67 protein-coding genes, 2 tRNA genes and 1 pseudogene (1 of these 70 cut by a window edge) are annotated in these 57364 nt (G+C 42.3%); 58 read left to right on the top strand and 12 right to left on the bottom strand.

What is annotated here, in order from left to right; translation table 11 throughout:
- From KGF70_RS17725 to KGF70_RS02880, 4 genes are all read left to right on the top strand, one after another.
- Positions 1-746: the 3' portion of a response regulator transcription factor gene (locus KGF70_RS17725; RefSeq protein ID WP_050340244.1), read on the top strand. The gene continues 22 nt to the left of window position 1, outside the view; the window shows 746 of its 768 coding nt (coding positions 23-768); its start codon lies beyond the left edge, outside the window; the stop codon is at positions 744-746.
- A gap of 160 nt (positions 747-906) precedes the next feature.
- Positions 907-1245, top strand: coding sequence for a hypothetical protein (locus tag KGF70_RS02890; protein WP_003638396.1), 339 nt, complete (start codon positions 907-909; stop codon positions 1243-1245).
- A 272-nt stretch (positions 1246-1517) separates the two neighbouring features.
- On the top strand, positions 1518-1886 hold the full coding sequence (locus tag KGF70_RS02885) for a hypothetical protein (protein ID WP_216768205.1): 369 nt from the start codon (positions 1518-1520) through the stop codon (positions 1884-1886).
- A 285-nt stretch (positions 1887-2171) separates the two neighbouring features.
- A complete protein-coding gene (locus KGF70_RS02880; protein WP_216768204.1) occupies positions 2172-2375 on the top strand; it encodes a hypothetical protein in 204 nt (67 codons plus the stop codon).
- Between the two features lie 121 nt (positions 2376-2496).
- Here KGF70_RS02880 and KGF70_RS02875 read toward each other — a convergent pair whose 3' ends face one another.
- The 3 genes from KGF70_RS02875 to KGF70_RS02865 all read right to left on the bottom strand — a co-directional run bounded on the left by KGF70_RS02875 (position 2497) and on the right by KGF70_RS02865 (position 4827).
- A complete protein-coding gene (locus tag KGF70_RS02875) occupies positions 2497-3183 on the bottom strand; it encodes a CPBP family intramembrane glutamic endopeptidase (RefSeq protein ID WP_216768203.1) in 687 nt (228 codons plus the stop codon).
- Positions 3184-3715: 532 nt separating this feature from the next.
- Positions 3716-4192 (bottom strand): MarR family winged helix-turn-helix transcriptional regulator, encoded by a 477-nt coding sequence (locus KGF70_RS02870; protein WP_050340248.1) that lies wholly within the window; start codon positions 4190-4192, stop codon positions 3716-3718.
- 113 nt (positions 4193-4305) lie between these two features.
- Positions 4306-4827, bottom strand: coding sequence for a hypothetical protein (locus tag KGF70_RS02865; RefSeq protein WP_225367058.1), 522 nt, complete (start codon positions 4825-4827; stop codon positions 4306-4308).
- 109 nt (positions 4828-4936) lie between these two features.
- On the opposite strand from KGF70_RS02865, the gene KGF70_RS02860 reads away from it, so the two are divergent.
- Both KGF70_RS02860 and KGF70_RS02855 read left to right on the top strand, forming a co-directional pair.
- Entirely contained in the window at positions 4937-5224 is a 288-nt protein-coding gene (locus tag KGF70_RS02860) for a hypothetical protein (RefSeq protein ID WP_050340250.1), read from the top strand.
- A 53-nt stretch (positions 5225-5277) separates the two neighbouring features.
- Positions 5278-7545: an excinuclease ABC subunit UvrA gene (locus KGF70_RS02855; protein WP_216768202.1), complete on the top strand. Its 2268-nt coding sequence runs from the start codon at positions 5278-5280 to the stop codon at positions 7543-7545.
- A gap of 68 nt (positions 7546-7613) precedes the next feature.
- Here the strand turns inward: KGF70_RS02855 and KGF70_RS02850 are convergent.
- Positions 7614-7686 (bottom strand) — tRNA-His (locus KGF70_RS02850).
- A gap of 405 nt (positions 7687-8091) precedes the next feature.
- Here KGF70_RS02850 and KGF70_RS02845 point away from each other — a divergent pair.
- Both KGF70_RS02845 and KGF70_RS17720 read left to right on the top strand, forming a co-directional pair.
- Positions 8092-14109: a BspA family leucine-rich repeat surface protein gene (locus KGF70_RS02845; protein WP_216768201.1), complete on the top strand. Its 6018-nt coding sequence runs from the start codon at positions 8092-8094 to the stop codon at positions 14107-14109.
- A 54-nt stretch (positions 14110-14163) separates the two neighbouring features.
- Positions 14164-17994 carry a bacterial Ig-like domain-containing protein gene (locus KGF70_RS17720; protein ID WP_367114989.1) on the top strand — a complete coding sequence of 1277 codons (3831 nt, stop codon included), beginning with the start codon at positions 14164-14166 and terminating at the stop codon, positions 17992-17994.
- 466 nt (positions 17995-18460) lie between these two features.
- Here the strand turns inward: KGF70_RS17720 and KGF70_RS02835 are convergent, their stop codons facing one another.
- The 6 genes and pseudogenes from KGF70_RS02835 to KGF70_RS02810 all read right to left on the bottom strand — a co-directional run bounded on the left by KGF70_RS02835 (position 18461) and on the right by KGF70_RS02810 (position 21617).
- Complete coding sequence (locus KGF70_RS02835; protein ID WP_216768199.1) at positions 18461-19597, bottom strand: site-specific integrase; 1137 nt, start codon at positions 19595-19597, stop codon at positions 18461-18463.
- A gap of 119 nt (positions 19598-19716) precedes the next feature.
- Positions 19717-19802: pseudogene (locus KGF70_RS02830) on the bottom strand.
- Between the two features lie 37 nt (positions 19803-19839).
- Positions 19840-20538 (bottom strand): hypothetical protein, encoded by a 699-nt coding sequence (locus KGF70_RS02825; RefSeq protein WP_216768198.1) that lies wholly within the window; start codon positions 20536-20538, stop codon positions 19840-19842.
- An 8-nt stretch (positions 20539-20546) separates the two neighbouring features.
- Positions 20547-20933, bottom strand: coding sequence for a hypothetical protein (locus KGF70_RS02820; RefSeq protein WP_027822123.1), 387 nt, complete (start codon positions 20931-20933; stop codon positions 20547-20549).
- A gap of 57 nt (positions 20934-20990) precedes the next feature.
- Positions 20991-21269 carry a hypothetical protein gene (locus tag KGF70_RS02815; protein WP_015380505.1) on the bottom strand — a complete coding sequence of 93 codons (279 nt, stop codon included), beginning with the start codon at positions 21267-21269 and terminating at the stop codon, positions 20991-20993.
- A gap of 9 nt (positions 21270-21278) precedes the next feature.
- Complete coding sequence (locus KGF70_RS02810) at positions 21279-21617, bottom strand: helix-turn-helix domain-containing protein (RefSeq protein WP_033609542.1); 339 nt, start codon at positions 21615-21617, stop codon at positions 21279-21281.
- Positions 21618-21879: 262 nt separating this feature from the next.
- Between KGF70_RS02810 and KGF70_RS02805 the strand changes: the two genes are divergently transcribed.
- From KGF70_RS02805 to KGF70_RS02790, 4 genes are read left to right on the top strand one after another with little or no spacing between them, the layout of a single operon-like run.
- Positions 21880-22068 carry a hypothetical protein gene (locus KGF70_RS02805; protein WP_044431044.1) on the top strand — a complete coding sequence of 63 codons (189 nt, stop codon included), beginning with the start codon at positions 21880-21882 and terminating at the stop codon, positions 22066-22068.
- Positions 22069-22102: 34 nt separating this feature from the next.
- Positions 22103-22810 (top strand): Rha family transcriptional regulator, encoded by a 708-nt coding sequence (locus KGF70_RS02800; protein ID WP_044431040.1) that lies wholly within the window; start codon positions 22103-22105, stop codon positions 22808-22810.
- An 11-nt stretch (positions 22811-22821) separates the two neighbouring features.
- Entirely contained in the window at positions 22822-23031 is a 210-nt protein-coding gene (locus KGF70_RS02795) for a hypothetical protein (RefSeq protein WP_050339257.1), read from the top strand.
- Positions 23032-23045: 14 nt separating this feature from the next.
- Entirely contained in the window at positions 23046-23219 is a 174-nt protein-coding gene (locus KGF70_RS02790) for a hypothetical protein (protein WP_003638300.1), read from the top strand.
- On the opposite strand, the gene KGF70_RS02785 is transcribed toward KGF70_RS02790, so the two are convergent.
- Positions 23216-23407 (bottom strand): hypothetical protein, encoded by a 192-nt coding sequence (locus KGF70_RS02785; protein WP_021336779.1) that lies wholly within the window; start codon positions 23405-23407, stop codon positions 23216-23218. The two genes, KGF70_RS02790 and KGF70_RS02785, sit on opposite strands and share 4 nt — an antisense overlap.
- A 92-nt stretch (positions 23408-23499) precedes the next feature.
- On the opposite strand from KGF70_RS02785, the gene KGF70_RS02780 reads away from it, so the two are divergent.
- The 46 genes from KGF70_RS02780 (at position 23500) to KGF70_RS02560 (ending at position 56598) form a co-directional block, all read left to right on the top strand.
- Entirely contained in the window at positions 23500-23829 is a 330-nt protein-coding gene (locus tag KGF70_RS02780) for a DUF771 domain-containing protein (RefSeq protein ID WP_216768197.1), read from the top strand.
- 88 nt (positions 23830-23917) lie between these two features.
- Positions 23918-24157, top strand: coding sequence for a tagatose-bisphosphate aldolase (locus KGF70_RS02775; protein ID WP_216768196.1), 240 nt, complete (start codon positions 23918-23920; stop codon positions 24155-24157).
- A gap of 11 nt (positions 24158-24168) precedes the next feature.
- Positions 24169-24333, top strand: coding sequence for a hypothetical protein (locus KGF70_RS02770; RefSeq protein ID WP_216786410.1), 165 nt, complete (start codon positions 24169-24171; stop codon positions 24331-24333).
- A gap of 2 nt (positions 24334-24335) precedes the next feature.
- Positions 24336-24743, top strand: coding sequence for a hypothetical protein (locus tag KGF70_RS02765; RefSeq protein ID WP_065674637.1), 408 nt, complete (start codon positions 24336-24338; stop codon positions 24741-24743).
- A gap of 11 nt (positions 24744-24754) precedes the next feature.
- On the top strand, positions 24755-24925 hold the full coding sequence (locus KGF70_RS02760) for a hypothetical protein (protein ID WP_175365126.1): 171 nt from the start codon (positions 24755-24757) through the stop codon (positions 24923-24925).
- Positions 24925-25785 (top strand): DUF1351 domain-containing protein, encoded by an 861-nt coding sequence (locus tag KGF70_RS02755; RefSeq protein WP_216786409.1) that lies wholly within the window; start codon positions 24925-24927, stop codon positions 25783-25785. The genes KGF70_RS02760 and KGF70_RS02755 overlap by 1 nt, the downstream gene beginning before the upstream one ends.
- Positions 25785-26411 (top strand): ERF family protein, encoded by a 627-nt coding sequence (locus tag KGF70_RS02750; protein WP_216768193.1) that lies wholly within the window; start codon positions 25785-25787, stop codon positions 26409-26411. The genes KGF70_RS02755 and KGF70_RS02750 overlap by 1 nt, the downstream gene beginning before the upstream one ends.
- Entirely contained in the window at positions 26408-26869 is a 462-nt protein-coding gene (gene ssb / locus KGF70_RS02745; protein ID WP_216768192.1) for a single-stranded DNA-binding protein, read from the top strand. Before KGF70_RS02750 ends, ssb begins: the two co-directional genes overlap by 4 nt.
- 14 nt (positions 26870-26883) lie before the next feature.
- Positions 26884-27576, top strand: coding sequence for a putative HNHc nuclease (locus KGF70_RS02740; protein ID WP_050339251.1), 693 nt, complete (start codon positions 26884-26886; stop codon positions 27574-27576).
- A gap of 41 nt (positions 27577-27617) precedes the next feature.
- Positions 27618-28454, top strand: coding sequence for a helix-turn-helix domain-containing protein (locus tag KGF70_RS02735; protein WP_216768191.1), 837 nt, complete (start codon positions 27618-27620; stop codon positions 28452-28454).
- Positions 28455-28523: 69 nt separating this feature from the next.
- The gene (locus KGF70_RS02730; protein ID WP_253954771.1) at positions 28524-28766 is read left to right on the top strand and encodes a hypothetical protein; all 243 of its coding nucleotides are present in this window, start codon (positions 28524-28526) and stop codon (positions 28764-28766) included.
- Positions 28759-28917, top strand: coding sequence for a hypothetical protein (locus tag KGF70_RS02725; protein WP_216768210.1), 159 nt, complete (start codon positions 28759-28761; stop codon positions 28915-28917). The genes KGF70_RS02730 and KGF70_RS02725 overlap by 8 nt, the downstream gene beginning before the upstream one ends.
- A 2-nt stretch (positions 28918-28919) precedes the next feature.
- Positions 28920-29375 (top strand): phage N-6-adenine-methyltransferase, encoded by a 456-nt coding sequence (locus tag KGF70_RS02720; protein WP_216786408.1) that lies wholly within the window; start codon positions 28920-28922, stop codon positions 29373-29375.
- Positions 29359-29799 (top strand): YopX family protein, encoded by a 441-nt coding sequence (locus tag KGF70_RS02715; RefSeq protein ID WP_216768188.1) that lies wholly within the window; start codon positions 29359-29361, stop codon positions 29797-29799. Before KGF70_RS02720 ends, KGF70_RS02715 begins: the two co-directional genes overlap by 17 nt.
- A gap of 71 nt (positions 29800-29870) precedes the next feature.
- On the top strand, positions 29871-30071 hold the full coding sequence (locus tag KGF70_RS02710; RefSeq protein ID WP_216768187.1) for a hypothetical protein: 201 nt from the start codon (positions 29871-29873) through the stop codon (positions 30069-30071).
- Entirely contained in the window at positions 30064-30495 is a 432-nt protein-coding gene (locus KGF70_RS02705) for a YopX family protein (protein WP_216768186.1), read from the top strand. The genes KGF70_RS02710 and KGF70_RS02705 overlap by 8 nt, the downstream gene beginning before the upstream one ends.
- Positions 30492-30935 (top strand): DUF1642 domain-containing protein, encoded by a 444-nt coding sequence (locus KGF70_RS02700; protein ID WP_216768185.1) that lies wholly within the window; start codon positions 30492-30494, stop codon positions 30933-30935. Before KGF70_RS02705 ends, KGF70_RS02700 begins: the two co-directional genes overlap by 4 nt.
- Entirely contained in the window at positions 30932-31372 is a 441-nt protein-coding gene (locus tag KGF70_RS02695; RefSeq protein ID WP_216768184.1) for a hypothetical protein, read from the top strand. The genes KGF70_RS02700 and KGF70_RS02695 overlap by 4 nt, the downstream gene beginning before the upstream one ends.
- A 143-nt stretch (positions 31373-31515) precedes the next feature.
- Entirely contained in the window at positions 31516-31947 is a 432-nt protein-coding gene (locus KGF70_RS02690) for a transcriptional regulator (RefSeq protein WP_216786407.1), read from the top strand.
- 720 nt (positions 31948-32667) lie between these two features.
- Positions 32668-32838 carry a hypothetical protein gene (locus tag KGF70_RS02685; RefSeq protein ID WP_216780916.1) on the top strand — a complete coding sequence of 57 codons (171 nt, stop codon included), beginning with the start codon at positions 32668-32670 and terminating at the stop codon, positions 32836-32838.
- The gene (locus KGF70_RS02680) at positions 32807-33319 is read left to right on the top strand and encodes an HNH endonuclease (protein WP_216780915.1); all 513 of its coding nucleotides are present in this window, start codon (positions 32807-32809) and stop codon (positions 33317-33319) included. The genes KGF70_RS02685 and KGF70_RS02680 overlap by 32 nt, the downstream gene beginning before the upstream one ends.
- 5 nt (positions 33320-33324) lie before the next feature.
- The gene (locus tag KGF70_RS02675) at positions 33325-33561 is read left to right on the top strand and encodes a hypothetical protein (RefSeq protein ID WP_216768179.1); all 237 of its coding nucleotides are present in this window, start codon (positions 33325-33327) and stop codon (positions 33559-33561) included.
- 224 nt (positions 33562-33785) lie between these two features.
- Complete coding sequence (locus KGF70_RS02670) at positions 33786-34241, top strand: phage terminase small subunit P27 family (RefSeq protein ID WP_216768178.1); 456 nt, start codon at positions 33786-33788, stop codon at positions 34239-34241.
- A 9-nt stretch (positions 34242-34250) separates the two neighbouring features.
- A complete protein-coding gene (locus KGF70_RS02665; RefSeq protein ID WP_216768177.1) occupies positions 34251-36149 on the top strand; it encodes a terminase large subunit in 1899 nt (632 codons plus the stop codon).
- The gene (locus tag KGF70_RS02660) at positions 36139-36333 is read left to right on the top strand and encodes a DUF1056 family protein (RefSeq protein WP_003644528.1); all 195 of its coding nucleotides are present in this window, start codon (positions 36139-36141) and stop codon (positions 36331-36333) included. The genes KGF70_RS02665 and KGF70_RS02660 overlap by 11 nt, the downstream gene beginning before the upstream one ends.
- Positions 36334-36335: 2 nt before the next feature.
- Complete coding sequence (locus KGF70_RS02655; protein WP_122211406.1) at positions 36336-37529, top strand: phage portal protein; 1194 nt, start codon at positions 36336-36338, stop codon at positions 37527-37529.
- The gene (locus KGF70_RS02650) at positions 37507-38259 is read left to right on the top strand and encodes a head maturation protease, ClpP-related (protein WP_216786412.1); all 753 of its coding nucleotides are present in this window, start codon (positions 37507-37509) and stop codon (positions 38257-38259) included. Before KGF70_RS02655 ends, KGF70_RS02650 begins: the two co-directional genes overlap by 23 nt.
- The gene (locus KGF70_RS02645) at positions 38259-39497 is read left to right on the top strand and encodes a phage major capsid protein (protein WP_216786406.1); all 1239 of its coding nucleotides are present in this window, start codon (positions 38259-38261) and stop codon (positions 39495-39497) included. The genes KGF70_RS02650 and KGF70_RS02645 overlap by 1 nt, the downstream gene beginning before the upstream one ends.
- A 72-nt stretch (positions 39498-39569) precedes the next feature.
- A complete protein-coding gene (locus KGF70_RS02640; RefSeq protein ID WP_216768174.1) occupies positions 39570-39905 on the top strand; it encodes a head-tail connector protein in 336 nt (111 codons plus the stop codon).
- Complete coding sequence (locus KGF70_RS02635; protein WP_216768173.1) at positions 39892-40239, top strand: phage head closure protein; 348 nt, start codon at positions 39892-39894, stop codon at positions 40237-40239. Before KGF70_RS02640 ends, KGF70_RS02635 begins: the two co-directional genes overlap by 14 nt.
- Before the next feature lie 2 nt (positions 40240-40241).
- Positions 40242-40649 carry an HK97-gp10 family putative phage morphogenesis protein gene (locus KGF70_RS02630; protein ID WP_216768172.1) on the top strand — a complete coding sequence of 136 codons (408 nt, stop codon included), beginning with the start codon at positions 40242-40244 and terminating at the stop codon, positions 40647-40649.
- A complete protein-coding gene (locus tag KGF70_RS02625; protein ID WP_216768171.1) occupies positions 40649-41029 on the top strand; it encodes a DUF806 family protein in 381 nt (126 codons plus the stop codon). The genes KGF70_RS02630 and KGF70_RS02625 overlap by 1 nt, the downstream gene beginning before the upstream one ends.
- Positions 41030-41044: 15 nt before the next feature.
- Positions 41045-41698: a phage tail protein gene (locus KGF70_RS02620; protein ID WP_216768170.1), complete on the top strand. Its 654-nt coding sequence runs from the start codon at positions 41045-41047 to the stop codon at positions 41696-41698.
- 76 nt (positions 41699-41774) lie between these two features.
- On the top strand, positions 41775-42149 hold the full coding sequence (locus tag KGF70_RS02615) for a phage tail assembly chaperone (RefSeq protein WP_216768169.1): 375 nt from the start codon (positions 41775-41777) through the stop codon (positions 42147-42149).
- Positions 42150-42187: 38 nt separating this feature from the next.
- Positions 42188-42379, top strand: a complete 192-nt coding sequence (locus KGF70_RS17715; protein ID WP_311318572.1) for a hypothetical protein — start codon at positions 42188-42190, stop codon at positions 42377-42379.
- Positions 42380-42410: 31 nt separating this feature from the next.
- Positions 42411-46910 carry a tape measure protein gene (locus KGF70_RS02610; protein ID WP_216786405.1) on the top strand — a complete coding sequence of 1500 codons (4500 nt, stop codon included), beginning with the start codon at positions 42411-42413 and terminating at the stop codon, positions 46908-46910.
- A gap of 73 nt (positions 46911-46983) precedes the next feature.
- Entirely contained in the window at positions 46984-48753 is a 1770-nt protein-coding gene (locus KGF70_RS02605) for a phage tail domain-containing protein (RefSeq protein WP_216786404.1), read from the top strand.
- A 64-nt stretch (positions 48754-48817) separates the two neighbouring features.
- Positions 48818-51193: a phage tail spike protein gene (locus KGF70_RS02600; RefSeq protein ID WP_216786403.1), complete on the top strand. Its 2376-nt coding sequence runs from the start codon at positions 48818-48820 to the stop codon at positions 51191-51193.
- Between the two features lie 16 nt (positions 51194-51209).
- The gene (locus tag KGF70_RS02595) at positions 51210-53048 is read left to right on the top strand and encodes a hypothetical protein (RefSeq protein ID WP_216786402.1); all 1839 of its coding nucleotides are present in this window, start codon (positions 51210-51212) and stop codon (positions 53046-53048) included.
- On the top strand, positions 53038-53298 hold the full coding sequence (locus KGF70_RS02590; RefSeq protein WP_216786401.1) for a hypothetical protein: 261 nt from the start codon (positions 53038-53040) through the stop codon (positions 53296-53298). The genes KGF70_RS02595 and KGF70_RS02590 overlap by 11 nt, the downstream gene beginning before the upstream one ends.
- Positions 53299-53301: 3 nt before the next feature.
- The gene (locus KGF70_RS02585; RefSeq protein WP_216786400.1) at positions 53302-53463 is read left to right on the top strand and encodes a hypothetical protein; all 162 of its coding nucleotides are present in this window, start codon (positions 53302-53304) and stop codon (positions 53461-53463) included.
- The gene (locus KGF70_RS02580; protein ID WP_216786399.1) at positions 53447-54547 is read left to right on the top strand and encodes a collagen-like protein; all 1101 of its coding nucleotides are present in this window, start codon (positions 53447-53449) and stop codon (positions 54545-54547) included. Before KGF70_RS02585 ends, KGF70_RS02580 begins: the two co-directional genes overlap by 17 nt.
- Entirely contained in the window at positions 54544-54756 is a 213-nt protein-coding gene (locus KGF70_RS02575; protein ID WP_216786398.1) for a hypothetical protein, read from the top strand. Before KGF70_RS02580 ends, KGF70_RS02575 begins: the two co-directional genes overlap by 4 nt.
- Positions 54757-54767: 11 nt before the next feature.
- Positions 54768-55946, top strand: coding sequence for a GH25 family lysozyme (locus tag KGF70_RS02570; RefSeq protein ID WP_216786397.1), 1179 nt, complete (start codon positions 54768-54770; stop codon positions 55944-55946).
- Positions 55946-56209: a hemolysin XhlA family protein gene (locus KGF70_RS02565; RefSeq protein WP_015825361.1), complete on the top strand. Its 264-nt coding sequence runs from the start codon at positions 55946-55948 to the stop codon at positions 56207-56209. Before KGF70_RS02570 ends, KGF70_RS02565 begins: the two co-directional genes overlap by 1 nt.
- 11 nt (positions 56210-56220) lie before the next feature.
- On the top strand, positions 56221-56598 hold the full coding sequence (locus KGF70_RS02560; protein WP_216786396.1) for a phage holin: 378 nt from the start codon (positions 56221-56223) through the stop codon (positions 56596-56598).
- A gap of 559 nt (positions 56599-57157) precedes the next feature.
- Here KGF70_RS02560 and KGF70_RS02555 read toward each other — a convergent pair.
- Positions 57158-57241 (bottom strand) — tRNA-Leu (locus tag KGF70_RS02555).
- Positions 57242-57364 lie beyond the last annotated feature (123 nt).

Here is a 57364-nt window from a genome sequence, read left to right as displayed (position 1 = left end):
AAGATGATTCAGAACAATTAGCGACCTTAAAGCAAATTATTACGAATCACATTATGATTAATGATTTTGACATGGAATTGACCCTAGCAACTGGTCAAGCCCAAACGCTGTTGGATTACGTTCAGAGCCATGAAAGTGTAGAAGGTTTGTATTTTTTGGATATTGAATACCCGGGCCAGGACTTGAACGGCTTGTCGCTCGCAACCAAGATTCGTGAGGCCGACGTGAATGCTAAGATCGTCTTTGTCTCGACCCACTCTGAAATGGCGTTTTTGACGTTTGAACGGCGCATCGAACCACTGGACTTTATCGTCAAGGATTTAGGTCAAGATACCGTCAAAGCCAAGGTCGAAACGGATATTCGCGTGGCGTATGAGCGTTACACCAAACAGGGGGCGACAAGCAAGGCGATGTTCTCCTATTCCAAGGGTGGGCAACTCTTCAACGTGCCGCTGGAACAAGTCTTGTTCATCGAGACTGGAACCAGCCGTAACAAGTTGGTCCTGCACTTATTAGACCGCATCGTCCAGTATAATGGCAAAATCAGTGACGAAACGGTCGCGCATCCCGAGCTATTTCGGGTGCACAAGAGTTTCTTGGTCAATCCGCAGATGTTGGTGCGGATCGATAAGCAACACCAGCTGGGCTACTTCGAAAACGGCGAAACGGTCGACATTGCCATTCGGAAGATGCATGATTTAGTCGCCTTGATCAAACAGTCCGATTTATCGGTCACGATGGACTAAGCTGACTCTTATGTAACAAAATCGTTAATGACAACTAAATAATCCTAACGTTGGTGCAGGCTATTTTGAGCTTTGCACCTTTTTTGTGTTGCAGTCGTGATTTGCAGGTATCCTTAAAGTATCAAATACCAGTTATGGGGACTGGATTGGAGGTGGTGTCATGAAGCAGTTTTGGTCACTGAGTCTAATGATTCTGGCGGGCTGTCTGTTGATTTTTGGTTCTGAATATAGTTTACAAGGCGATTATCATCGGCCAGTCAAGCAGTTGACAGTGTCGAAAGTGGTTTATCATCAAAACGCCACCTCCGCCACGATCAGCGGTCACACGAAACATGGCGTGATCGTGACAGTCAAGAGTGGCAAGCATGTTCGCCAGGTGATTTCAAATAAGCAAAATGGCAAGTTTTATCTTAAGATGCCCGTTAAAAAGCAAGTGACGATTCGGGTCGTGGGGTTGAAACCGAAAGTCTTAAAGGTACCAAGTGGGACAAAGAGTTAGTTTGGTGGGAGCGTAATAGTCGCTCCTTTTTTGTTGGCTTGAAGTCAGTCCCGGTTACGAGAATGGCGGGATTACAGGCTAGCATTGATGGTCAATAATTGCCAGGCCGTTTTAAAGATTGCTCCGGACCGTATGATTGACGCAAATCTAACAGCGCTATTGAGTGAACCGCGGTGCTTTGCTAAAAATCCATTAAGCTTCATCCCAACGGCTAGGCGCTACCCGTATTTTAGCGTAAGGTGAACATGACCAGATAAGGGGAGCGTGCGGGAATGTTAGTGATTGGCATTATTTTGATCATCGGGATTATCGGGACTTTTATTCTGCGATTCCAATTTCATTTTCGATTATCGATGGGCGCAGTGACTGAGACCGCGTTTGCGTGTTCGTTATTGAATATCGGCGTCTTTTTATTATTCGTGTTGCTGGGACAACTCACCGGACCAGTGTTGTTGTCGCAGTGGGCCTACTTGCCAATTTATCGGCTATTACAAGGCGGCCTGATTCCCGTCATCGGGATTGTGCTCGCCGTTTTCGGCATGGTTCGCGAAAAAGGCCTGATGAATTGGTGGCTACTGCACTTTAACGTCTTGTTTTTGATCTTTGACGTGTTATTTGTGTGGGTGGGCGCGGATATGTGATGAGTTTGGACCGGTATTTGTATATCAAGTGAAGACTGGAATTGGGGCGGCTGGGGTCGTCTTTTTTGAGATGGATAATTGTGATTCATTTAAAATAGGGTGGATGATGATTGTGTTGTCGAAGCGAGCTTGTTAAGAACTAGAAGCGAATACATCGATATAGGAGAGAAATTACTTGTGTAACAGGAAATAGTTGACAACTAAAGAAGTAATCGTGACAATGATATTAAACAGCTGGTATTGCGCCATTATTAAATTTCTAGCCAATTGCAGGAGGCCTCTTTGATGGAATATGGAACCTCATTTGCTTCCCCCTCATTTCTAAGTGGTGTTGCAAGGCCACTCGACCTAGGAAGTACGTTAAAAGGATATAATTTTTCTGTGAGTGAACAGGAACAAGATTTTGATGCATTAAGGTCTGATTGGAATGTGGTAGCGCTTGACTTGTGTGAGCTAATGGATGAGTATGCTGATGAGAACGAAAAGTAGGGATGAACAAAAATCCGTACTGGCCTTACGACTGGTGCGGATTTTTATCGTATCGTGTAGCACGTGTTTAGCCCAAAATATGGCAGACGGCTCTCAAAAATGTGAATGAACATCAGTCAACTTAATGCATCAAGAGCAGGCTCATTGCCAGCGCATTAATGATGAAATGAAGACTCATACTGGCGTGAATTTTGCCGGTCATCTGATAAACACTTGCCAGGACGAGCCCCATCGTGAGGTAAATCATAAAACTGGGCAGTGTCGAGCTGCTGTGCAGGCTGCCAAAGACAATGCCACTGAGAATGATTTTGAGCCAGGACTGCTTAAAAAAAGCATTCATGAGGACGCCACGAAAGACCAGCTCTTCGGTAATCGGCGTTAAAAACACCGCGCTGAGGGCCATCAGCCATAGCGAGAGGGTGCTACCAGCCATTAAATTTTGAATTGCGGCATTATTTTGGGTTTGACTCTGATGATAAATAAGTTGATTAAGTAATTGAAATATACTTTCCAGCACTAAGATGACGGCGTAACCGCCAAGAACGATGTGCCAGTCGTGGCGAGTCATTCGTTGTGGTTGATAGGCTCCTGTATAATGACGCATCAAGGCGTTAGCGGCCAAAATGACGATACCGAAGACAAGCACGTAAACAACGGCTAAGATGATCTCTAAGTTTGTGGTTCGTGATTGCCGATTAAGTTGGTTAATTAACCTAAGTAACATTGGGGGAATGACGACGCCAATTATCAGGCCAATCGTCAGTAATACCCGGGCGAGCCAGCCTAATCCCCGGTCAACTAATTCCATTGGACTTCACCTCTTGAGCTCATTTTACCGCAGTCATGGTCCTGGAACACGTAATTGCAAATCTGAAATATAGATTGTATGAATGAGGTTGTTTGGATTTCAGCATTATTAATATGTTGAATTTTAAAAAATGATGTAAAAACAATCATATATTTAAAAAATAATATTTAAATTCGCGGTTTCCGGATAAATCTTCACAATTTCTTCACAATTATGTAATAGTATATACTTGTACCTAATAGTTATACACTTGTTCATTTTACTCCCCCAAAGTGGATGGACGAGCAAGTACAATCCCCCATATTGTACTTAAACCTAACTCTTTGGCCCTACTGCTAATAAGCGGTAGAGTCATTTTTTTTTGCTCAAATCGCGGTCTGAACTGGACAAAATTATTAATAAACCCGTATTGCTCAAGTCTGATTTGCAGCTGATTTCTGGGATTGATTGTTTCTTGGAAAGGGCATTTACAGCTGATAACTGCACCAAAAAAGCCGAAGCAGCGTGCTTCGGCTTTAATCGTCTGATTCTGTTAGAACGTGTCACCCGTGTAGTCAATTGTGCTTGGCTTAGCATTCTTAATGCGTTCAGAAGCAAAGTTGACTGTTTCGCGGATTTGGTCATAGGTGTCTTGGTCTAAGCCTAATAGGTCCATGCATGAGTTAACGTGCGCGAAAATCTCAGGTTTAGCATCGATCGCCTTTTGTGACAAGGAAATGTTGACCTGCCGTTCGTCATCAGTATCACGCTTCCGTTCGACCCAGCCTTGAGTCTGCATCCGCTTGAGCAGTGGGGTCAACGTCCCACTATCCAAGTTGACGTGCGATCCGAGTTCCCGGACCGTCATTGGACTCTTTTCCCACAATGCAAGTAACGTAATGTACTGCGGATAAGTCAGCTTAAAGGGTGCTAAAGCTTCGGCGTAAAAGTGATTGTAGCGTTTGCTGGCAGTGTAAAGCGCAAAACAGAGTTGTTCGTCTAACAAAATATTCTTCGTTGGTGTCGCCATCAAACCGCCTCCTTTACTATTATTCTAGTACATTGTACGCAATTAATTTGCTAAATGCAATTAATATTGCGCAAATACATTGTTTTCTATCAAATTATTTATAAAAAGGTTGATTAGCTGACCTTGCTATGGGTCGTTTGCCGGATGCAAGTTAGGAATAAGTGGGCCATTGCTTGCTGGTTAATGACTAACTGGTGATTATCCGTGAAGGCGTATAACGGGACTTGGTCGGGTAGATCAGTCGCGTGGTGCTCACTGACCGGAATCAGGCAGGCCAGTTTGGTTTTATCATGGACAAATTGGTGGGCATCTTCGGGTGCCGATTTGATCGTTAATGACGCGAGCACGTGATAACCGTTGGGAACCAAGTGGCGCGCGTGTTTGACATGCACACCGTGTAGCCGGGAACGTAACTGGAGCCCGGTCGTGGTCGTCAATTGCAATGCTTGTTTCAGTTCAAGCAAGTAGGACTGTTGGTTATCGATATTTTTCAGTCGAATCTTGAAGTGACCGAATGGAATGGCGCGGTCCTGTGCTTGGACAGCTAAGGTGTGTTGTTCGGCCCGCAGTTTCGACTTAACGGGCTCGAAAGTATACTGTTGTAAAAGTTGTGTTGCTGTTTCCAAAAATATCACTCCCTAACCTTTAACTTAGTCCTTTAAAAACGGATGGTCAAATAATTGATTACGTTTGCTAGTCACGGGGTTTTCAAGTAGAATTGATGTGATAGGGGGTTGGGATAAAATGTTTATGACAACTGGTGATCTACAACGGTCACACATGATTAAAGGTGTTGTTTCTGTCACCAAGCACCTGATGTTCGAATCTGATGGTGTCGACCAATTTGAACGTTTCGATGATTTGATTGAACAAGTCAAACCATTGTTGCTGAAAAAAGCCGAAGAACAAGGTGGCGACGGCCTTATTTACGTGAACTTCAATACGTCCGTTGCTCAGATGAGTGTGGCGCCCCGGTTCCTAGTCGTTACGGGCTACGGGACGGTCGTCAAATTAGTGGACGAATCGGTTTGAGGCGGAGGATCTGAAAATTCAGGTCCTTTTTTGATTTGAGAGGGGAAGATTAGATGAGCAAGCAACCATTTGAACATGGGGCAATCGAAGTCTTTGACGCGACCCAAAATAATTTGCAACACGTCAGTCTCCGGGTCCCCAAGTATGCCACGACGGTCTTTGTGGGACTGTCCGGTTCCGGAAAATCGTCGCTAGTCTTTGATACGATTGCGGCGGCGTCACGACGCGAACTGAATGAGACGTTTCCGAGCTTCACGCAGCAGTATTTACCAAAGTATGGGCAACCGCATGTCGGCCACATCGAACATTTGCCGGTCGCCATCGTGATTGCCCAGCAGCGTTTGGGTAAAAATGCCCGTTCGACACTAGCGACTTATACCGGGATTTATTCCTTATTGCGCCTGTTATTCTCGCGAGTCGGCCAACCGTTTATCGGCTATTCCGACACGTTCTCGTTTAATCTACCACAAGGCATGTGCCCGACCTGTCAGGGCTTGGGATATGTCGACAATATTGATGAGCACCAATTGATCGATCCCGAAAAATCACTTAATCAGGGTGCCATCACCTTTGTGAGCTTCGCACCCGACACGTGGCGCTGGCGGCGTTATGCAACTAGCGGCTTATTCGATAATGACAAGCCTATCAAGGATTATACCGCGGAAGAATATGACTTGTTAATGCACGCGCCCCAACAAAAGCTCGACCATCCCGGTGCCGGCTTTCCAAGAACGGCGCTGTACGAGGGCGTTGTTCCGCGCATCAAGCGGTCGATTATTGGCAAAAAGGAAGCGGAACACCATCGCGATGCCATTGCGGCGGTGGTGACTCGCAAGCCGTGCCCCGACTGTGGTGGGTCCCGTTTGAAACCGGTCGTACTGACCAATCACATCAACGGCGTTAACATTGCGGAAGTGAGTGCGATGGATTTGAAGCACGTCCTGGCTTTTTTGCAAACGATCGACGCCCCGCTCGCACAGGATATCGTCCGTGAATTAGCAACTAAAATTCAGTCGTTGGTCGATATTGGCCTAGGCTATTTGACCTTGGATCGTGGCACCAGCTCGTTGTCGGGTGGTGAGGCGCAGCGTATCAAGATTGCCAAGTATCTGACCAGTGCACTCGTCGACATGGTCTACATTTTAGATGAGCCGAGTGTTGGGCTGCATCCGCACGACATTCAACTAATCAAGCAGGCACTCAATAAGCTCAAACAAAAGGGCAACACGATTCTGATCGTGGAGCACAACCCCGCGATGTTTGCCTTAGCGGATTACGTGGTCGAAATGGGCCCACAAGCTGGCAGTGCCGGTGGACAAGTGACCTTTACTGGGACGTACCCAGAATTATTGGCTTCGGATACATTGACTGGTCACTGGTTGCGTCAGCCACATCAGTGGGGCATCGAGCGGCCAGTTAAGTCGACGCTGGCCTTAACGCACGTGAGCGAAAACAACTTGCAAGATGTCAGCGTTGACGTGCCATTGGGCGTGATGACGGTCATTTCAGGTGTGGCGGGTTCAGGTAAGAGCTCGCTAGTGACTGCTTTGAAGCGGCAACTAAAGACCGACTACATTGACCTAGCGCAAACCCCCGTGGGCCTCAATATTCGTTCGACGCCCGCCACGTATTTAGGTGTTTTGGATGCGATTCGCCAATTGTTCGGTAAGGCTAATGGCGTCGCGACCAGCTGGTTCAGCTACAATGGTAAGGGCGCTTGTCCGCGGTGTAAAGGCAAGGGTGTGACGATCACCAATATGGCATTCATGGATCCCGTCGTTCAGACCTGTGAGTTGTGTCATGGGCAACGTTATAATGAGACTGCGCTCAGTTACACCTATCTGGGCAAAACAATTGCGGAAGTACTGCAATTATCCGTGACTAAGGCGCTCGAATTCTTTGCGGATACGGCCAAAGTTGCCGCGCCGTTGAACAATTTGGTGCGTGTCGGTTTAGGCTATTTAACGCTCGCCCAGCCGCTAACGACCTTGTCCGGTGGCGAGCTACAGCGCTTGAAGCTGGCAATTGAGCTTGGTAAACAGGGGACGGTCTATTTATTAGACGAACCGACAGCGGGACTGCATTTGCAGGATACCGAACGGCTATTGAAGTTATTTGCTGAGCTGGTCGATGCGGGCAATAGTCTGATTATTATCGAACACAACTTAGCAGTCATCAGTCAGGCAGATTGGTTGATAGACGTCGGCCCAGATGCTGGGCGGTATGGTGGTCAGATTCAGTACAGTGGCACGCCGCGAGACGCCGTAGCAGTCAACGGCTCACGGACCGGCGCGGCCCTGAAGGCTTGGATGCAAGCTTGAAGTGAATCATGAAAATAAATGTAAACAAAAAGCACGCGCAAAATAAATTGCGCGTGCTTTTTTAGAAGGGCGGTAGGTGGGAATCGAACCCACGCGTGCCGGAGCCACAATCCGGTGCGTTAACCACTTCGCCACTACCGCCATCACGTTAACTTTTCGCCAACATATCTAGTATACACTAAAATGCTGGGGTGCATAGTGTTTTTTCTGGATTTTTGAAAATTAATGTAAATGGAAGTGGCGCCAAGTGATGAGCATACGGTGGTGAGTCTGGGGCTGATTGAATGAGCCAATGGTTCTATGCCTGTGATGCCGCGACTCTAAGACCTTCAAATCTAAGTGAGCGTGCTCAAAATGGGGCGTAATCATTGATGAAAAATGAGTGAGTAGTTGCCACAGTTCAATAATGTTTGTGTTAAATAATAAGAATATAAATAATAATCGTTGGAATCGTTTTCATTCATCGATTAACGCGGTATACTATCAGTGGGTAGAATTATATGAACATCATGTTTTGATAATGGTAAACCTTTGGAGGGGCAATTCATGAAGAATAATCAGGAATACGTAATGATGGCAGCGCGTAAAAATCGGCGCTTTTGGCTTGCAGCGGGGACGGCGTTGTTAGTATGGCAAGTCAACAATCAAACGGCTCAGGCTGATGTCCAACAGACGCCGACGAGTAGTGCTGATACGACCGTTGTCACTGCTAATGCGACAGCAGCGTCGAATGTCGTTCAATTGCAGAGTGGCGCTAAGAATAGCACGAAGACGACATCGACAGCTGAAACAACTAAGTCCGAGTCAACGAGTCCACAACAGGCTGGCAGTGATTCGCAAGCCACGTCAGCGAGTGGGACTGCTAGTTCGGCCGCAAAGACTGTCGCGTCTGGTCAGGCTGCTTCAGACTTGACCACGAATGCGGATAATCGTGCTAAAAGCGAAAGTACAACACCGTATACAGATGGTAGTAACGCTGTTGAAAATAAGCAAAATACCACCGCTGTGGTAACGAGTGCAGACAAAGCAGCAACTGGGTCACAGTCGACTACTGAAACCGGTACGACACCAGCACAGTCTGTTGAAACCGATAAAGCTGGTTCTGCCGGCGATTCAGTGCCAGTTGATTCAGCCGCGAAAGCTGATCGAGTTAACGATACAAGCCTGTCTAACGATGGTTATGACGCGGTTGGTACAGACGTCAATAGCAGTCAACCTAGTGAAACCGACAAGACTGGAACGGATGAGACAGGATTATCCACAGATGGAATCGGCTCGCAGACTGTGACCGATGAGAGAACCAGTGCGGGACTCACTGCAGATTCACTCAGCAGCTTACAGCCAAGGTTAGCCCAAGTTCAAGCCAGTTCGTTGCAGTTGGATACCGTGGATGCAGCGCCAACCGTAGCGCAGGATTATGCTGCCTGGGATGCAATCACTGATACGACCCGCAAAGGCATCATGGGGACTTCTGAATGGTGGATCGATGACAGCGATAATACGTTGCACTTAGGGGCTGGGCAATTGGCGGATGCTAATGTTCAGTTTGATGATAATGCCGAAGTGACAGATTGGGGCAATGTGGGCTGGGGCCAATATGTAGAAGCGCATAATGCAAAGTTGACGCTGCTGTTTGAAGGCAGTGTCGCTGTTGGGGCTAATGCACGTGGGCTATTTAATGGGTTAACTTTTGACCTGAGTAATGAAGAGTATCCGAGATCGTTTTTTTCTCAGATAAGTGTCAAACAAACGACGGATATGTCCTATATGTTTGAGCGAGTGACGTTTATGGCGTCCGGGGTGTTTCTAAATGATTGGTATAGTCTGGCTGACTCGGTAAATGCCTCACATATGTTTGAAAACGTCAAGTGTATTGCGAATGCTAGTCAGTATGATAAACGAGTGTTAGTCGCACTTCCATTTCTCGCGAACGCGTATTCTGATACGTCTTACATGTTTAATAATAGTGGGTTTTCAAGTATTGCTATGGCGTCAGATGCCTCTGATGCTTCTAAACTGACGAGTCAAGTGACGAGCATGGCGTACATGTTTAATAATTGTACGCAACTAATGTCACTTGACCTAAGCAAATTTGATACGCACAATGTTACAGATATGTCCTATATGTTTAATGGCGATGAAAATCTGGGGAAACTGGTGATTAGTACCTATTCCCCCAATAATCCTGACCAGACTTTTGATACCAGTAATGTCACTAATATGTCGCACATGTTTACGCGGTGCGATGCATTAGGCAACTTAGATGTTAGCGGCTTTATCACCAGCAAGGTGACTAATATGTCTCATATGTTTGACTATTGTTATGCGACCACATTAGACGTTGCAAATTTTGATACGAGTCAGGTCACTGATATGCAAGCAATGTTCAATGGTGCAGTCCATGTGAAGACACTAGATCTGAGTAACTTTGATACACATTTGATCACTAATATGGATAATATGTTTACAAACTGTGAAAGTTTAACTAGCCTGATATTACCAACGCACTTTGTGGATCAGCAAGTGACGAGTATGAAGCAGATGTTCACTAATTGTGCGACACTCACAAGTATTGATCTTGTAGATGATTTTGATACCCGTAATGTGACCAACATGGATCAATTGTTTTCTGGTTGTCAAAAGCTGACCAGCCTAGATGTCAGTCAACTTGATACGAGCCATATAACAAACATGGCAGATTTCTTCAATGATTGTGAATCCTTAACAAATATTGAGGGTCTTACACATCTAAACACGGCTGCAGTCACAACGATGGCCAATATGTTCAGTAATTGTCGTTCGTTAACGGCACTTGACCTGTCAAACTTTGAGACCAGTCGGGTGACTACGATGGCCAACATGTTTAATAATTGTGCCTCGTTGCCTGTGTTAGATGTATCAAGTCTTGACACTAGCCAGGTCGTGAATATGGCCAATATGTTTGCTGGCTGTGCAGCATTAAGCGCACTGGATACAACGCCATTGAAGACAACTACTGTGACTAACATGTCAGGGATGTTTAAAGGAGACCGAGCACTTGTTTCATTAGACATTAGTAAATTGGCGACTAGTCAGGTCACAACGATGAGTCACATGTTCGAAGATGTGTTTGCAGATCAGAAAGTGCAATCATTTACGGGGCTTGAAAAGTTGGATACGAGCAACGTGACAGACATGTCCTATATGTTCGCAGGTTTCTTTTTGCCAGTTGCAATGTCGTTGAACCTTGTTAATTTTGATACTCGTAAAGTGTTGAATATGCAAGGAATGTTCAAAGGTTATGTTAATTTCAAAGATGACTATTTAGGTTATCTGCAAACAGGCAATGTGACGGATATGTCCTATATGTTAAGCGGCCTCGTCAATCATACTCAATTTGCTTGGTCTAATAATTTAGACACGCACAGCGTGACAACCATGGCTTATATGTTTAGTGACTCACCGGATATGGAAACGTTTGTCTGGAAGCAACAATTAGGTATGGATCAAGTTACAGACATGCAAGGGATGTTTGCGAATAATATCGCTTTAGTCAATGTCAATTTTGAACAGTTTGACACCAGCCAAGTGACGGACATGACGGCGATGTTCAGTGGTGATACTCGCTTGGAAAGACTGGACTTGACCAGTTTCGATACCAGTAATGTCGAGCACATGTACAAAATGTTTTATTTGGATAGTGCGCTCAAAAATTTGAATCTTTCATCGTTCAGTGGTGAAAAACTGCAGTTTAACTATGAGATGCTGTATAGCATGTTTGGATTGTTTAATTTGCTATTGGTTGAGGATAGTGATGGTAATATACAAGGAGGGCAATATCAGACGTATTTAAGCACATTGATACTTGGCTGTAAAACAAGACTCTCATTGCCTAAGCCAACAAGTGTCTTGGGTTGGTTTGATTCATCTAAAGCTAGTAAAGAGGAAATACAGGAAATACTTGCAACTTATCCTACAGCTGAGGCCTTTGAGGAAGTACTTGTAGCGAGTGGCCTAAAGCCGAATTTACTTGTAAGTGCATATTTAGCACCGTCTCAAGGATTCGATGGTGTTTGGATCAACAATGCCACCGCCGAGACGCTCACCTCAGAACAGCTCATGGCTCGTTACGATGGGACCAACCCGCTTGCAACTGCTGCCACCTGGACCTGGCAAAATATTCTGGGCAAGGATTTGCAGGTGATTAGTGGGACGAACAGTACTTGGGCACCTAAAGATAGTCTCGCTGGTTTGATTGATACGAGTAAGACGATTGATGATTTAACAACCACGGTCACGGACGCAACGACTAATCAAACTTTAACGTCGAGTCAGTTAAATGCGCTATTGCAACAGCCAGCTCATTCGGGTGAATATCAAGTTGCTTATCAGTATATTGATGGTGATGGGACCAAACAGATTTCCGTACCCGTTACACTATCATTGGTTGCTAATCAGAGTCTCATCACCGCTAAGGATTCGGTCTTACAACTAGGGACGATGTGGACTGCGGCCGATAACATTGCTTCGCTATTGGACGCTGACGGGTCGGTCACTGATTTAACCAAGGTCAATGGTGTTGTTAGTGTTAATGGAATTGAAAACGGTACCGTGGACACAGCGATTCCGGGCGTCTATCAAATTGATTATCAAATAACTGACAGTACTGGCACAGTACGGACGGCCACAGCCACCGTGATTGTTAACGGGTTGACACTTAAAGAAACGCAGGTCAACGTTTCAACAGATGACCGGTGGGATCCGCTGACTAATATCGACAAGGCGATTGATGATCAGGGTAATGAAGCTGCGGTTGAGCTGACGATTATGGATGCGAGTGATGCAGAAGTCGCCAACATCAAGAAACCGGGAACTTATCAACTCAACTATCACTTTACGGATGCGCATGGTGAACATACTGCGACCGCAGCGGTTAACGTTAAGGCTGATGAGAATCATGCTGATTTGCAGGTTAAAGATAGTCGCGTTTATCAATTCGGCACTTGGAACCCAACGGACAATTTTGTGTCAGCAATGGATTCCGATGGCGAAACGCTGGATATTTCGGCTCTGAGTGTTACTGGTACGGTTGACTTGAATCAGGTCGGAAAATACACTATCACCAATCAGTTTACTGATCAATTCGGCGTTGCGCATTCGGCACAAGCTACGGTTGAGGTGCTGGAAAATCAAGCGGCAATTAGTGTCGATAACAACAGTGGCAAGCTCTATGCACACGGTGTTTGGAATCCAGATAGCGTTGTCGTCACAGCAACTGATGTGGATGGTACCACGGTTGAAGCTACGAAAATTAAATGTAGCGGAACAGTAGATATGACTACACCTGGCGAAAATAAATTAACCTACAGTTTCGTGGACGGCCTTGGAAAAGAACACAGCAAGAACACTACGGTAACGGTTCTAGAAAATCAAGCGGCAATTAGCGTAGATAATAACAGTGGCACGCTGTATGCCAACGGTATTTGGAATCCAGACAGTGTTGTCGTGAACGCAACTGATGTGGATGGTAGTACGGTCGAGGATGCGAGAATCAAGTGTAGCGGAACAGTAGATATGACTACACCTGGCGAAAATAAATTAACCTACAGTTTCGTGGACAGCCTTGGAAAAGAACATAGCAAGGACACTACGGTGACGGTGCTGGAAAACCTGGCTGGCATCAAGGTTAAATCAACCACTGAAAGCTTCCGGATTGGGGCAAAATGGTCGGAGGAAAATAATTTTGACAGTGCGACAGATGTGGATGGTACCTCGGTTGACTTATCTAATGTTGCTATCGAGAGTACTGTAAATTCGGAGGTAGTCGGCCAATACAAGGTTACGTATAGTTTCACAGACCAACAAGGCCAACTCCGAAGCATTGTTGTTCCAGTTGAAGTACTAGCAAACCTAGCCGATATCAGGGTTAAGTCAAAGACGGAAAGCTTCCGAATCGGTGCAAAATGGTCGGCAGAAGATAACTTTGATAGTGCGACTGATGTTGATGGTACTCCGCTTGGCTTATCTAATGTTGATGTCAAGAGCACGGTAAATACGGAAGTGGTCGGTCAGTACAAGGTCACATATAGTTTCACTGATCAGCAGGGTAAGCTTCGAAGCGCTGAAGTTCCGGTTGGAGTGCTGGCAAACTTGGCCGGTATCAAGGTTAAATCAACCACTGAGAGTTTCCGAATCGGTGCAAAATGGTCTGAAAAGGATAACTTCGATAGTGCGACCGATGTTGATGGGACACCTATTAATTTATCTAATATTGATATTGAGAGTACTGTAAATTCAGAGGTGGTTGGTCAATACAAAGTCACATATAGTTTCACTGATCAGCAAGGTAAGCTTCGAAGCGTTGAAGTTCCAGTTGAAGTGCTGGCAAACCTAGCTGGTATCAGGGTTAAATCAACCACTGAGAGTTTCCGCATTGGTGCAACATGGTCGGAGAAGGATAACTTTGATGGTGCGACAGATGTCGACGGGACGCCAATCGATTTGGCTGATGTAGATATCACCAGTACAGTTGACCCGGAAAAAGTTGGTCAATACAAGGTCACATATAGTTTCACAGATCAATAAGGTGAGCTTCGAAGCGTTGAAGTTCCAGTTGAAGTACTAGCAAACCTAGCTAGTATCAAAGTTAAGTCAACGACAGAAAGCTTCCGCATTGGTGCAAAGTGGTCGGAGGAAAACAATTTTGACAGTGCGACAGATGTGGATGGTACTCCGCTTGGCTTATCTAATGTTGATGTCGAGAGCACGGTAAATCCAGAAGTGGTTGGCCAATACAAAGTCACATACAGTTTCACAGACCAACAAGGACAACTTCGAAAGGCTGATGTCACGGTTAATGTACTAGCGAACTTGGCTGGTATCAAAGTCAAAGCATCGACTGAAAACTTTCGGATTGGTGCAAAATGGTCTGAGAAGGATAACTTTGATAGTGCGACAGATGTTGATGGAACGCCAATTGACTTAGCTGATGTAAACATTATCAGTACAGTTGACCCGAAAGCAGTCGGCCAATACGAGGTCACATATAGTTTCACAGACCAACAAGGCCAGCTTCGAAGCGTTGAAGTTCCAGTTGAAGTGCTGGCAAACCTAGCTGGTATCAAAGTTAAATCAGCGACTGAAAGTTTCCGTATTGGTGCAAAATGGTCGGGGAAGGATAACTTCGAAAGTGCGACGAACGTAGATGGTACAGCGGTTGCTCTATCTGATGTAGACGTCACCAGTACCGTTGACCCGGAAAAAGTTGGTCAATACAAGGTTACGTACAGTTTCATAGACCAACAAGGGCAGCTTCGAAAAGCTGAGGTTACGGTTGATGTCCTGGCAAACTTGGCCGGCATCAAGGTCAAATCAACGACTGAAAGCTTCCGGATTGGTGCAAAATGGTCGGAGAAGGATAACTTCGATAGTGCGACCGATGTTGATGGGACACCTATTAATTTAGCTGATGTAAATATCACCAGTACGGTTGACTCAACAGCAGTTGGCCAATACAAGGTCACATATAGTTTCACTGATCAACAAGGTAAGCTTCGAAGCATTGAAGTTCCAGTTGAGGTACTAGCAAACTTAGCAGGTATTAAGGTCAAATCCACAGCTGAAAGTTTCCGCATTGGTGCAAAATGGTCTGAAAAAGACAACTTTGATCGTGCGACAAATGTCGATGGTACACCAGTTGATTTGGCTGATGTAGACATCACCAGCACGGTTGACTCAAAGGCAGTCGGTCAATACAAGGTCACATATAGTTTCACGGACCAGCAAGGCACAGTGCAACAAGTAATCGTACCAGTGAATGTGTTGGCAAACTATGCCAATTTGCGACTTAACCAGACTGAACTTAGTTTTCGTGCAGGAGATAATCGCTGGCAACCTGAAAGCAATATCGCGGCAGCAACTGATATTGATGGTCGTGCCATTGATTTAGCCACCATGCAGATCACGAATGCGGTTGATTCAACAACGCCTGGGACGTATTTGGTCAACTATGCTTTCACGGATTCATTCAATCAGACGCATCGTGCAACAGCGACGGTAACGGTCTTGGACAACTTAGCAGCGCTAACAATGACGCAACAACACGTTACACTTTACCTGGGCAATCGTCAGTGGCAACCGGAAGATAACTTTGGCGGTGCTAAAAACGTCGATGGCAGTGCAATCACGTTTGACCAGCTACAAGTTCTCGGTCACTATGATTTAAAGGTAGTCGGTGATTATGAATTAACGTACCAATTCACTGACCAGTTAGACCATTTGCGGACGGCCCAGTTCACGGTGACAGTTGCTGAAAATCAGGCGACGATTGTGGTTGAGAAGACAGCGGTTACATTGCATGTTGGTGATACTTGGGAACCGATGATGAACTTCGTGAGTGCCACTGACATGGATGGCCAGGCGATAGCTGAAGATCGCATTTCGGTGAATGTGACAAAATTAAATCAGCGCTTGCGTTTGATGATGATGCGGTCACGCGCACTACCAATCGTTGATACAACGGTGGCCGGAAGTTATCAGGTCAGTTATCAGTTCATCGATGGTAACGGGAACTTGCAAAAATTAGCCACAACAGTCAGTGTGTTACCAAACGAGTCCGCACTGAAGTTGGCTGCAAACGATATCACGTTCTATGCTGGTGATGAGTGGCAGCCAATGGCAAACGTGGTCAAAGCGACGAATGTTGACGGGACACCCGTAACGGCAGACCAGCTCAGGATTTCTGGGAGCGTTAATCCAAACGTCGTCGGTCAGTATCGCGTTTTATACAGCTTCGTTGATCAGCAGAATAAGCTGCAGCAGGCGGTAACGACCGTAAACGTATTAGCTAACCAGGCGGCACTTTTGCTAAAACATGATCAGGTCGCACTGACGGTCGGTGATGAGTGGCAGCCATTAGCTAACTTACAACTGGCCCGTGATGTGGATGGGCACGAAATTGCGTCAACTGATTTAGTCATCGATGGGCAGGTTGACACAGCAGCTCCAGGGACGTATCAAGTCCGTTATCATTTCACGGATATGCGAGGCCATGAGCAACAAGCAGTCGCGATGGTCACAGTCGTTGAACCAATTGTTGTTGATCAGGCGTTATTGCGTTTACACGCGGAAACGGTGACTTTACGTGCTGGCGCAACTTGGGCGCCATTATCAAACGTGGCTGAAGTGCTAGATTCTGACGGTAGCGCCCAGACGAGTGAGCAAGTGAGCGTGCAGGGCACTGTCGAGTTGAATCAAGCCGGCAAATATCTGTTAACGTATCATTTCTTAGACCAACTTGGTCATGACCATAGTGCAACGGCCACGATTATTGTATTGGAAAATGAGGCCAGTCTTAAATTGCGGACGACAGCAGTCACGCTGAAAGTCGGCCAGAAGTGGGATGCAACTGCTAATATTTTAGCAGCAACCGATGTGGATGGTCGTTCAATCAACGAAGCAGTTGTTATTACTGGTGATGTCGATTGGCGGTGCCCAGGAATTTACCAGCTCACTTACGAGCTTGTGGACCAACTAGGTAAAATGCATTCAGCGAAGACAAAGATTACGTTGATTGCTGCTGACGATGGTTCAGATAACCAGGGCGGCAACGGCAATACGGATAATGGTTCGGGTAATCAAGGCGGCAATGGCAACACGGACAATGGTTCAGGTAACCAGGGCGGCAATGGCAACACCGACAACGGTTCGGGTAACCAAGGCGACAACGGTAATACGGATAACGGTTCGGGTAACCAAGGCGGCAATGGTAATACGGGCAACGGTTCGGGTAACCAAGGCGGCAATGGCAATACCGACAACGGTTCCGGCAACCAAGGCGGCAATGGTAATACGGGCAACGGTTCGGGTAACCAAGGCGGCAATGGCAATACCGACAATGGTTCGGGCAACCAAGGCGGCAACGGTAATACGGACAATGGTTCAGATAACCAAGGCGGTAATGGTAACACGGACAATGGTTCGGGCAACCAAGGCAGTAATGACGATGCCAACAATGGTTCGGGTGACCAAGGCAGTAATGACGATGCCAACAATGGATCGGGTGACCAAGGCGATAATGTCAATATCAACACTAATTCTGACCACCAAGGCGACAAGGCTGATGATAATGCAGTATCTAACGATAATTTAAATACAGATCATCAAATTGATGCTGACACAATCCATGACGCTGACAACAACTCAGGGCAAAATGAGGTTGCGAAGCCAAATACTGTGAGCCATGAGAACGGTGCTAATGCAACGGTCGCAAAACATCAATCAGTAACTACTAACAGTGTGAAATCAACGACTAACACCAAAACAAACAAGCAACCTAGTGTTGGTTCACCCACACAATTACCACAAACGGATGAACACAATGCAGGTACCACGAATTGGTGGCCTTGGTTGGGCATTGCGCTTGCCGGACTAATTACAATGGTCAAGCCAACCAAGAAGAAGGAAAAGTAACTCACTTTAATCAGTATTAGTACAAGAGGTCGCAACCCTGCGCATTCAGGGTTGCGACTTTTATTATACAATTTATTGACTGTTTGCTAGGCAAGGGCGAGACTAAATCACAAACCATTTATCTAAGGCAAGAAAGTGAAGCAAATCAGTGATGCTAAAAAGAGATGGATGCTTACAACTCTTGATCTTACATTATCTATTCATTGATGCAATCCGGTGTTGAACGTGTAAAAACTATTTTTGTACTAGTATTTTTCATGCAATATAAAAATAGGAATCTCGCTAAACGTTGATTTAACGGGATTCCTACTTTTGAAATGTTCTCTTATGACTAATTATGCCCCAGGCAGACATAGCTAATACTGTTATAACAGTATTTTGAAGACATCAGCGACAAGCAAAGACAAATTTGAAAAAACGCGTTTTTTTCGAATTGCTGTTTATGCAACTAAATGGATATTTATTATCAAAAATGAATACTAGTTTTCGCTTCTTTTTCAGTCTGTGGGCTATTAAAAAGTTTGTCTAAGGAACCAGAAATTTTTTCATCTGAGCGTGCTTTATACTCATCGATTAGGTATGCGTATATCCGGGACGTGGTGCCAATATCAGAATGACCAAGACGTTTCGATATAATGTATAGGTCAATGTTCTGAGAGAGCAGGAACGCAACGTGAGAGTGCCGCAGACTATGAAAGTGAAATCCTTTTCGTGTGATGCCCAATGCTTTTAAGTCAGAGCGTAGAACTTTATTAACGCCGTTAGAGGTTGGAATGTCATGGGCAACGTTCTCAAATACCATTTCTCGGTTATTTGCCTTAAGTGCTTTCAGACTATCTAAAAATTGTTTGTTAACACGGATGGTTCTATTTGAGCTTTCGGTTTTAGTTGGCTTGAATCCACCACCTTCAACATAGTTCCATGATTTATTTATTGAGATAGTATTGAACGTGAAATTAATGTCTTTCCAAGTTAGTGCCATGATTTCTCCTAATCGTGCCCCGGTAAAGATGGCAGTCATGATCATGTATTGTGACGTGTAACGAGGATTGAGGTGATTCTGTACATAAGCTGTTAGTTGCTTAATCTCAGCTAGACTTAGGTAATCAATCTTAAGACTACGATTTTTATCATAAGTGATAATTACGTTATAAGTGAAGTCAGTTTCAACATCTTTTTCAAAAACAGCATTGCCAACACAAGCTTTAATTAAATTGTGCAGTTTCTTAACTGAATCTTTCGCATGATTTTTACCATATTGGTTTATGAATTTTTGGTAATCCCTACGAGTAATATCTGCAATACGTGCATGAGCAAAGTAATTTTCTATTTCAGTATGGACTAATTCATATCTACGAGTCGTGATATAGGCGAGATTAGGCTTGCGGTACGTCTCATACCACGAATAGAAGTACTTAGAGAACTCAATAGATGGCTTCTTTTCTAGTTCACCAGAAAATTTACTAACTTCGAATGAGTTAGCAAATTCCTCTGCGTCTCGTTTACGGGTGAAGGTTTTTCGTTTACTTAGGTAGTTTCCTGCATGATCTCTATACGAAATTCTTACTAGGTAACCTTTTTTCACACGTTTAATTTGTGCCATAATAAATTACTCCTTGTGATATACTAGAAGGGCAAAAGGGTGCAACAGTCCCGTTAGTATTTATTCAAGTTAAGCACATCCATCTTCTTGGCGGGAGTGGATGTGCTTTTTTGTTACAACGCGAGCGGCAGGAGTCGAACCTGCATCTGAAAGTATCTAGTCAGCAACTCAAAGGAGTACTATTCTACCGTTGAACTACGCTCGCATGTTGCCCGCTAGGCTGGTAACGGGCTAAAAACATTTTACATATTTAACGTGATATCGAAGGTCTTATCAGAATTGTTATCATCCATATTATCGGTGTCATAATTGGCATCAAACTTAAACCTTATACTTTTTAGTGACGAAGTGGAATCTAAGCTCTTAACAGGAATGGTTACATTTCCAGATTTTGTAGCACCTTTGGCGATGTCACCGTCCCACGATTCTAAAGAATCTGCTTCATGTTGTTCACCGTTACTATAAATTGCCGTCCCTTGTGTTGGATAGATGGATATGTCTCTAGTAGGCGAAATTACAAAGTGAATACGAACAAATCCAGAAGCTTGGAAAGTACCATCATTTGCTGATTTATATTTATACGAATGGGATAATTTGTAGACCGTTACTTTATCAACTTTAACAGTGGCTGCGTTCCATGATGTATCTGAATAATTAATTTTATACGTCTTTTCATTTGCTACATTGTATGAATCATAGTCAACGCTGATAGTTTTTGAAGCTGTTGCGGCAGGCTTAGTTTCGGATGTCGTAGTTTTGTGAGCAGTTGCTTTTGAACTGGTGGTCGTAGTTTTGGAAGAAGAATCATCTGATCCGCCGGTAAACGCAGCAATTCCAAAAATTACTAGAATTACAACTATAACCCAGATCCACCATTTCTTGTACCATGGTTTCACTGCTACATAAGTATTCCCGTTTTCATCTTGAATTTTTTTAGCCATTTCAGTCCCTACTTTCTAATAAGTGCAATAATCCCAGTAATAATAAACATGATTCCGCCAGCAATACCGAAATCTCCACAAAGTAATAGTAGGATAATGCCGACAACGATTATTGCCCAGCTAAATAAAGTATGCTTTTTGTTTAGAAAGAAGACAAAAGAAAAAGCGAGAACTGATAACAGGATTCCTAGAACTAGTTTTCCTGTATAAATACCACCGCCACCGAAAGCATCGACAAACGCAGCCGCTCCAAAACCAGATGCTAGCGAGATGACGGAAACAATCATACTAACTACAGATAAAACTATTTCTATAGTCCTTTTTCTGACCTCATTATTTGATGGGCTTACCATCTTATAGGTTTGACCGTCTGCTCCCTTTATTTTTTTTGACACAACACAATACCTCCAATAAATTTCAGCTTTTACCGACATCCGTATCTGGTCTATAAGTTATCCAAACATAATATTGAAACTCCGTATAGATTGCCTATCAGCATATCCTTCAGCACGTAATACTTCCACTAATCTTGCGTTTGTTAGGTTGCCGCTATCATTTTCGTAGTGTGAAGCCTCATGTAATGCTGTTTTAAGCCAATCAATGTCATCTTGAAGAGTATTGATATAGACGTCAGTGCCGACGATACAGCCATGATAGTGTGGATTGTTGACTTCGATACCCCAAAATTTAAGTTGTGGATACATATCTTCAATCTTTTCCAAGTCTGTCATACCGGTCACCTACAGTCTACGACGAAATTTCATTGCTTCCTTGACCATATTTATTATGGCCTGACGTTCCTCATCTGATATGTCTGGGTCAATAGAGTAGGCAATTAATTTTTGATTCTTTGTCAAGTTATCAGATGAAGTGGAGGGCTCTGGGTTATCTGTATTACCTAATAAGTAATCAACAGAAACATTTAGAACATCGGCAACGGCTTTGACCTTGTCGACAGAAGGTGTTTTTGTTTTCCACGAATAAATAACATTCTGTTTAAATCCCACTTTTTCGTTTAATTGGGCAAGGGTTAACCCTCTCTTTTTAGAGATTTCTTTTACTCTATCAAACATTGTCATAATGGTATTTCTCCCATGTTTGACGAACAATAAATAAACTTTAGTTATAAAATGGTTGCAATTATTAAACTATAGTTGTATTATTAGTTCATCAAGTAATCAAGCAACAAAATACACGCCTATCAAAACAATAACTTTGGCGAGGAATTGCGGTAGTAGTTGGTTTTGAATTGCTTATTTAATATGCCTTAATATTAAACTATAGTTTAATTAAAGTCAATAATACTTGATAAATTACTTTACAAAAAAGGAGATGTTTTTATTGATTGATATTGAGCCTGGACGTAAGGCGGTTAGAAAATATATGACAGAAAAAAGTATTACTTATCGTATGGCCGGAATATTGTTTGGCAAAACTCCGCAATGGATTCAACAAGTGGTTAGCGGGAAAGCAAAAGGGCCAGAAGCTACTGCACTAATTATTAGTATGATTAACGAATTTGGAATATAAGGTTAAACAACCAGCATAGAAAGGAATGACCCACATGAATGATTTAGTAATTATGAAGAATAAGCAAGCTGTTACTAGTAGCTTGCAAGTGGCAGAGGTATTTGACAAGCAACATAAGCATGTTATGGAGGCAATCCAAAACAAACTGGACTCAGCCGAAAATTCGGCTCAGTACGATTCGATGTTTTCCAAGGGATTTTATAAAGACCGAAGTGGTAAATCTAATCCAATGTATTACATGAACCGTGACGGGTTCAGTTTCATTGCTTTCGGGTTTACAGGTAAAAAGGCGGATGCGTTCAAGCTCAAATACATTGAAGCCTTCAACTCTATGGAAGAACAAGTGAAATTGCCAACATCACCACGCGAGATTGCAAGATTGGCACTGCAAGCCAATGAGGAAACGAATCAGCGCCTGGATAGCGTGGAGGGCGATGTGAAAGACCTCAAAGAGAACCAAGTTATTCCTAATCCTGAATATAGTGCGCTTAACCGGCGTGTTAATCAGCGCGTGTCGGAAGTTGCACATAGCTATGGCCATATCACACAGAAACAACGAGGCGAGCTGTTCAAAGATATCGGCAGTGGAATCAAGAAGATTGCTAACGTGAGTGCTCGGTCAATGCTACGCAAGAAGGACTACCAGATGGTAATGGACTTCATTAATGATTGGGAGCCGTCTACAGCAACTAAGACGATTATTCGGCAGACGTCACTTCGATTCGACAAGGAGCCAGCATAGGAGGTAAAACAATGGAATTTGAAAATGTACGTGAAGCACTGAAATTCTTGCTTGAGTATAACGATACGATGTTGAACCCTAACCTTAAATCTCGGGTTAACGGTGGTAAGTGGGAGCCGAGCACAGTTAGCGAAGTTCAAGCGACGAACTACGACGCTTTAGCACAAGCAGCGGACATGCTTGGTATGAGCGACCTTTACTTAAATGAACAGCCAGCATAGGAGGCGAAGCAAATATGAGTAAATGGGACACGCGAGCATTTTTAAAATCTGATAGGTTTTCAAAGGCCAAATCAGAAATAGAAAAAATCCTGTTTAGCAATGATCTGTCGTATAAGGAGGCCTTTCAGCTAATAGGCGCTATCCAATCAGATCTTGAAGCCAAACAGGAAGAAGAAAAGGTTAATTAATCGGGAAAGCGTCCCGAATAATGTTCGAGGGCATGCTTATAGTTATCTTCGAATATTTCGATTCCTAATCGAGCATCGTACGTATAGTGATGAGATTTAGCCTTATCTTTTTCTTCAGCAATATCTGAAATGGTCATGGCTTGAGCGGCATATAGTGCCATTTCATGTTCGCGATGAGAGCTTTTCATATTTATCACCTCGATTAATTGGAATAAGTCAAGTATACAACTAAGCCAGCATGGAAGGATTAGCAATATGAAATTAGAAAGGAGACTCTATTATGCAAGCATTAAAAGTGGCAACAGTTCCGATGCACGTTAAAGATATGGATCAATATGTATTAGTTGATGCAGATACGTATAACAAGTTGCTGGATCAGACTATGAATGGCCGTACTTGGACTATGGCAGATTTACGAATCTGGTGCGGTAACAAGTCAATTGATTGGTTGAAAAAGAACATACTTGAAAATCCTAAGTACAGTCGTGAGATTGGACGTATGGAGCAACAAGGTCAAATAATTCACAGGGGACGTGGCAGTGCCTGGAAGTTTAAGGCTAGCGTGATGGCTGACTTTTTGGAATCTCATTGGGAGGAATTGCCATGGTAGAAGTAGCAGTATTAACTTGGGCGCTAACATCCGTATGGTACAAGCGCCGGGAGATTAGAAACTGGTTTGGAATTTAGGGGGAAACAATATGTATGAAGAAGACATTGAGCACGCGTTAAGAGCACGTAAGTATAACGCGATTCGTGCAGACGAACGTGAGCTGATTAATGCTATCACTTACGATACAGATGGAATCATTAAGCGGCGCCCGTGCTTTGGCTATTCAGAAGAATTTATTGGCGAATTGCAGGAACACGATATTAATGTCTGCGAGCCAGATGGAAATCCTGATGAGAACTGGACGTTTACATTGCCACCAATGTATTAGGAGGAATGATCATGCAAAAAGTATCAATTTTACCAGTTAACGAATGGAAACGAGCGCAAAAAAAGCCATCGCTAGTAGCGGCTAACGATGGACTAATGGAAGAGATGCTTAACACCAACATCTACTCTATTCTAAAGCAGTCTCGTTTGCAAGTGCTAAGAAAGCGAGGACGGTAGTTATGACATCAATAGATTACGGCAAATTTATTAGCTTAGATTCGAATGGACTTGGGAGAAGAAGGACTCCATTTCCATTGGTTTCAATTAGTTCCAATATTATGGCTTTTAATGCTGCTGCAAGCGATGTAATAAATGACAAGGCATTTAAATATGTTACTTATAAGTATTATCAAAACCAATTATTGTTAGATCTTCAAAAATCAAAATCAGATGGATGCTACCGACTTTATAAACATAGTAGTTCCTTACAATCCAGCTTCAGGGCAGCCAGTACACAACTGAAAGAAAATACGGATTCCATCGATACTGATTTATATAACTACCAATACAAGCTGCTGCTGGAACCAGATGGCCATCATGTAGTCATTGACTTGGCACAACCATATATTAAAAAAGCTATAAAGTGAGGACAGTAATTATGGAAAAACCATTACCTTATTTAGAACAACAGCATTGCATTTTCCATGGTGTTGCACTGATTGCATCGATTGATCCACACGCATTAACGCCAGAATTACGTCAGATGCGAGACAACATGATTAAAGCAATGGACTTAAACACACTTATGATCGATAGGGGGCTTAAATAATGGCGAATGAAGTAATTAATCTGCCAGACTATACGGTGGACTATCAACCGGTACCAATCAAAATTAACAACTTGGAAGGATTGCAGGCGTCCATTGCGCAATATGTATCGCGTTACTCGAATTTAGTAATCACCGAAGATAACGTAACTGACAGCAAGCAAGTGCGAGCCAAATTGAACAAGCTCAAAAAGGCGCTTGATAATCGGCGCAAAGAAATCAAACGAAATTATAATCAACCATTACGTGAGTTTGAAACCGAGGTAAAAAAGCTTGAAGCCAGCATCGACATGATCATTGATCCGATTGATGAAGGGCTTGGTGAGCTGGAGGTTCAACGCCGTGAACAACGCAAAGCTGACGTGATGGACTTGATTGCTGAAATGGCACCCAATTACGACGTTGGGGTGGATGAAATTGAATTCGATCCTCGTTGGCTGAATAAGAGCATCAGCAACAAACAAATCACTCAAGAAGTTGCATCGTCGATGACGGTGGTAAAGCAAGCCAAGGATAAGTTGGCTACTGCCACAACGATGATTACCAAGTATGCTCAAGCAGTCGACGTTGATCCCATCCCATGGATTGACCAGTTGAAGCAAGGACAGGACGTCCAGTACTTGTTGCAGGCAATTGACCGACAAGTTGAATCAGCCAAAGAACGTGAACGTCAGCGAGAGCTTAAACAACAAGTGGCTGCGGAGCATCAGCAAGAAACGAGTACCGGCAAAATTGTCGATACAGACACTGGCGAAGTAGTGTCCCTTACTCGAACTTTGAAAATTACAGCCACTAAAGACCAGATGTGGGGGCTATCTTCATATATGAAAAAGAATGGTATTAAATTTGAGGCGGTGAACTAATGAGTCTTGAAGAAGCTAAGGCTATGGGAGCATTTGCTAGTGCATTGGCATTATTCCAACAGCAAGTTGTTGCACCAAAAGAAAACGGACATGTTAGTTATAAAAGCACAAAATATGATTATGTTATGTTAAAAGATTTGATTAAAGCTATCAACCAAGGAATCAAAGGAACAGGACTGGCTTGGCTTCAAGATACTAAGACAAATGCTGGTATTGTATCGGTTAGAACAATTGTCTTTCACAAAGACGGTTATCAATTTGAATCATCATGGACTGAAATCAAAACAAGTGGCAAAGCGCAAGATGTCGGTAGCGCCATGACCTATGCACGGCGATATTCATTGAGTACAACGTTTGGCGTTAATTCTGAAACCGATGATGATGGTCAGTCAGCAAATGATGGTGCACCGCAGTTCGAACAGGCCAATCATAATCAACAAAAATTGTTAACTAATCTGTTTAACGAAATGGCTAAAACTACTGGTAAACCAGCAAAGGATGTTCAGAAGGGGTATCTGGGGTTAACAACAATTGGTGCATTGCGTCATGACATGGCAAATTCATTGATTAAGCTAATCACAGAACAACTTGAAAAATTAACAGTCAAGGCGGGTGACAAGGCATGATTAACCGAAGCGTTTTAGTTGGTAGGCTTACAAGAGACCCAGAATTACGTTATACGAATGGCGGTGCTGCGGTTGCAACGTTCACGATTGCTGTAAATCGTCAATTTACAAATCAAAATGGAGAACGTGAAGCTGATTTTATTAGCTGTGTCATCTGGCGGAAGGCTGCTGAAAATTTCACTAATTTCACACATAAAGGATCACTTATTGGAATTGATGGTCACATTCAAACGAGAAACTATGAAAATCAGCAGGGAACTCGTATTTACGTTACTGAAGTAGTCGTTGATAACTTCTCATTGCTTGAATCACGTGCTGAATCTGAACATCATCAAAGTGCTAATAGTAATGACCACAGCTCAAACAATAGCAACAATAGAAAATATGATAACAATCAAAACCAGTATGGAAATAATGGCGGCCAGATTGATATTACGGACAATGACTTGCCATTTTAAGTTGAGGTGCTCGCGTGGAACTGCTACCGACTAAGTTAATTGAAAAAGATGGCGAGTGGTATCAGGTTCAGAAGCTCACCCATAAGCCTAACCTTGACCATGTTGAGACGGTAAGTGGTTCTGATGACGAATACTACACGTACTCTGAATTAGCTGACACACGTAAAGCTAGTCCACAACAACGACGCTTGTTCTTCGCGTTGCTTAGTGACATCTATACGTGGTCAGGTATGCCGACAGACTTCTTGAAAAACTTGTTTTATTTGCAGTATGAGTCATACACGTTTGGCAAGCAGATTAGCCTGTCAGACACCACAGAATCGTCTGTGAGCGATGCTAACCAGTTACTCGACCTAGTCATCGACTTCATGTTTGAGTGGCACGTGCCGTTCAAGGAAGGCTATAAGCTATTGCCACGTGAGCAAGAGTATTACCTGTTCCAGTGTTGCCGCCATCGAGTTTGCATGATCTGCGGTAATCGTGCTGATATCCATCATGTAGACGTTATTGGAGCCGGCTTGAACAGAACACACGTTGACCATACCAAACGGCACGTTATGGCATTGTGTCGAGTCCATCACAGCGAGATTGAGCAAATTGGCTCCGTGGCATTTAGTGCAAAATACCACGTCCCGGTAGATGGTATAAAACTAGATAAAGAAACATTAAAACGAATTGGCTTGAAAGGTAAATATAGCAGTGACTAATACACCGGGTGGGTGGAATGCCCATGATTGGAGGAACTGATATGACGGAAAAAGTTGAAAGACCAAACTATTACGCCATTATTCCCGCAAGCGTTAGGTACGACAACAACCTTCCGGGAAAAGCGTCATTATTGTATGGTGAAATAACAGCCTTATGTAATCAAAAAGGGTATTGCTGGGCAAGCGATAGCTACTTTGCAGATTTGTATGGGGTGGCTAAGTCAACAATTCAAACGTGGTTAAAGGCGCTAGAAATCAATGGTCATATTTCACGTGATGTAATTTATAAAGAGGGTACACGTGAAATCGAGCATAGGTATATCAGAATTTCGGTGGGGGGTATACCGAAAAACCAGAGTACCCCTACACCGAAAAACCAGAGAGATAATAATACAAGTATTAATACTACAGTTAATAATACAAGTAATAAAAAACATAGTGCGGCTAACGCCACACCACTTGTGCAACTTGAAAAAGATTTTGAAGAAATTTGGCAAGCCTACCCAAATAAAAAAGGCAAGGGACAAGCTTTCAATCATTACAAGGCTTGGCGGAAAAAATCAGTTGATCACACGAATGAATATTTGTTTAACAAGTTAGACCGCTATAAGCAGTATATCAAGCTTAACTCTGACTGGTATCACCCATTAAATGGCGCAACTTGGTTTAACGGACGCTTTGATGATGAATTAGATTTGACACCTCAGCCACAAAACAGGGGTTATCAAAAGAACACTCGTAAAGAAATCATTCCTCAATGGGTTAAAGACCAAAAGTCACAACATAATGCTAATCATGGAACAAGTAATCACATTAGTGACGATGATCGCAAACGTTTAGCCGATCGTTTGGCTAAATTAGAATCAAAAGGAAGTTAGTCTATGGCAAGCAAAAATTGGCTTAAAGAGCTGGAAGCCATTCATAAGCTAGAGGCGAGGTATGGTAGCATGGATAACGTGCCACCAAGCAAACTAGCTAACCTGCATAAGATGCCCGGAATTAAGGCCGTATCAGGCGATTACACGGAGATTACGCGTACCCAGTATAATGCCATTAAATTAGTCATGAAAGGCAAGCAAGGGAAAACTAGGACGTCTCGTGAGCTAAAACGGAGTAACAGTTGGATTGATAGACGTATTCGTGCGATTGACGAAAACAAATACTACATTACGGAGGACGAGAATGCCTAAACACACTAAGAAGCGTTCAACTATTAAACGGAAGCACCGGCGCATGAAGCAACATGCCGAAGCAAATAAAGCTAAAGCTTTAGATGGCAAGCAATTATCCAAGGAATATGAGCCGTACAACATTAATAAGTGGGCGTTCAGGGAGGATTGAAAATGATCAACAAGGCACTATTTACATCAAACAAAGAAGACTGGGAAACGCCCCAGGATTTCTATGATCGATTAAATGCTAAATATCACTTTGAATGGGATTTGGCTGCGAGCGATGGCAACGCTAAATGTGGCCATTATTTCACTAGTGATGATAATTCGTTAGAGCAAGATTGGGAAAGATTATCAGGAAATCTGTTTTTGAATCCACCATATGGCCGAGAACTAAAGCTGTGGGTTAAAAAGGCATCTGAAACACAATTAAAACACGATCAGTTTTTAGTGATGTTGATTCCGTCAAGAACTGATACTAGCTACTGGCATGACTATATTTTCAATCATGCTGAAATTAAGCTTTTACGAGGTAGATTGAAATTTGAAGTAGACGGAGTTAGTGGTGACTCAGCACCATTCCCGTCGGCCTTGGTTATTTATAATGGAGATGGCGACGACGATTAAGTTTAGAGGGATTCCATTAGAAGATGTTAGCTCAATTGATGGTGTAAATTTTGATGGGAAATTTGTTTATGGAGACTATGCAAAAAATGGTGATGGGGCTTTAATTATTGGTGATGTACTTGAAGCTGAAGAAGATGCGTTTTGGCCGTCTTGGTGGGTTCCGGTAGACCCTAAGACAGTAGAACAGTTTACCGGCCTGACAGACGTGAACGGCAAGGATATCTATGAAGGGGATGTTGTTCGTATATTAAGTATCAATGTGATAAGCGATATTAAGTATATGAGAGATGGTTTTACCCCAGAATTTGAAATAGACAGGCAGAAAGTGTTTGATGATGACAATGTTTTAGGCACGGCAGCTTTTGAAAGTGATATCGAAGTTATTGGCAACGTGCACGAAAATCCGGAGTTGCTTAAAGGCTGATTTTAAAGTGTTTCTAGGAAGAGTATTCAGTAATACACCTTTTATCGAAAAACGTAAACAGGAGGTCACAAATGAATTATAGGAATGGTAGAAAAATTAATGTTGGCGACATCTTATGGGCGAAGAATGCTAGATGGATCGTGACTGACGATTACCAGATGAAGCTCATTGGCAAAGAAATGGAGCTGACCCAAATGATCTTGCCAGTCTTTGTCGAATATGTTGACAACGTGCATACTAACCCAGAACTATTGGAGAATAAAAATGATTAAGTTTAGAGCGTGGGACAAGGAAAACGAAATCTATCTTTACAATGTGCAAGACGCTTATGACACGTTGAGCGGGTTCGTAAAATATGATGATGGCGATAATGCTAGCTATGACGAGTGTTGCTTTGGAGCCTTCTTAAATAATAAACGGTATGATGTTGAACAGTTTACCGGCCTGACAGACGTGAACGGCAAGGAAATCTACGTTGGTGATATTGTAAAAGTGTGGTCAGATGTGAGTGAATTAACAATGGAATCAACTGTCAATGAAATCGTTTCAGAAGATTATTTCGGGAGAGCAGGCATGTTTTTAAAACCATTAAGGCTACATGTTATTGAACCGTGCTTACATGATTCTTGGAATAATAAATTTGAAGTTATCGGCAATGTGCACAATAACCCAGAGCTATTGGAGGAACACAGATGATTAAAATTTATCGAAAAACGGCCACTATTAAGGCTGAACAGTTTGATGGTAGCTATGAGATGGTTGATAAGTATGAGCTTGATAAACCAATTTATTTAGCAGATGGTGGCACATTTGGAATCGAAACATTAGAAGGATATTTTGACATAGAAGTCGGCGATTGGATTGCAACTGGTATTAATGGAGAAACTTGGGCGATTAAAGATGATGTATTCAAGAAGACGTATACCGAACTGCCAGTAATTCCAGAGGAAGTTAGCCTATCAATTGAGGACTGGAAAAAGCACCACCGCGGACTTGACCAAATTTTCGGAATAGTTTATCAGCATGAAATAACTAGAACACAAGGAAGCACGACTATCAACTGGATTATGTGTGGTAACCAAGATACTTTTGCCCGTGCATGGATAGACGGATACACAGTGGAGGAAGAAAAATGAAATATAGTGAAGCAGAGAAACAGATCAAGGCGTTGTCAAGTAAGTATGATATTGACATGCGTGGTGGAGATTTTGATGTTGCGTATAACGGAAGGACACACGTTATTTATGTTAGTGGTGATTACGAATATGGTATATATGTTGGTTATCCTGAGATGTTTTCGGTTATACCATCTAGCAACAAGCTTTATATGATTCTGTCAGAACTAGCAATGACGCCGCTAGACGAACGGATTGGCGAGAAAAAGTATCGTGTAAAAGCGTTTGAAGATTATCTTAATTTAAATGTAGATACCCTACGTGCTTTTCTGTTTGGTAAAAGTGAAACAGAGTTTTGTCAAACATGTTTTACCCTAAAAGAAATTGAACAGCTAAAGCAACGTGAAGATATTCCATTAGACTGGGATAAGGTGGAATTGGAGGAAGAACATGACTGACACCGAATACGCCAAAGCAATCCAAACGAAAGCCACAGTTGCCAACCTGGAAATTAACGTGGCACTGACAACTGAGCAACAGGCACAAATTGGCTAGGACTTCATTGCTGACATTATGGAGTTGAGTGAAAGGGGAATTGGTAGTGAAACGAACGACGATTAGAAAAGTTGAAGATATTCTACGTGACTATCCCAAGATTGACAAGTATATCGAGAAACGTGAACAGGAATTACGTTATCCAACTGTACCACGTGATGATAATGTTGGAGGTGGCAAGGCACAATACAAGTATCCAGATACGGCGTTAAATACGCTCATTACAATTGACGATGATCGGCGCATTAATGCTTTGAAACATCAGCGGGAAGTGATTGACGATTGCTTAGATAGTGTCGGCCCTGACACTGAAGTAATCGTAAATGAACTATATTTTAAGAAACATCAGCAATACACGATTGATGGACTAATTACAAACCACTTAATCAACGTTAGTCATACTAAGGCATTTAAATTAAGAAATGAGTTTATTATGGAATGTGCTAAGGGATTGGGATTATATGAAATCGCGTATTAATTGCGTATTTTCGACCCCTATAATCGTGCTAAATTGGTAGTATGCCAAATGTGATTGACGTGCATGAAGTAATCCTCCAAATTACAGACTGGTATTCGCTGTGGGCTAATTGGTAAGCCACAATGGAATGTAGGTTCGAGTCCTACCAGCGATATAGTTACCGTTAAGCTTAAAGCGGAGTGTGTTTGTGGCGGAATAGGTAGACGCGCACAATTCATCCATGTGAGAGAGTATATGTATGTGGAATGCTTAAGACCATTGGCAGCGTATATTGGGTGGCTCCATGTAGGGTGCAAATCCCTACCAAGCACATAATTGGCGCAATTAATCTGGCCACCAAATTACATGCGGAAACATGTGCGCTGTGGTAACATAATCAAACATGGTTGCAAAAACTATAATCGTTTTTCTGATAACAACTGTGTTTAGGAGCCTGACATTTAGTTGGGCTCTTTTTAGTAAAGTAAATAGTGTGTATTGCAACTCAAATAATACTAAATATAGTATGATATTAAATTGTATTGTTGAATAACAGGATCGCCATCTTATGAGGCAACAATACATAGGCCTGGCTGACGTCAGGCTTTTTTAAGTACATACGATTAGGAGGAACTACAATGAATATAGAAGACAACGAGGCTATTGAGAATGATTGGAAAAAAGTTAATCTAGAGCTATTCGGGGTACAATATCCATTCTGTTCAAGCAACGAGGCAACTCATGCCAAAGCTGATTAACACAAAATACGGCTACGTCACGCCACAAGAAGCGGAGATGGATGCCCACTTAGATAAATGGATGAAGCGTCGTGCTAAACAGCATGGCGCTTTTAGTTTGGATAGGAAACGGAGGAAACAACATGCCAAGAACAAGAAGATGCCGCTATCCTAACTGCCATGCAATGGTTGCATTCCCTGACCACTATTGTCAGCAACACTATGAGCACGAAGCTGAGTACTTGGCTAGTCGGCAGCGTTGGGCACGTAGCAATGACAAACAATACACACACAAGTACAACACGGTCACGCGTTATCGCAATGAAGACAAGCGTCAGCAATACAGCTTCTATCGTACAAGGCAATGGTCACATCTAAGGCAACAAGTCTTAGAGCGTGACCATTACTTGTGTGCTTACTGCAAAGTGCAAGGCGTCATCACGCCTGCTAAGACTGTGGATCATATTGTACCGATTGAGTTTGACGAAACATTGAAAGCTAACATTGCTAACTTAGCTGTAATTTGTGGGAGTTGTCATCGTGCTAAGACGGACTGGGAGCAATCATACTATGGCACTGGTCAAGGCAACGAGTTGCAAAGCGTAACGCCGATCAATGATGTATCAGCAATCGTTGTGTTGATGAATAAGGAGTGAAGGTATTGAAATCATATTATATTGAATCAATCAATCTGTGGATTATTCACTTCAATGGTATCCTAGACCAACAGCAAAAGGATGCGATTATAAACATGTGGCATAAGCAAATAGGTGCCACTGATAAAGTTGTGGTATTAGATAAGACTATTGCACCTTTAGAAGTGATTAGTGGCAAGCTTACTTGGATGCAGAGACGATTACTAAAAAGGTTAATCCGGCGTCATGGATTAAATAAATGAGAAATAAAGTTTGGAATAAGTTAAATCAATTTATTGGCACTTGTCGTTCGATTTGAGCGGCTTTAATTTTATGAATGTAGTTAGTCACGATGAGAATTAAAACAACCCCCGCCCCCTAACACGTCCCGAGAAGAGCACACACATTGCCGTCATCTTGTGATAGAAACAATTTTTGAAAATTTTTAGGTAGGGGGGGCAACCAATAATAAAAGGAGGCAGATAAAATGAAAAAAGCGGATAAAGACGTCAACGACGGTCAATTAACGCGCACACCGCCAGCATACTTAGGCCGGCAAGCTAAGGTCGTTTGGCGTCGATTAGTGCCTTTTTTAGAAGATAATACCCCGGTTAAGCGCATTGATAGCGGGCTTGTAGAGCAATATGCTTCCCAATATGAGATTTATCGCAATGCGTATAAACATATCCAGGAAAACGGTGAAGTCCAAGCAATCTATAAAACGTTACAAGATCAGACCGGTAAAAAAATTGGTCGAGACTTCGTGGGTTACAAGCGTAATCCCATGACTCAAATCTATGATTCAGCCGTTAAAAATCTAACAAAGTTAGGCGCTGAATTGGGACTATCTCCTAAGTCACGTAGTGATTTGCTAAAATTAAACTTAGATGACCACAAAGACGAGCGAAGTATTAGTGATCGTATGAAAGAATTTCTAGGATAGGCGGTAATTATGAAAGTTGATTTAACACAGACACACGATGTCTTGGGTGTTTACCAATCAATTGATTGGCAATCCATTAAAGCACGTTATAACGATGCTGGTACCAAATATGCTTTCTCAGTTTTAGATGGTGACATTGTTACCGGTTATTTGATTAAGCTAGCTGCACTACGGCATTTGCGTGATTTACAGCGCCAGGGAAGTGTTGACTTTTCCTTTCATTATTCAACTAAGAAAGTTTCACAGGTTTTGAAGTTTGCGGCAATTTGCCCGAATGTTGATACTGGCGAACCCACAAAACTAATGCCATGGCAAGAGTTTATTATGGCAATGCTGATTGGTTGGCGCAATGATGACGGTGGCAAGCGTTTTTCACGAGCCATTGTTTCGGTTGCACGTGGCCAAGGCAAAACTTACCTTATGGCGATTATCACTGCTTATAGCTATTTAATTGAATCGTTGGGACTGTCTAACCAAGATTACTTAGTATCTTCTATTAATTATAAACAAACAAGTAAGATTCTGGGCTACATTAAGTCAATGCTGGCAAAGATTGCAACGATTGAACCATTTAAAACACTAATTAAAGATAGTGGGTTAGATACACGGACGTTATCATCACAGGCCGATCAAGTAACAATGAGCAAGACTAATAACAAGCTACGGGCGATTAGCCATGAGGCTGGTCAGTATGATAGCTTTCATTTCACAACAGCTATATTTGATGAGATTGGTGAAATTAAGACACGGCAAAAAATTTCTAAGATTGTTTCAGGGCAAGTTAAGGTGCGTAATAAGCAATTTATTCAAATTTCAACGGCATATCCTGATCCCACTGTTCCGTTTCACGATGATGAGCGTATGATTCAGCAAGCCATGGAACAAGATTATTTACGCGATGCTGATACATATTTGGGTCTTATTTGGTCGCAGGACAATCTTGATGAAACTTATAAGCCTGATATGTGGGTTAAAAGTAATCCCTTACTAGATTTACCGAGCCAACGAGAAGTGTTGCTGAACGGCTTGACAGATAAGCGCGATTCTGACGCTTTGTCGGGCACACTCAACGATTTCCAAAATAAAAACCTTAACTTGTGGCTAGAACAATCGGCCGACAGCTTCTTGAAACTGCCTGACGTTGAGCGAGCTATTATATCATCATTTATTTTTGATGATCGGCAAGTTTATATTGGTTTTGACTACTCGATGTTTAGTGATAACACGGCGCTAGCGTTTGTATTTCCTTATCTTGATAATAATGACAAACCACGATGGTTTATTTATCAGCATAGCTTTATTCCTTGGCAGAAAGCCGGTTCGATTGAAGCTAAAGAAAAGCAAGACGGTATTAATTATCGGGACTTAGCTCAAAAGGGATTTTGTACAATTAGTAGCCACCCACAAGGGCTGATTAATGATGAGCAAGTTTATCAGTGGTTACTCAACTTTGTTGAGCGGCACCGGCTGGAAGTTGTTTTCTTTGGTTACGACGCGTGGGGGCTAACGCCTACAATCAAGCAGCTAGATTTGAACTCGGGGTGGCCATTGCAAGCCATTCGGCAGCGAACTAGTGAATTGAAAGATCCAACTAAGTTTTTGCAGACTATGTTTGTTGAAGGCTCGGTAGACCATTTGGATGATCGAATTATGGAAAAGGCATTACTAAATGCTGAAATTTATGAAGACAAAATTGGTATTCAAGTCGATAAAGCTAAGGCCACATTGAAGATTGATGTGGTAGATGCGTTAATTGATGCCTTATTCCAAGCCATGTATCACTTTAAAGACTTTTCAGACGTAAACAATCCTGATAAACAGGTCGAACGTATGAACGAAAAACAAGTCCTTGAATGGTTTAATAACCCGGAGTCAGGATTGCTAGGAGATGATATTGATGATTTTTAAACAATTTTTTGCAACTATCTGGCATTATTTTGATGTACTATGTTTCATTCTGGGTATGATTGCTGGGGTATATGCAGCCTTTTTATTTGGGCAGGCACAGGGCGTTCTAGCGATTGCCGTAGCTTTATTTTTAGTAGGCTGGCTTTCAGAAGTCGTAACAGCTGGCCAAAAAGGGGGTGATTGATAATGCCCTTTTTTGAACCACCAACGGCAAAAAATAATTCAGTTAGTATTCAAAGCGTGCCAGTAGAAGACGATAATATTGTTAACTTTTTGTCGCCAACTGGTAGTAATGAGTATGTTAGCGCCAAGGATGCTTTGGAAAATTCAGATATTTATTCAGCGGTTAATCAAATATCTGGAGACTTAGCCACGGTACAATTAATGGCTAATATGCCACGAGCGCAGGGAATCCTAAACAACCCTAGTACGACAGCTAACGGTCACACGTTTTGGCAGTCTATGTATTCACAATTGTTATTGGGTGGTGAATGCTTTGCATATCGTTGGCGTAATCCTAATGGCTTAGATCTACGCTGGGAATATTTGCGACCGAGCCAAGTGCAAACCTACTTATTGGATGACGGTAGTGGCTTAACCTATACGGTTACTTTTGATGAGCCTAACTTGGGCGTTCTTCAATATGTACCACAGTCTGACATGATTCATATTCGCTGGGCTAGTACTGATGGCGGTATGACGGGTAACAGTCCATTAAAAGCATTATCGAATGAGTTACAAGTCAAGAGTTCATCTAACAGTTTAACGCTGGCTGCACTAGCACGTTCAATTAGCGCTCCTGGTGTCCTGTCTATTCAGCACGGTGGGCTGCTAAGTGAGAAGATGAAGGCCAGCCGTTCACGTAACTTCATGAAACAGGTGAACAAGTCAAACGGTGGCCCGGTAGTTATTGATCAACTTGAAGATTACAAGCCGCTAGAAATGAAAGCCGATGTTACTAAGCTGTTAAGCCAAACGGATTGGACGAGTAAGCAAATTGCTAAAGTTTTTGGCATTCCTGATAGCTATTTGAATGGCCAAGGTGACCAGCAAAGTAATATCGACCAAATTAAAGGCATGTACACAAATGCCCTTAATCGCTATTTACAGGCGATTTTAGCTGAGCTGGATAATAAGCTTAATGCTAAGATAACGGCCAATATACGGACTGCTGTAGACCCATTGGGAGACTCGTTTGCAGCTACCCTATCAGGGCTAGCTAAAGATGGCACGATTGCCAATAATCAAGCAACTTGGTTATTACAGCAGACTGGTTATTTTCCAGATGAAATGCCTGATGCTAAGAATCCAACGACACAACAAGTTGTGATTCAATCAGGAAAAGGAGGTGATAATGATGACAAAGAAAGTGATGATTAAAGGCGATATTGTTGATGATCAAACAGCCGGTTTCTATCAGTTCTTTGGAATGCCAGCAGTATCACCTTCGGGTGTTGCTGACATTTTAAATGATGACAGTGGTGATGATGATGACGATGGCGATGACGAAGCACTTGAAGTTGATATTGCTTCCAATGGTGGCGATGTTTTTGCAGCTAGTGAGATTTACACTATGCTAAAGAATTACGCTGGCAATGTAACAGTTAATATTCAAGGATTAGCAGCTAGTGCGGCAAGCGTGGTTGCTATGGCTGGCGATCATATCAATATTTCACCAACTGCTCAGATTATGATCCACAAGGCTTGGTCACAACCAGCTGGTAATGCTGACGATTTGGAGCATGAAGCCAGTATTTTAAATGGCATTGATCAATCAATTGCAAGTGCTTATGAAGCTAAAACTGGCATGGATCAAGCTGACTTGCTACAGTTAATGGCAAATGAAACATGGTTAACCGCTAGTGATGCCGTTGATAAAGGATTTGCTGACGAAATTATGTTTGCTAATGATCAACAATTGCAACCGGTTAACGCTATTTCGCACATTCCACCTAAATCTGCAGTTAATAAGCTGCTGAATCTAATTTACAAGGCGGATAAGGATAAAACTAAACCGTCTAAAGAAGAAAATACTACTAATAGTCAATCTGCTGAATTAAACAGCAAATTGGCTATTTTATTTGGAAAAAATCAAAAGGAGATCAACTAATGCAAAAAAATATTAACGATTTAAATACGGCTTGGATTGAGGCTGGTAGCAAAGTTACTGATATCCAAGACAAAAAACAGCAAATGGCAACTGAGCTTGTCGCAGATCCTAGCAAATATTCAGACGAAGAAATCAAAAAAGTTTCTGCCGATTTAAAGGCTGCTAAGACTGCCCGTGACTTTGCCAAGTCTGCCTTAGATGATGCTGAAGCAGAAAATAAAGTTGCCGGTAAAAGCGTAAATATTGTGAAAACGAAAGATGAAAAGCATAAATTTGTCGATACATTTAAAGATATGCTTCGCCATCCATCACAATATATGGATATGGTTACTTCTTCCGGTTCAGATGATTCAGCGGCCGGATTAACTATCCCGATTGACGCCCAAACCCGGATTAACGAATTAATGCGGCAATACGCTTCTTTACAGCCTTTGGTTAATGTTGAGTCTGTCGGAACATTAACTGGTACTCGCAATATTGAAAAGTTTGGATCAATCACGCCCGCTACTCTGATTACTGATCAAAATACAGATATTCCAGAAGGAGATTATCCAGCGTTAAAACAAGTCAACTATAAGATTGGTGATTATGCAGATTTGTTCTATGCGCCAAATTCGTTACTTGCAGATTCTGCTGAAAACGTGCTGAACTGGCTGCAAACACATATTGCACGCAAGAACGTTGTCACACGGAACGATGCTATCCTAGCGAAACTACCTAATACGCAGAAGAAAGCAACGATTACTAAATTTGATGATTTGTTTGATGCTATCTTCCAATTGGATGCGGCTTTAATGAGTTCTGCAACTATCCTGACTAACAAATCAGGCTTCTTAGCTTTACGCAAGGTAAAAAATGCTATGGGAGATTATCTGATTAAACCGGATGTAACACAAGATAGCGGAACATATCAACTTGATGGAAAGACCGTTGTATGGGTTGAAAATACGTGGTTGCCTGATAATTTAGATTCAAATGGTAAATACGTGAGCCATCCATTCTATATTGGTAATTTCAAAGAATTCATGACAATCTTTGATCGGCAACAATTAAATATCGCAACCTCAACACAAACTGAACGTGCGTTTAATCGTAACCAAACGGCTATTCGTTCGATTGATCGGTTCGACGCAGAATTAGTCGATGACGAAGCACTGGTTGCGGGATCATTTGACAAGATTGCTGATCAAACGGCCAACTTTGCGGCTAGTGCTGCTACAACGACTGACGGGAAGTAATTAGCCAACTATGTCGCCAATAAATACACAGTACAGTGACAACCTGGGCGGCTAAATAAGGATGTGATTTAAATGGCAGCCGATTTAAAAACATTGAAATCATCTTTGAGAATTGACGGAAATGATGACGACGAGCTACTAAAAGGCTATTTGTCTGCAGCTACTAGCTACATTAAGCAGTCCATCGGTGATGAAAATGGCGTTTCAGGGTTCTATGAGATGGATGGCGTGAGTGACTTGTTTGAAACGGCTGTTTACGCCTTGGCTGGTTCATACTGGTATTACCGGACATCAATAACTTCAAATACTGTTAATCCAGTAGATTTAGTTGTTGATTCAATTATCGGACAATTGCGTGGCCTGTATAACCAAAAACAGGACGAGGTGAGTGACAATGGCAATCAATAAGTTAACTCCAGTTGACTTTAACCAGCGTATACAGATTGGCACTGTTAGCACTGTTCAAAATCCTATTAATGGGACTAGCAAGCAGACATTTGTTAGCCAGTTTAGTTTGTACTGTGCACCCTATACACGATCAATTGCGTCTACGTATCAACTCACAGCCGAACAATTAGATCAAGTGGTTGTCATTATTAGGCATAATCCTAAAGTTTATGAAGGCGTTAAGTGCCAATATAAAGGTAAGCTTTACGATGTCATCAATGACAGCATAGATGATTCTAGTAATTATCTGTCTTGCGATTATTTGACACTCAAACAGGTTACTAAGGGGGCTTAGCTATGGCAAACGATGATATGGCCAGCCAACTAGAAAGCTGGCTTAAAGATGTCCACAAGCTAGTCCCTGATGAAACTGAACAGGAGCGGATAACTAAAGCTGGTGCTAAGAAGTTAGCTGATAACTTAACTGAAGTCACGAAAAAGAAACATTATTCAAGCCACAAAGATAAGAAGTACGGACATATGGCTGACAATATAAGTTATAACAGTAACGATATAGACGGTGAGCATGATGGAAGTTCGATTGTCGGATGGACTAATAAATTCCATGACATGAATGCCAGAAGACTAAACGATGGCACTAAACATATTAGAGCTGACTACTTTGTTGACCAGAACCTAGCCGATTCACAAGACGATGTCTTTAATGCCATGCTAGATGAATATAAGAAGGGGGACGATGACTAGTGTTATTACCAGTATCACAGGTAGCCAGCCTAGTTAACGCCCTCAATTTAACGTGGGTTGATAAAGTCTACCTTAATGAGATACCTAACGAAGATTTAGACAACACTACTAGTACAGTCATGCTACTGCAAGAGACCGATTCAAGCCCGGCCTACCTTGCAAACAGCACGTTTAAAGGCCTAGCAATGGGTGTTGAGATTCAAATCTTTTATAAGGTTGACCTAGCAGATGACTTTAACCCACTAGAAGCCGAAATAGCTTTGATGAAAAGCTTTAAACAGGCTGGCTGGTTAATTGTATCTAGTCAGCACCACACAACTGACCCAGATACCAACCAAGTAACTAAAACAATTTATGTAACTAAAAATGAAATGCTTTAAAGGAGAGATTTATAAATGTCAAAACACAACATTGTCAAAGCGACTTTTGCTTTGCTAGATGATAACGGCGACTTAATTAAAGATGCTACTAAAGGCCTATCTGCTGACGGGATTTATGTTGCTGATCACCAAGGCGAAGGTTTCAGCAAGATTGATGTGACTGCTATTGAAGCTGCCGGAACTCCCGGCTGGGGGAATGGACAAGTCAAGCGTACAGCCTATGGTAAGTCTATGCCTACCTTGGCTTTAACCGCTTTAGACTTAGACTTCAAGATTAACCAGATGCTAAAGGGGTTCACACAAAACGCCAATACAGGTGCCTGGGTACGCCAACTACCTAAGCCACACGTTGCGATGATTGCAGAATCACAATCATTAGATGGTGATATTTCAATCTATGAATGCTTTAACAATATCGAATTTGTCGAAGAAGCATCTAACAACAGCACCGATACCAACAATGAAGCTGCTTACTCAACAGTCCTAAATGGTACTGTCTTAACGCCGTTAAAGCCTAACATCTTCTTAGCAGCAAATGGTGTTCAACAACCATATATGATTGCCAAGTCTAATGATGACAAGTTTGATTTAGACAAGCTTTATGCCGAAGTATTTGGTGGCTACACCAGTTCAACGACTGGCACGACTGGCACTACGACTAATAGCTAGCAACAATTAAAAGACTTCCCTTAACTGGGTAGTCTTTTAATACATACAAATTTTAAATAAAGGGGTACAAATCACTATGAAAATTAATGCTAAAAACTATTTCAAAATCAACAAGACAGCCGATGTAACACCAACTAACAACATTATTAAACTGGCTACTAAGGTTCAAATTGGCATGTTGGAATCACAAGACACTGAAAAAGAAATTACTGAATTAGACGCAATGAAAAACGGCCTGGAATTGCAGGACGAAATGACCAGCTTTGTGCAACGGGTAATGGGTTATACCGATAAGCAGATGGAGACTATTAATGATACCGTCTCAATTGAACGGTTTGGTGAAGGTGTTGGTTACCTAATCATGCGGTTAAACGGTATCTCAGACGCTGACATCAAGCTATCTGAACAAAAGCAACGCAAGGCAATTGAAGATGCTAAGTCGTCAAAATAAGCCGGCACAAGCGCAACAGTGAGCTAAAAAAGGAAGTCATAAAGTTAAAAAACCAACAGGAAGACTTCGAATTACTAGCTAAACAATTATTAACTGAGGGGTTATCACCGAAAGATTTTGATGATAGTTCCTTTTTTAATATGATGGCGGCTTTGAACGCTCGTAAAAAGGAAGATCGTGCTGAACTAGTTGACCCACTGGATGCCATTAATCAAACATATGGCTTATAAGCGTTTGTGCCTAAAAGGAGGTTAAAAAAGAATGGCTAAAAAAGTAGTCGGCCGTGAGATGACCAGTAGGGTTGGCCTTGACAGCGCAGAAGCTGTTAAATCACTAAAGCAGTTAACTGCTGAGGTTAAAGCCAATACTAGTGGTTGGAAAGCCCAAGAGACGGCATTAAAGTCAGCCGGTGAGTATCAAAAGGCCGCAGCAGCTAGGGTAGATGGACTAGCTAAATCAATGGAAGCCCAAAAGGCTAAAATTGATGAGTTAAAGTCCCGTCAATCAGGCCTAAATAGGGACACTAAAGATGGTGAAGAAGCCTATCTAAAGCTGTCTGACCAGATTAACAAGGCTAGTCGGTCATATAACTCAATGGGTGGTCAGCTAGACCGAGCTAAGTCTAAACTACAGTATTACAACAGTGGCTTAGCAGACCTACAAAAGGGCTATAAACAGAGCACGGCTTTAAGTAAGTCCTATATTGAACGGCTAGAAGCCGAGGGTAAGACAGCCCAAGCTAACAAAGCTAAATTGGGTGGCTTAAAACAGGCCTACTCTAACATGGAGGCTCAATATAAGGCTCAAACTAGCGAACTAGACCGAATTAAGACGGCTAGTGGAGCTACCTCAGACGCCTATAAACGCCAGCAAGTGCGTGTTAATGAGACCGCAACAGCCATGGCTAAAGCTAAGACTAGCCAAAACGAGCTACTTAAAGCGATGAAAAAAGAGCCACATGCGTTCATGCACGGTGTGCGGTCTAAGCTTGATAGCATTGATGACAAAGCTAAGAAGACATCTCACTTATTCGGTACGATTCTAGGTGCCCATTTAGTAGCCAATGGGATTACTAGTGCATTTACAGCTATCACATCACATATAAATGAAGCTATTAGCGCCGGCATGACCTATGAAAAGGAACAGCAAAAGATGACGGCCACTTGGACGACTCTAACGGGTACGGCCACTAAGTCAAAAGCAATGGTCGACACTATCAATGATTTATCTGTGAAGACTGGTCAAGCTGTAGATGTTGTTAATGAACTGGAACAAGGGTTTTATCACTTGCATTCTAGCAAAACTGAATCAGACCAACTAACCAAATCAATGTTAAACATGTCCGATGCCGTTGGCTTAAATAGCCAACAAATTCAGGCGGTGACCCAAGATATGGTCAATGGTTTATCACGTGGTAAAGCCAATGCTGGTATGCTAAATCAGATTAGTCAATACTTCCCAATGTTCCGTGAACAGTTGGCTAAATACGAAACTCAAGTTAGCCACGGTAAAAAGGTTACAGTTGCTGATTTAACAGCCATGGCTAAAGCAGGTAAAATATCGGCAACGGATATTGAAAAGACATTTAATTCATTGGGATCTGGGAAATATGATAAAGCCGCCGACAATATGCTTCAAACAATGGTCGGAATGGAACGAACGATTAAAGCTCGTGTTCCAGCGTTAATTGGCGATATTGAAAAGCCCATCCTAAATGCTAAGAGTCCAATTTATAAGGCTGTTTCAAAATGGGTATCTGATAAAGATACCGATGCCGAATTTAAAGATGTTGGTAATGCCGTAGCACTTCAAATGAAGCTGATTACTAAGGCCTTTGGTGGTAAAAATATCAACGTCACTAGTGCCCTTGATAAGATGCTCGCAAATGTTGCTAAAGGCATTGATAAATTAGGGTCTAATATCATTGCCCATAAAAAAGATATTAAATCATTCTTCAGTTCAATGAAGACCGCTTCCAAGACATCCTTTAACGTGTTTGTACAGTCCCTCAAGGATATTGAACCAATATTGAAGATTGTCGGTAAGTTTGCTGAGAAACATTCTAAAGTATTCGCTGGTTTGGCTTCTAGTGCTTTTGTAGCAAGTAAGGGTATATCTGCATTAAAGCTAGCATTCAGTGGCTTAGACTTGGCTAAGGGCCTAGGTGGCAAGCTTAGCCGGATTGTGTTTAAGCCTAGGGTTGATGGAGCTGAGGGTAAACGAGAGCTAACCAAGTTTGCAAGTTTTGTTAAGCGTTCAGGAACTGGAATGGGTCGCTGGTTAAAGATGGCTGCTAAAGTAACCACTGGTAAAGCCAAGAGTTTAATCAGTGGTTTATGGGCCCACACTAAATCAGTTGGCAGCAAGATTGGCAGAGGATTGAAATGGACGGCTAAGGTCGCTTGGAAGGGTGCGTCTAAATCAGTCGGCCTATTATGGAAAGCTACTAAAGGAACTAGTAAACTAATTGGTAAGGGATTATCATGGACGGCTAAGATTGCTTATAAGGGTGCTTCTAAGGCATTCAGCGTACTAGGTGCTGGAATTAAAACACTAGGTAAATCGTTCCTATCATTAGGCAGACTGTTACTAGCCAACCCAATTGGCCTGGTTTTAACTGCTGTGGTCGCCCTAGGTGCAGCCTTTTATGAAGCCTATAAGCACATTAAACCGTTCAGAGAATGGGTCAATAAGACCTTTAAATCTATAGTTAACTTTGGCAAAGGCTTGCTAAAATGGGGCTCTAAGGCTGTTAAAACAGTTGGAAACACTGTCAAAAACATTAGAAAGAAATTTGACAAATTTAAATCTGGCTTTAAAAAGAGCTGGAACAAACACTGGTCAAACGTTGGTAAGAGTTTAAAGGGTGCATGGAACGGCTCGTTGAAACACACTAGAGAGTTCTTTAGTAGTGTTGGTAAGAAGTGGAATGGCTTCAAGAAGAGTTTCAAGAAGAGCTGGAACAAACACTGGAACAGTACAAAATCTGGCTTACACAATGCCTGGAATGGCTCATACAAGCACACTAAGCATTTCTTTAGTAACATGGGTAAGAAGTGGGTTGGCTGGAAAAAGAGCTGGTCACATAGTTGGAATAGTCATTGGAACAAGATGCGGTCTAACCTGCACAGTTATTGGAACAAGGATGTAAAGCATACTAAAGTGTTTGGCAAGTCGATGGGTCACTGGCTATCAACATTCAAAAAGTCGTTTAAATCAGGCTGGTCTAGCTTAGGAACTGGCGTTCGTAACATATTTAAAGGCCTATGGAAAGACCTAAAGAAGTTTGCTAGAGACGGTATGAACGATGTTATCGACCTTATCAATGGTGGTATCAATGCGGTTGATGCTGTTATTCATACCTTTGGTGGCAAGAAGAAAACCATTGCTGACTTGCATCATGTTCATTTTGCCGAAGGTACTGGTATGTTTAGCGGGGCACGGAATCCAATTACCAAGCCTACTATGGCTTTGCTCAATGATGGTAGTGATAGCCCACAAACTGGCAATAAAGAAATGGTCATGCTACCTAATGGTGACTCAGGCATTGTTCAAGGACGTAACACTAAAATGCTGTTACCCGCTGGATCAGAAGTGTTAAGCGCTAGTGAGACAGCTATGGTAATGGCAATGCAAGGCGTGACTAAGTACGCTAAAGGTACTGGGATATTTGGTGACATTTTAAACAGTGTTACTAGTGGGATTTCAGGCGTCACTAGCTGGGTTGGTAAAAAGGTTAAGGGACTAGAGAAGTTCTTTAAGACTGCCACTAACATTATCGCTCACCCAATTAAGTCGCTCGAAAACCTGGTTAGCTGGTCTTCTAAGGGCATCTCAGGTGTTATGAGTAACATTGGTCACGGCCTATTTAATGGCGTTGAGAAGCAAGCTAAGACGTGGTGGTCAACCCTATGGGGTAGCGTTAGTGACAGCCTAGATGGTGGTTCTTCTAAATCTAGTGGCCTGTTAGGTACCATTAAAAAGCAGGTTGGTAGTGGTTTCTGGAAGTTTATCAGCAAGTTAGCTGACATGTTCGGTGATGATGGTGGTGGCTCTATTGAGGGTGGTGCTATCACTCATAGCATGATTAACAAAGCCCTTAAAATGACTAAGGTTCCTCGTGAATATTGGTCTAAGATGCGGTCAGCCATTATCAAGACTGCTGACAGCGAAACTGGTAATCGCAATATCATGCAAACTATCTCAGATGTCAACTCTGCTAATGGTAACCCAGCCGGTGGTCCATTGCAGTTCACCAAGACAACCTTTGACGCCTTTGCATTTCCGGGTCATCACAATTTCAGGTCTAGTTTTGACCAAGTGTTGGCATTCTTAAACAACTCTGACTATCTTAATGCCACTGGTAATACCTCTATTTGGGGCCATGCTAAGTACGACTGGCTTCATAGTGGCCCACAAGGTCATAAGCGGTTTGAGAATGGTGGTATTATCAACACTAACCAGTTGATTGAGGTTGCTGAACACAACAAGCCTGAGATGGTCTTGCCGTTGACTAACAAGAGTCGTGCTAACCAGCTAATCGCACAGGCTAGTCAAGTTGTAAATGGTAACAATGGTAGTCAGATTGCGTCAACAGACAGTGAAAGTAATGAGAAGCTTGATAAACTAATCAGCTTAATGTCAGCCATTCTAGGCAACATGGGCAGTGTTCAAGCAGTCATTGCTAAAGCTGATGTAGTTAATGCTGTTAAATCGGATAATAAGACTAATTCACAATATTCACAGATGATGGGCTATTAAAGCCACCAATCAAAGGGTCGTCCTTAAATGGGCGCCCTTTTTACATAGCTAAACTTAAAAAGGAGGTTAAATCGTGACCTTACAACGAGATGATTTTGAATATTCCGGATTAAATAGCCGGGACGATTTACAGGTTGAGATGGGTAACGTGGTTTTACCTAGTGCACCGGCCATGGCTGAACAGGTGACTGATATTCCCGCCATGTATGGGAATCAATTTAATGGCACGGACTTTACCAGCCGAACAATTACTATACCGGTATCAATTTACTGTGCTGATAACCAAGACGCCTTTAATCAGGTGATGCACAATTTAAGCGGTCTGCTACTAAGTGATAACCCCAGTGATAATGGTAAAGAGTACCCACTAGTATTTGGCTTTGAACCTAAGGTGACATATTGGGGGCATATTACCGCAATTAGTAACCCAACCCCGATTAACACGGGTATGTATGACATGACACTAACCATTACCTTTGTGCAGTCGGACCCACGAGCAACCTTGCCACAGGTTGAGAAGCCCTTAAATAATGGCTTAAACACAATCACTGTTGATGGCACCGCACGAACAGCCCCAGTTATTCAGGTGATACCTAAACGAGATTTAAAGTATATTGGCTTTAGTTTAAATGGTGGTCAGTTTGGTTTAGGACCGGAAACCCCTAACGACCAAGCTAATGCTATTCAACCCGATGTTCGTGTGATTAATGACCCCATTGCTAGTATGGCGATGTGGACTAACGATGCCAATGCCATTGGTGGTATTAAGACCAGTGGTGAGTACAAGTATCAAGGTAGTGCTGAGATTAATACGGATACAACAGTCATGAAAGTAGCGATTGTGAATGGCAAAAAAGACTTTGGGAAGATGCCAACTAAGCAACTTAATCACACTTGGCTAGGCCCAACTTATCGGTATACTGGGATGACCAATGCCTTAACCGACTATCGCGTCCGTGCTGGGTTACACCATATGAGATATTCAGGCACTCATAACGGCCGAGCAATGGGAAAAACACAATTTTCATTGTTGGATGCCAATGGTAATACGATTGGCCGGTTTATCATTGGTGACCATATGCAAGGTGGTAAAACCTATGTGGCGCTCCAACTGTGCAAGCCGGGGAGTAACTTTGATGATGGCAACTACAAAACACTTTACTGGGGCTATGGCCCTAGAGGTGCATTTGCCAATAAAAGAGACGAAAAAGTTAAGATTAAAACTGGAACAACCACTAAAACAGTGACTAAAAGAAGCAGGTCTAAGAGAGGCAAAGTAAAGAAGAAGTCAATAAAAAAGACCGTGAATAAGTATGTAACAACCGTTAACAAAGAAGAAAGAGACTGTTTAACCAATGCTTGGGTCTTTATGGACTTGACGAAAGCCGGAAATGTTTATACGTGGGAATTGCATCAATATAGTCTCTATAGTGGCCAGCCTTATCACAATAAAAATAAGTATTTAATTGCGAGTGGCCACTGGGTAGATACTAACAATGAATATGAGTCAGTCTTAGGCGGGTTTGGTCAAACGTTCCTAAAACACCCTATCACAGAAGACATTGGTAAAGTACCATACAAGGCACCTTATATGACCCTCACCAGTTTACAAGTCTGGCAACATAACCAGCCACAGCCTAATGAACCCACTTATATTGCCAACGCGGGGGAGGAGATTGTTATGGACTGTGAGACTGATACCGTAACCGTCAATGGACGCTTGGTATCACCAGTCTGGTCAACTGATTATCCGCAATTAAGACCGGGTGTTAACGGGCTAACTATGGTTGGCGACCTAGATGACGCTCAAATGACGCTTAAATACCTACCAAAACTATTATAGTAACACTTTAAAGGCTTCCCAATGGGGTGGCCTTTTTACATAACTAAAACAAGGAGGTTAACCAATGGCTTTAACCAATCAATATTTAATTCTAAATCCAAGTTTGAAGCGGATTGGTACCCTGACTGTTGATGGGGCCACTAAATTTTCAAACGACAGTGTTAGAATCCAGCTCGCTGATTCCGATACAACTAGTACCGCCTACGATGATGACATCAATGTGGGCACTAAGGACAGCTACACCGGCACCATCAACCTAAACGCTCAGTCTAAAAAGTTTGACCACCAAGGTTCATTAGACGTGCTTCAAGGTCAGCCTGATTCAGACAAAGTAGTTGCTGGCAACAATCTCGCTTATTATGATGCCTTGTCGGGACACTGGTATGTTATGCACATCTATTCAACTGATGACGCTTCTAGTGCCGCTGTTAAACATACAACGACCATTAACTTTACTAATTTGTGCCTATTTACGTTGGCTCATCATTATCCTGTTGCTATGGCTAGTTCAGATACGGCTATCAAGACCGCTTTTACGAGTGTATTCAGTGATACTGGCTGGACACTCAAATTTAACACAACCAATTCAATGGTTCCGCCTATCTCAATTGATGGAAAAACTAAAGCGTCAACACTATTACAAACGTTATTGCAGGCCTATAACGTGGAAGTTGATTGCTACGTTGAAATTGACTCACAAGGTAATGTTCAATCAAAGACCTGTGAAGTTGTCGACCAGTTGAATGTCGATAAGGTTTATAACGAAGCAATCTTCGGTAAAAACATCACTAGTATTAAACGTACCACCGTTTCAACACCAATTACCAAGCTGATTGCTTATGGTGATAACAGTAATACCATGGCCGCTGCCAATGATGGCAAAATTTACATTGTTGACGATGAAGCTAATCGTAAGTACAACCCAGACTGGCAGAGTGGACTGTACTATGAGGGTGTTATTACTGCTAATAGCATTGAACATGCGGCTGGCTTAAAGTCGTGGGCTGAACAAATGTTACAGCTATTCAATCATCCTAGAACGTATTATGAGGTTAATGTGACACCGACTTTCAATCCACCACTAGGGGCCACTATTCGCTTCAAGGATGACCAAATCACGCCAGCCCTAGACGCCAGTGGTCGGGTGATTCAACGCACTATTAGCTTTGCCAACCCATATGGTAATACCGTTGGCTTTGGCGAATATGTCACGGTACCAGTTGCCACTCCAGCTTGGTTAGCAGGTTATCAGAGCGCCATTAGTAGTGCCATTGAAAAGGCTAGAGCTGACGCTAGTTCTGTTAAGCCAGTTGCGTTAACACCTGACGGCAATAACTTCACGGACCCCAGCCAAACTAAACGGTTAATCTTACAGGCTTGGGAAGGCAGCACTAATATTTCAGCCTATATTGATAGCAAGGGGTTTATCTGGCGCCGATACAACCGAAACGGCACTGTTGATACCAGCTATGAAAATACGGGCTATTTAGTACAGGCACCCTATAGTGCCGTTGGTACTTTGCACGGCACGATTGAAACAGGCTATATTCAATCAGCCCCTGAGGTGACACTAGATACCACTAGCATTAAGCATTGGGGTGACTTTAAACGATCAGATGATACGGTGGGGTCGCATAGTGCCGTTCAGTATATGTGTCCGTTAAGTAACGGCCAATATTTAACTAGTCGTGCATTGAATACTGGTTCAACCAAAGACACGATGTATGTTTTACACGATAGCAACTTTAAGCCACTTAGTAAGATGATTATGCAACATGGCGGCCACGGAGCTAGCTTCGATGTTGAAGAAGTCAATGGGGTGCCCTATATTTGGGCAGCAACTTACACCGACAATACACACAGTGTATCAACCGTCTCACGTTTCCCATATGTCGCCGGGACAACCATGCAAGCTAATGATAGGCGAATTGAACGATACTATTCCATGAACGGCTATATGCGTGTAAGCATGGACTTTAAGCATGGCTATGTGCTAGTTGGTGACGGTAATGGTGCCATGTATATCATGACGCTAGCTGATTTAAAGAATGGCAGTTATAACATTAAATACGCTTTTAACATCTTCAATTATGGCTATGAGGCTAGTCAAACGTACCAATCACAAACGCTTGATTTCCCATATGTTTATTGGAATTCCGGTGACGTTGACTTGCATGATAATCGCATGTTGTATGGCGTTAATGTTGTGCATGGCGGTCAAGAGTTCGCCCTAAACTTAATGCTTGATATGGACTTTAAAACTGCAGATGACGTGATGGAACCCGAAACGGTCAAAGCAACCTATGATTCAACAGGCAACTCAGCTTTGCTGCTAACGTTCAACTGTTGGGTCAATGATAATCCGATCGAACGGGTCTATTCGCTACCAGTTAAAACTAGGCCAGCTGCTGACATCCTAAATACAAGCACAAATGATTAGAAAGGAGGTGAATTAAATGGCAGAATCTAACGCAACACAGGTCATCTTAACCGATGATGGCATTAAGATTATCAATGCTCAAAATACAGCTGATAGTGCAGCTAGTCAGGCAGAAAATGCTAATAGTGCCACTTTAATCGCACAGTCAACAGCTAATGCTGCTAAATCAGCCGCAGATAGTACCTACGATTATGCTAGCTCTGAAATGGCCGTACATTCAATGGCTACCGCTAAAGCTCAAAGTACGGCTGATAATGCCTTTAGCCAAGCGGTTAAGGCAATAGACACCGGCCAAGCGGTTAGTCAAGCAGTAACATCCTTAAAAGATGGTTCCACGCTAACGATTGCTGAACTAGGAAGTGGACTAGCTGATAAGGTTTCTAACTCGGAATATGCTAGTTACAAATATCAGACTGCTAGTCAAATAGGAGAAATGGTTACTGATGGTGCTTTCTCAGCATATCAGCAAACTACTAAGGACTTGATTTCCTCCAAGGTAGCTAATAGCGACTTCTCATCTTACAAAGATGAAACTGCAAGTGCAATAGATAGTAAAGTTGCTTCTAGTGCTTTTGATTCTTACAAACAGCAGACTGCTAGTGCAATTTCTAGCAAGGTTTCAACTGCTGATTTCTCAACTTACAAGACACAAACTGCTACTGATATTAATCTTAAGGTAGCCACAAAGGACTTAATCGACCAAATTAATATCCAAGCTGGTAACACCCTAATTTCATCTAGTGGTCAACTTACACTATCTGGTAAAAATATCTATTTTGATTCGGCTAACCCCGTGATAATTCCTAGTGCAAATATCGACACGCTCCTTACTCGTAAGACACTAAAAGCGGCTGACATTACGGCTAATACGTTTAGCACAAATAACGAAACCTTTACGGTAGACAGAAATGGTGCTGTCACTGCTAATAACATGACGATTAATGGCGGCACATTAACCACACCGACAATCAATGGTTCAACTATAAACGGTGGGACACTTAACATGCAAACTGATGGCTTGATTAATTCGCCATATAATGGTATTCAACAGTCTGCTGACCAATTCTACCACCCATGGAAGTTGAACACAGGCCAGTTAACAATTGGTCAGGGATATATAACTTCTGTATCCTCTGGAACACGTAGTATCAATGGTATTCCTAAACAGTTCAATCATGTGCAAGGGACCTTATCGGCAAGCTACTTAAAGTTTACCAATGACTATGGTGCCCGTACTTATATTGATGCAGATATGTTTACCTATTCTAATCAGACGAATGATACAGCCATGGTTACAATTGACGCTGATGGTGTTGGAATCAATATGGGAACGATGAGTGCCCCAGCGTTAACTATTAGTAATGGCTATATTGACGCGTCATCATCTTCATCATACGGTGTATTCGGTTCTATAACTTTAGGCTACAGTCCTCACACTATCAACTCTGATAATACGGGCATTTACTTTGAAAGTGGTCATGGTAGTGGCAATCCGGGTATCGATATTCACGCTAAAGGCTTCCATTCAATGTCATCAAGACTATCGACTAAGCGTCAAGTAAGATTGTTGGATGATGAACACTCGAATAGTTTGTTGCTTGGAGCTGACACGGCAACCTTCCAATATAATCAAGATACTAATGCTGACAATTCTAATGAAGGTGTCATCATTGATGACGTCAATACAGCTAAACAATACAGTTTACCTGATGAGCTTATTACTCGGGATGGTAAAGCACCGACAGACTTAATGAGTTTCATTGCTAGGGTAATCAGTCAAAACAAATATCAAGCACGTCTAATTGAAGATTTGCAAATTCGTTTAAGAAAGGTCGAAATTAAGAATGAACAGTAACTATTATATTTCAAAAGTAGAACCTGTTAGAAATGGTGACGGAACTAATGTTTACTTTACGTTTTCTTACCCTGATAGTAATGCTCAGTTGAATGGGAACGTAAAACTAACTAATCAAGAATATATTGATGCTTTGAAAAATGGCACTGCTGATGATATGTATTCAGGATTGTATAGGGCAATTAAAGCAAAAATTATTGAGATTAACACAGATGCTACGACTACGACAACCACCACAAAGGAGGCTTAATATATGAATGTTGATGCACAAGCTTTAATTAACAAGCTGACAAGTAACTATGCCCAAGCGATTGCCCTTAAAGACCAGCAATTAGCGATGGCACAAGTTCAAATTGACCAGCTAAATGCCAAGTTGGCTAAAAAGGAGGCGCCTAAAGATGGCAAAAACGCTTAGTTTTACTGATACTTCACCACAGACGGTTAAAATTGGTGATACCACGACCAGTTTTACGTTAATTTGTGGCAATGATAATGTGGCAACGGACTTAACTAACGCCACTTCAATTACCGTTAAATTAGGCAATGCTAGTGGCTATCTTAAATCTGCCACAGTTGATCCAGCTAGTTTAACGGACCCAACAACTGGCCAAGTTACCGTTACCTTTAACGCTGACTTGATGACTAGTTTAACTGCTGGTAGCTATGCCATTGAAGTATGGGTGGTTGATCCTACTGGGACGTCAATCTACCCCAGTGATGGGTCAACCGGGTTTACCATTACCAATAACATTCAAAGTACCAATGGTAGCACGATTACCACCATTACCTTTGATGACTTTGTGAAAGAACTGAATAAAGCCGCAAGCACAATTGCTAAGGGTGATAAAGGTGATAAAGGCGATAAGGGTGACAAGGGTGATAAAGGCGATAAAGGTAATACTGGTGCAACTGGTATTCAAGGCCCCAAAGGTGACAAGGGTGACAAGGGCGATACTGGTACTGTTGATAATGCTGGTTTGACCGCGGCACCAGCTTTTGTTGCACTCCAAACGCAAGTTAATAATAGTGCGGTTGGGACTAATTTAATTGTCCAATCAGACTTAAAAGCAGGAGACATTGCTAGAAATACTGGTGGCGTTAATTCCAGTGGCGCTGATTTTTATTCAGATAATTATATAGCTACTAATGGAGAAACTGTATTTACGTTAAGTTCACCAGACTATGTATTAAAAGGTGATATCGATAATACTTTGGCAATGTACGACAGTGATAAAAGCTTTCTGGGTTGGCAAAGTATAACCTCAGCAACACAAACATTAAGTAAATCTAATGTAGCGTATATTAGATTCTCTATTAATTTTAATGACGAAGGTGGCACTTCTGGCAATTTATCTGATTGGTTGAACAATCATAGATACAAGCTAGAAAAAGGTAGCGTAGCAACAGATTGGTGCCCTAATCCAGCAGAAATTTTGACGCAATCGGATTATGCAAAAATAAAAGCGGCTATTGTAGCGCTAGGAGGTTCTTTATCATGAGTTTTGATTTAAGCGAATTTTTAACAGAAGGATTAATTAGCAGTGTTAACAACGGGTTGATTCCATCGGACTTAGCAACTGTATACGCTGGTAATTATCTAGTAAAATCATTGATTACCCAAGCTCAGGTTACTCAGGTATCCGATGCAATTACAGCCTACAAAGCTGCACAGACAGAAGCTACCGTAGATAATAACAGCGTACACTAGGAGGTAGGCAATTGAATAAGCACAAATTAAAGGCACTCATCTTAACGGTGGGCGCCATTTTTATGGCCTTTTTAATGGTCAATGTTACCAGTCAGGCTTCAACTAGTCGTGAACAGGGGGTTGATTGGTCTAAGTATAACGGTAATAGTGGTGTATTCGGCTATAGCACCGATAAGTTTGTATTCTCGCAGGCTGGTGGCTTCTATGGTGGGACTAATATCCCTCAGACCACGTATAACAGCCAAGTTAAATCAGCTCAACAGGCTGGTAAACGGGTGCACACCTATTTATGGGACGGTGTTGGTGGCAATATGATCAACGCCAAGGCTATGATGGCCTATTACTTGCCACGGATTAGGACGCCCAAGGGCAGCATTGTGGCGTTGGACTATGAGGATGGGGCTTCTAATAGCGTGACAGCTAACACTAATGTCATTCTAGCTCAAATGGCCCTCATTAAAGCGGCTGGTTATACCCCTATGTTGTATTCCGGTAAAGCTTACCTCAATGCTCATGTTAATGTGAGCGCCATTGTTAAAGCCTATGGTAGCTGTCTATGGCTAGCTGAATATCCGGACTACTTGGTTAGAACTAGCCCTGATTACAACTGGTTCCCTAGCATGGACGGCGTGGCTATCCTCCAATTCACTAGCATGTATAAAGCAGGCGGATTAGACGGCAATGTCGATTTAACAGGGATCACTAAGTCGGGTTATACGACTGCTAGCAAGGCTAAAGCACAGGCCAACATAAAGCAGGCTCATAAACAGGCAGCTAAAAAGGCCACTTTTAAGGTTGTTAAATACAACCAGCGAGGGGTGTTCTATCCTAACCGGACACTAGCTGTTCGTTACACGGATTCAGACAAGGTACGTCAAGTGGCTACCTATTACAAGGATGAGAGTGTGATTTACAACGCGGTCATTATTGAACATGACTATGTATGGGCACGCTACACCCGTTCAAATGGCCTGTATGGCTTTATTAAGCTAGGCGTTACTAACGGGCCAGCCTATGGGAAGCGAGTTACTGGTCAGCCGGTTAGCCATACGTATTACACAGTCAAGTCTGGCGACAGCTGGTGGACAATCGCACAACGAAACGGCCTGAGCATGACTACACTAGCTAGCCAGAACGGCAAGTCAATTTACACCACCATCTATCCTGGCCAGCGATTGGTGGTGCGGTAATGGCACAATACGACGATACAACTAAGTTATTAATGGACATTCAAAAGGATGTGGCCGCCACCAAAACGAAAGTTGAGAACATCGAAGAAAAATTGAATCAAGTTGACGATATTGGCGACAAAGCTGACAAGGCGCTTGCCAAGTCCATTGAAGCCAGCCATCAAATTGACCGCGTAACAGCCATTCAAAATTGGTTAATCGGTGTCTTGGTTAGTGGCGTGCTCGTCACGTTAGTTATTTATATCGCAGAAAAGTTCCTTTAGGAGGGAAAATAATGATTAAAAAAATTAGCTTCAAGAATGTCGACGGTAGTTTGAATGGTAAATTGATCGCTGGGATCGTTTCCTTGCTAATCGTTTTGATTCAACAAGTCTTTGCCATGTTTGGCATTAAGTTTACTGGTGACTGGACGAGTATTGTAGCCGTTGTTAACACGGTTCTAACCATCCTTGGTATGCTGGGCGTTATTACTGACGTTCAAACAGTGACAGCACCAACAGTTAAAAGTGACGAGGAAAGCCAAGTTGAAGCGACGGCTAATAAGGTTGCTGACGAAGTTCAAACACCAACGTCCGCAGTTGCTGCAGTGAATAGTTCTGCATCATCTGACACTGAAACGGCGTCAGAATCCGCCTCACAAGCAGCAAAATAGTGCTATAATAATTGTTGACTATACTGCAACTTTTCCCCTGCGCTTCGGTGTGGGGGATTTTTTATGCGTAAAAAGCCGCCTGCTGTAAAGGCAGACGGCTAATACATAAGAGAAAGCATCTTAGTGAAAGGTGAAACCATCATCTGTTTTCACTATTACACCGGCTTTCTGTAATCATTACAACAATTATACAATGAAAGCATAATTTTCACAACAAACTAAAAAATTCTCACACCAGCAATTGCTGGGTGAAATTTTTTGATGGTTTACAAAAAACACATAAATATGTAAAATTGGAAAAAAGACGTAAGGTGGTTGGCTATAACTTGATATAGAGTTTCATTCATTGTGGAGCTTGATCACTCTGCAACTTTCCCCCATGCTTCGGCGTGGGGGATTTTTTTAATAACTAATATTCAAAAGTATACATTTGCGTCTTAAAGACAAATAAAGACAAATTTTTGGAATTAGTAGTGCTTTTTAGTACAAATGAAAAAAGCTCGAATGCCGTTAAATCAACGTTTAACAGGATTCAAGCTTCATCTAGTTTACCTAATTATGCCCCAGGCAGGATTCGAACCTGTACATTGTTTCCAATACAGCGACCTGAACGCTGCGCGTCTGCCAGTTCCGCCACTGGGGCAGTTGAATTAACAACAATATTCATTATAGCGAAAAGTGCGAGAAAAATAAACCTTTTTCTATATTTATGCAGTAATTTTTCATCACTGATAAGAAAAAAAGCCGATAAGTAGGTTTGTGAGTG

It is taken from the genome of Lactiplantibacillus sp. 7.2.4 (assembly GCF_018991185.1).
In the GTDB taxonomy this organism is placed as follows: Bacteria; Bacillota; Bacilli; order Lactobacillales; family Lactobacillaceae; genus Lactiplantibacillus; species Lactiplantibacillus pentosus.
The sequence above is the reverse complement of the archived record's forward strand: the minus strand, read 5'-3'. Positions and strand labels throughout refer to the sequence as shown.

Bases quoted from the DNA above. Each gene is read 5' to 3' on its own strand.
- KGF70_RS02630 (WP_216768172.1), top strand. From the start codon at position 40,242: ATGGCAAACGATGATATGGCCAGCCAACTAGAAAGCTGGCTTAAAGAT.
- KGF70_RS02875 (WP_216768203.1), bottom strand. From the start codon at position 3,183: ATGGAATTAGTTGACCGGGGATTAGGCTGGCTCGCCCGGGTATTACTG.
- KGF70_RS02590 (WP_216786401.1), top strand. From the start codon at position 53,038: ATGAACAGTAACTATTATATTTCAAAAGTAGAACCTGTTAGAAATGGT.
- KGF70_RS02705 (WP_216768186.1), top strand. From the start codon at position 30,064: ATGATTAAGTTTAGAGCGTGGGACAAGGAAAACGAAATCTATCTTTAC.
- KGF70_RS02815 (WP_015380505.1), bottom strand. From the start codon at position 21,269: ATGACAGACTTGGAAAAGATTGAAGATATGTATCCACAACTTAAATTT.
- KGF70_RS02645 (WP_216786406.1), top strand. From the start codon at position 38,259: ATGCAAAAAAATATTAACGATTTAAATACGGCTTGGATTGAGGCTGGT.
- KGF70_RS02800 (WP_044431040.1), top strand. From the start codon at position 22,103: ATGAATGATTTAGTAATTATGAAGAATAAGCAAGCTGTTACTAGTAGC.
- KGF70_RS02585 (WP_216786400.1), top strand. From the start codon at position 53,302: ATGAATGTTGATGCACAAGCTTTAATTAACAAGCTGACAAGTAACTAT.
- KGF70_RS02565 (WP_015825361.1), top strand. From the start codon at position 55,946: ATGGCACAATACGACGATACAACTAAGTTATTAATGGACATTCAAAAG.
- KGF70_RS02860 (WP_050340250.1), top strand. From the start codon at position 4,937: ATGTTTATGACAACTGGTGATCTACAACGGTCACACATGATTAAAGGT.
- KGF70_RS02650 (WP_216786412.1), top strand. From the start codon at position 37,507: ATGACAAAGAAAGTGATGATTAAAGGCGATATTGTTGATGATCAAACA.
- KGF70_RS02620 (WP_216768170.1), top strand. From the start codon at position 41,045: ATGTCAAAACACAACATTGTCAAAGCGACTTTTGCTTTGCTAGATGAT.
- KGF70_RS02725 (WP_216768210.1), top strand. From the start codon at position 28,759: ATGCCTAAACACACTAAGAAGCGTTCAACTATTAAACGGAAGCACCGG.
- KGF70_RS02680 (WP_216780915.1), top strand. From the start codon at position 32,807: ATGCCAAGAACAAGAAGATGCCGCTATCCTAACTGCCATGCAATGGTT.
- KGF70_RS02810 (WP_033609542.1), bottom strand. From the start codon at position 21,617: ATGACAATGTTTGATAGAGTAAAAGAAATCTCTAAAAAGAGAGGGTTA.
- KGF70_RS02655 (WP_122211406.1), top strand. From the start codon at position 36,336: ATGCCCTTTTTTGAACCACCAACGGCAAAAAATAATTCAGTTAGTATT.
- KGF70_RS02685 (WP_216780916.1), top strand. From the start codon at position 32,668: ATGCCAAAGCTGATTAACACAAAATACGGCTACGTCACGCCACAAGAA.
- KGF70_RS02855 (WP_216768202.1), top strand. From the start codon at position 5,278: ATGAGCAAGCAACCATTTGAACATGGGGCAATCGAAGTCTTTGACGCG.
- KGF70_RS02735 (WP_216768191.1), top strand. From the start codon at position 27,618: ATGACGGAAAAAGTTGAAAGACCAAACTATTACGCCATTATTCCCGCA.
- KGF70_RS02660 (WP_003644528.1), top strand. From the start codon at position 36,139: ATGATTTTTAAACAATTTTTTGCAACTATCTGGCATTATTTTGATGTA.
- KGF70_RS02890 (WP_003638396.1), top strand. From the start codon at position 907: ATGAAGCAGTTTTGGTCACTGAGTCTAATGATTCTGGCGGGCTGTCTG.
- KGF70_RS02670 (WP_216768178.1), top strand. From the start codon at position 33,786: ATGAAAAAAGCGGATAAAGACGTCAACGACGGTCAATTAACGCGCACA.
- KGF70_RS02870 (WP_050340248.1), bottom strand. From the start codon at position 4,192: ATGGCGACACCAACGAAGAATATTTTGTTAGACGAACAACTCTGTTTT.
- KGF70_RS02785 (WP_021336779.1), bottom strand. From the start codon at position 23,407: ATGAAAAGCTCTCATCGCGAACATGAAATGGCACTATATGCCGCTCAA.
- KGF70_RS02640 (WP_216768174.1), top strand. From the start codon at position 39,570: ATGGCAGCCGATTTAAAAACATTGAAATCATCTTTGAGAATTGACGGA.
- KGF70_RS02795 (WP_050339257.1), top strand. From the start codon at position 22,822: ATGGAATTTGAAAATGTACGTGAAGCACTGAAATTCTTGCTTGAGTAT.
- KGF70_RS02600 (WP_216786403.1), top strand. From the start codon at position 48,818: ATGGCTTTAACCAATCAATATTTAATTCTAAATCCAAGTTTGAAGCGG.
- KGF70_RS02755 (WP_216786409.1), top strand. From the start codon at position 24,925: ATGGCGAATGAAGTAATTAATCTGCCAGACTATACGGTGGACTATCAA.
- KGF70_RS02580 (WP_216786399.1), top strand. From the start codon at position 53,447: ATGGCAAAAACGCTTAGTTTTACTGATACTTCACCACAGACGGTTAAA.
- KGF70_RS02790 (WP_003638300.1), top strand. From the start codon at position 23,046: ATGAGTAAATGGGACACGCGAGCATTTTTAAAATCTGATAGGTTTTCA.
- KGF70_RS02750 (WP_216768193.1), top strand. From the start codon at position 25,785: ATGAGTCTTGAAGAAGCTAAGGCTATGGGAGCATTTGCTAGTGCATTG.
- KGF70_RS02765 (WP_065674637.1), top strand. From the start codon at position 24,336: ATGACATCAATAGATTACGGCAAATTTATTAGCTTAGATTCGAATGGA.
- KGF70_RS02845 (WP_216768201.1), top strand. From the start codon at position 8,092: ATGAAGAATAATCAGGAATACGTAATGATGGCAGCGCGTAAAAATCGG.
- KGF70_RS02730 (WP_253954771.1), top strand. From the start codon at position 28,524: ATGGATAACGTGCCACCAAGCAAACTAGCTAACCTGCATAAGATGCCC.
- KGF70_RS02880 (WP_216768204.1), top strand. From the start codon at position 2,172: ATGGAATATGGAACCTCATTTGCTTCCCCCTCATTTCTAAGTGGTGTT.
- KGF70_RS02715 (WP_216768188.1), top strand. From the start codon at position 29,359: ATGGCGACGACGATTAAGTTTAGAGGGATTCCATTAGAAGATGTTAGC.
- KGF70_RS02665 (WP_216768177.1), top strand. From the start codon at position 34,251: ATGAAAGTTGATTTAACACAGACACACGATGTCTTGGGTGTTTACCAA.
- KGF70_RS02885 (WP_216768205.1), top strand. From the start codon at position 1,518: ATGTTAGTGATTGGCATTATTTTGATCATCGGGATTATCGGGACTTTT.
- KGF70_RS02835 (WP_216768199.1), bottom strand. From the start codon at position 19,597: ATGGCACAAATTAAACGTGTGAAAAAAGGTTACCTAGTAAGAATTTCG.
- KGF70_RS02575 (WP_216786398.1), top strand. From the start codon at position 54,544: ATGAGTTTTGATTTAAGCGAATTTTTAACAGAAGGATTAATTAGCAGT.
- KGF70_RS02770 (WP_216786410.1), top strand. From the start codon at position 24,169: ATGCAAAAAGTATCAATTTTACCAGTTAACGAATGGAAACGAGCGCAA.
- KGF70_RS02560 (WP_216786396.1), top strand. From the start codon at position 56,221: ATGATTAAAAAAATTAGCTTCAAGAATGTCGACGGTAGTTTGAATGGT.
- KGF70_RS02610 (WP_216786405.1), top strand. From the start codon at position 42,411: ATGGCTAAAAAAGTAGTCGGCCGTGAGATGACCAGTAGGGTTGGCCTT.
- ssb (WP_216768192.1), top strand. From the start codon at position 26,408: ATGATTAACCGAAGCGTTTTAGTTGGTAGGCTTACAAGAGACCCAGAA.
- KGF70_RS02635 (WP_216768173.1), top strand. From the start codon at position 39,892: ATGGCAATCAATAAGTTAACTCCAGTTGACTTTAACCAGCGTATACAG.
- KGF70_RS02825 (WP_216768198.1), bottom strand. From the start codon at position 20,538: ATGGCTAAAAAAATTCAAGATGAAAACGGGAATACTTATGTAGCAGTG.
- KGF70_RS02615 (WP_216768169.1), top strand. From the start codon at position 41,775: ATGAAAATTAATGCTAAAAACTATTTCAAAATCAACAAGACAGCCGAT.
- KGF70_RS02700 (WP_216768185.1), top strand. From the start codon at position 30,492: ATGATTAAAATTTATCGAAAAACGGCCACTATTAAGGCTGAACAGTTT.
- KGF70_RS02595 (WP_216786402.1), top strand. From the start codon at position 51,210: ATGGCAGAATCTAACGCAACACAGGTCATCTTAACCGATGATGGCATT.
- KGF70_RS02760 (WP_175365126.1), top strand. From the start codon at position 24,755: ATGGAAAAACCATTACCTTATTTAGAACAACAGCATTGCATTTTCCAT.
- KGF70_RS02780 (WP_216768197.1), top strand. From the start codon at position 23,500: ATGCAAGCATTAAAAGTGGCAACAGTTCCGATGCACGTTAAAGATATG.
- KGF70_RS02710 (WP_216768187.1), top strand. From the start codon at position 29,871: ATGAATTATAGGAATGGTAGAAAAATTAATGTTGGCGACATCTTATGG.
- KGF70_RS02720 (WP_216786408.1), top strand. From the start codon at position 28,920: ATGATCAACAAGGCACTATTTACATCAAACAAAGAAGACTGGGAAACG.
- KGF70_RS02775 (WP_216768196.1), top strand. From the start codon at position 23,918: ATGTATGAAGAAGACATTGAGCACGCGTTAAGAGCACGTAAGTATAAC.
- KGF70_RS02695 (WP_216768184.1), top strand. From the start codon at position 30,932: ATGAAATATAGTGAAGCAGAGAAACAGATCAAGGCGTTGTCAAGTAAG.